Below are 55,388 nucleotides of genomic sequence, written 5' to 3'. Positions count from 1 at the left end.
GCACCGCAGCCACCAGATAGAACCGCGCCCCCCGGCCCAGCAGCGACGCCAGCAGGAAGGGCAGCCAGGCAATGGCCATGGCGCCGGCCGCGATGGTGAAGATCTTATAGGGGATCGGCGAAAAACCGGCCACCAGCACCACCCAGAAGCCCCAGTCCACGAACCAGCCACGCGCCGTCTCATAGGCCGGTGCATAGCCGGCTTCCTCAATCAGGGGCAGGACCAGCTCGAGGCCCAGAAGACCGATCAGATACCCGAGCACACCGCCCGCCACCGAGGCCAGGGTGGTGAGCGTTGCCAGTCGCATGGCCCGCCGCGGCCGGGCCATGCACATGGGCGCGAGCATGACATCGGGCGGCACGGGGAAGAATGAGGACTCGGCAAAGCTCAACCCCGCCAGCATCCACGGCGCCCGGGGATGCCCGGCCCAGCGCAGGACCCGATCGTAGAGCGCGGTAAAGACCTTCATCCCTGGATGCCGCCGCGCATGGGGACAAAGCTGACGGCTTCCACGGTCTGCTCGTCGAACGCGCCCGCCCGTCGGTGCCAGACCCGCAGTTCCTGGGTGCCTCCGCCACCCACCGGTGCCATCAACTGGCCATCGTCGGCGAGCTGCTCGAACAGCGCGGGCGGCACCGTCTCAGGGGCCGCGGTCAGTATGATGGCATCAAACGGCGCGGCCGATGGCCAGCCCTCGAAACCGTCGCCAAGGCGCTGCCGGATATTGCCGATGCCGAGCTGGCGGAACAGCGCACGGCTGCGCTCGTAGAGGGCACGAATGCGCTCGATGGTGCAGACCTCATCGACCAGCGCCGCGAGCACCGCGGCCTGATAGCCCGAACCCGTCCCCACCTCAAGCACCCGCGAGGGGATCCGGTCCCGGATGAGGATCTCGGTCATGCGGGCCACCACGAACGGCTGCGAAATCGTCTGCCCGTGACCGATCGGCAGCGCGGTGTCCTCGTAGGCCCGCGATGCCAGCGCCTCGTCAACAAACAGGTGTCGGGGGATCTGGCGCATCACGTTGAGCACCCGGGCATCACGGATCCCGGCGTCGCCCAGCCGGCCGGCCAGCCGCTCACGGGTACGCCGCGATGTCATGCCGATGCCCTGACGGCGGTGATCGTCCATCAGCGCAGTCCCTCGATCCAGCCGGCCACTGAGTCGAGTGCTGAATAACGGGTCAGATCAACCTGCATGGGCGTAATGGAGATCGCCCCACGCTCAATGGCGTCAAAATCGCTTCCGGGGCCCGCATCCTGGCGCGCGCCGGGCGGGCCGATCCAGTAGATGGGGCGTCCCTTGGGGTCATGATCGCGGATCGCCGCTTCGGCGCGATGACGACTGCCGAGCCGGGTCGCCTCGATGCCGGTGACCTCGTCCCAGGGCCGATCCGGGACATTGACGTTGAGGATGGTGTCGGCCGGCAACGGATCATGGTGCAGACGGTTGATCAATTGCCGCGCCATGGCCGCCGCCGTGGCGTAATGCGTGGGCGCATCGCCCACCAGGGAAATCGCGATCGCCGGCAGACCGAGCGTCCGGCCCTCCATGGCGGCGGCCACCGTCCCGCTGTAGAGCACATCATCGCCCAGGTTGCCACCGGCATTGATCCCCGAGACCACCATGTCCGGCAGCGCTTCAAGCAGGCCCGTGGTGGCCAGATGCACGCAATCCGTGGGGGTGCCATCCACCCGAAAGACACCGCTGCGGATTTCATCAACGCGTAGCGGGCGGTCCAGTGTCAGCGAGTTGCTCGCGCCACTGCGGTCGCGCACCGGTGCCACCACCGTGACGCTGGCCTGCTCGGCGAGCGTGGCGGCGAGTTCGCCGATGCCCGTGGATTCATAGCCGTCGTCGTTGCTGACGAGAATTCTCATGGAAGGCCCTTTTCTCCTTGCGCTTTTGCCCGTGTACTATACCGATCCCGAGACGCTGCGGGAGACAGCCATGGAAGATCAGGACCCGGAGACCGCCCTTTTCCGGGCGGCCATGGAGGATGTCAGTCCGCTTGAGCACCCGGACACGCCCGATCTGCAGCGCCGCCGTCCGCCACCGATCCCCGGCCAGCGTCGTGCCGACGACCGGGCGGTGCTGCGGGAACTCGCCGAAGGCGAACAGGACGGCGCCGAGCTGGGCGCGGAGCTGGGCGAGGCCCTTGCCTGGTCGCGTGCCGGCCTCCATCGCAAAACCCTGCGTCGACTGCGTCGGGGCGATTTCAGTGTAATGGCCGAGCTCGACCTGCACGGCCACACGGTCGATTCGGCGCGCCGCCTGCTGACCGACTTCCTCAACGAATGCCACCGCCGACACATGGGCTGCGTGCGGGTGATCCACGGCAAGGGCCGGCGCTCGTCAAACGCCGGACCGGTCCTCAAGGGGCAGGTGGACCGCTGGCTGCGCCAGCGCGACGACATCCTCGCGTTCTGTTCCGCGCGGCCGGTGGACGGCGGCACGGGGGCGCTGTATGTGCTGCTGCGACGCTGATCAGTCATTGACCGCCTCGACCAGCTCGCGGATCACCATCGTGGCGTAGGCGCCCCGGGTCAGCTCAAAGCGCAGGCGCCAGATCCCCGGCGCCATCCGCCAGCCAGCGAGCGCGCCGACGCTCAGACGCAGCGCCCGTCGATCGGCGGTGACACGCAGGTCCGCCAGCGCCTGAATGACCGCCGCCCAGTCCTGCAATACCGCCGACTCGCGCTCGATCAATGCCGCCGTCTGCGGCTGGCGCCGATTGGTGGCGCCGGGCAGAGGCCCCGTGGGGTGGATCCGCAGGCCGGCCGCGCGGCGGCGGTTGAAGGCCGTTTCGGCCGCCTCGGCAGCAAAGAGGCTGCCACGTCCATCGAGCACCAGCAGATCGCCGGGGCGCGGCTGGGACCAGTCACCGGCGTCAATGCGCCGCGCCAGCACCGCATTGAACATGGCCGAGCGTGCCGCCGAGATCAGCATGCTGCGGTCATTGCGCGAGCGCGGGCGCTCGCCGCCCGCGAGCCACTTCAGGGCCCGGTCCAGATTCTGTCCATGACGGCCAAAACGCTGGCCACCAAAATAATTGGGCACCCCGTGCCGGGCAATGGTCACGAGCCGCGCGGCGATATCCCGGGGCGCGGCATCGACATCACGCAGCGTGAGGGTGAAGCGGTTGCCCGTCAGCGCCCCCACCGGCAGCTTGCGGCGGTGGCGCTGGACATCGATCACATCCAGCGCCTGCCCGTCCTGATCAACCACGCGACCCAGTGGGGCGAGTGGCGCATTGACTGGCCAGGGCACGGATAACCATTGCGTCGTGACCGCCTGACGGTCCTTGCGCCCGGCATAGCCCATGGCCCGGCGCTCCACTTGCCAGTGCCCGGCCAGCTGCTGGACGGCCTGCTGGGTGGTCAGTCCGCGTTTGCGGATCCGCACCAGCAGATGCGGGCCGTCCCCGGTCGGGGCAAAGCCCAGGCGCTCGTCGACCTGGAAATCCTCGGGGCTGACCGCAACACGCGCCTTGCCCACCGGCGTGCCCCAGGCGAGCGGCCAGTCGCCTGTCCCACTCACGGGCAGTCAACCAGCGCCACGGCGCTGGCGGCGATCCCCTCACCGCGCCCGGTAAACCCCATCCACTCAAGCGTTGTCGCTTTCAGATTGATCTGTCCCTCCGACAGGTCAAGGTCTGCCGCAATGCGGGTGCGCATGGCGGGCAGGTGCGGCGCCAGGCGCGGCCGCTGGGCGATCAGGGTGGCGTCGAGGTTGCCGATCACGCCGCCCTGCCCCGCGACGAGGGCACCCACACGGCGCAGCAGCACGCGGCTGTCGATCTGCGCGTAGGCCGCATCGGTGTCCGGGAAATGCTGGCCGATGTCGCCCTGACCGACAGCGCCCAGCAGCGCGTCGCATAACGCATGCAGCAGCACATCTCCGTCCGAGTGCGCGGCCAGTCCGTATTCAAAGGCCACCTCGACGCCGCCCAGCACCAGACGTCGGTCGGCGACCAGCCGATGGGCATCGATGCCCTGACCGATCCGCATCATTCCGGCGCCCTCCGTCGGTTGCGCTCAATGGCATTGGCCAGCCAGTGGATGTCTTCGGGATAGGTGTACTTGATGTTGCCCGGATCACCCGCGACCAGCCGTGGGCGCGCACCGAGCCCCTCCATGGCCTGGGATTCGTCAGTCACCCGGGTATCACGGGCAAGCGCCGTCTGCAGCCGCCCCAGCGGGAACAACTGCGGGGTCATCGCCTGCCAGAGTCCTTCCCGGGACGGCGTATCGGCCACCCGACCCGCCGCATCGGCGCGCTTCAGGGTGTCACGCACCGGCGCGGCCAGCAGCCCGCCATCCGGATCATCGGCGACGGCCTCGATCAGACGGGTGATATCGGCCGCCGGGACCGCCGGCCGGGCCGCGTCGTGGACCAGAACCCCGTCGCCTTCCGCGGCGCCCCAGTCCCGCAGCGCCGCCAGTCCGGCACGGATCGAGTCCTGACGCTCCGCGCCGCCCGGGCAGTCGCGTACCCGGTCATCGCGCCGCAGCGAGGCCTGATCGAACAGCGCATCATCGGCGGCCCGCACGATCATCACGCCGGCAATGTCAGGTACCTGACAGAGTGCATCGAGCGACCAGGCCAGAACCGGTCGACCGGCCAGATGGTGGTACTGCTTGGGCGTCCCGGCGCGCAGGCGCTGGCCACTGCCGGCCGCCGCGATCAGCCCCCAGAGGCGTTTAGCCATCCCGCGGTCCGATCACCCGATAGAAGTGTTCATCAGCGCCGATCATGCCCATGTCACGACGCGCCCGTTCCTCGACACTGCGCAGTCCACTGCGCAGGTCGGCGACATCCGCTGCCAGCGCCCGGTTGCGCTCGTCGAGGCGGGCGTTTTCGCCGCGCTGCTCGGCGACCGCGGCCTGCAGTCGCTGCATGGCGGGGACGCTGCCCTCACCCAGCCAGAGCCGCGACTGCAGCACCACGATCAACACCACCAGCGCCGCCGCCATCCAGCGCATCGTCCGACTCAGGCGCCCATGCGACGCAGGTTGGGGAATGCCGAGCGACCCGCGTAACGGGCCCGCTCGCCCAGCGCCTCTTCAATCCGCAGCAGCTGATTGTATTTGGCAACGCGGTCCGAGCGGCACAGGGAGCCGGTCTTGATCTGCGTGGCGGTGCTGGCGACGGCCAGATCGGCGATGATCGTATCCTCGGTCTCGCCCGAGCGATGGGAAACCACCGCCGAGTACCCGGCGTCATCGGCCATACTGATCGCATCCAGCGTCTCAGTCAGCGTACCGATCTGATTGAACTTGATGAGGATCGAGTTGGCGATGCCCTGATCAATGCCACTCTGGAAGATGCGCGTATTGGTCACGAACAGATCGTCGCCCACCAACTGGACGCCCTCGCTGATCTGGCGCGTGAGGGTGGCCCAGCCGTCCCAGTCATCCTCGCCCATACCGTCCTCGATCGAGATGATCGGATAGCGCGCCACCCAGTCGGCGAGCACGGCGGCGAAGCCATCGGCATCAAAGCGCCGGTCTTCGGAGGCCAGATAGTATTCGCCGTTCTCACAGAACTCGGAGCTGGCGGCGTCCAGCGCCAGCCAGACCTGCTCGCCCGGGGTATAGCCGGCCGCTTTCACCGCCTCGAGGATGACTTCGATGGCCGCTTCGTTCGAAGGCAGGTCCGGGGCGAAGCCGCCCTCATCGCCCACCGCCGTTGACAGTCCCCGCCCGGCGAGCACTTTCTTGAGGGCGTGGAAAATCTCGGTGCCGCAGCGCAGCGCGTCACTGAAGCGATCAAAGCCGATCGGCATCACCATGAATTCCTGGATGTCGACGCTGTTACTGGCATGCGCGCCGCCGTTGAGGATATTCATCATGGGCACGGGCAGGGTGTATTCCTTGGCCGGGGCCAGATAGGCGAACAGCGACTGGCCCGCCGACCGCGCCGCCGCCTGAGCCACCGCCAGCGAGGCGCCGAGCAGCGCATTGGCGCCCAACCGGCCCTTGTTGTCGGTGCCGTCGAGGGCAATGAGGCGCTCGTCAATGCCGCGCTGATCCTCGGCGGTCATGCCATTCAGGGCGTCGTTGATCTCGCCGTTGACGTTGGCCACGGCCCGGGTCACGCCCTTACCCAGATAACGCGTCTTGTCCCCATCGCGCAACTCCACGGCCTCACGCGCCCCGGTGGAGGCGCCGGACGGCACCGCTGCGCGGCCCAGGCTGCCATCGCTGAGGGTGGCCTCGGCCTCGAGGGTGGGGTTACCGCGCGAGTCGAGGATCTCGCGGGCGTGGATGCGGGTGATGGTGGGCATGAATCGGCTCCTTTTACAGTTCGTTTTCGGCAAATCCGTGCTGTCGGGTGACGGCATCCAGCGCTGTAAGCGCATCGAGGAGTGCCGGCAGCCGTTGCAATGGCCAGCTGTTGGGGCCATCCGACAGGGCATTGGCCGGATCGGGGTGGGTTTCCATGAAAAGACCGCTGACGCCAGCCGCCACGGCGGCACGGGCGAGCACCGGGACATGCTCACGCTGCCCACCGGAGGCACTGCCCTGGCCGCCCGGCAGTTGCACCGAGTGGGTGGCATCGAAAATCACCGGGGCGCCGGTGGCCCGCATGACCGCCAGCGAGCGCATATCCGCGACCAGATTATTGTAGCCAAAGCTCACGCCGCGCTCGCACACCGTGATCTGTGTGTTGCCGGTCTCGCGGGCCTTGTCGACCACATTGGCCATATCCCAGGGCGCCAGGAACTGACCCTTTTTGAGATTGACCGGCAGTCCACAGGCCGCCACCGACTGAATGAAGTCGGTCTGGCGGCACAGAAAGGCGGGGGTCTGCACCCAGTCCACCACCGAGGCCACCTCATCCAGCGGCGTGGCCTCGTGCACATCGGTGAGGACCGGCACATTGAAGCGCTCGCGCACGGCCGCGAGGGTCTCGAGCCCGGCGGCGCGCCCGGGCCCGCGGTAACTGGACGCCGACGACCGGTTGGCCTTGTCGTACGAGGCCTTGAAGATCAACGGGATGCCGCGCTCGGCGGTCATCGCCACGAGCTGCTCGGCGATGGCGAGCGTCTGTGCCCGCGATTCAACCACGCAGGGGCCCGCAATCAGGCAGAGCGGGTGGTCAAGCCCCAGTGGCTGGCCCTGCACCCGGAGGGTCACGAGGCCCGGTCCGCGCGCGCATCGCGCTGGGCGGTGGCGGCGTCAATGAAATCGGCGAACAGCGGGTGGCCATCGCGCGGCGTCGAAGTGAACTCCGGATGGAACTGGCAGGCCAGGAACCAGGGATGATCCGGCAGCTCCACCGCCTCGACCAGATGGCCATCCCCCGACCAGCCGGCGATCACCAGCCCCGCGTCCGTCAGGCGCTCGGCATAGCCGTTGTTGAACTCATACCGGTGGCGATGCCGCTCGCGGATCACATCCTTGCCATAGACCCGGTGGAACCGCGTCCCGCGGACCAGCGTCGAGGCCTGAGCCCCGAGCCGCATGGTGCCGCCCAGATCCGAGTCGCTGTCGCGGTACTCGCGCAGGCCTTCGGCGTTCATCCACTCGGTGATCAGCGCGATCACCGGGTGCCGTGGGTGGGTGACGAACTCGGTGCTGTGCGCCCCTTCAAGCCCGGCCACATGGCGGGCGAATTCGATCACGGCCACCTGCAGCCCCAGGCAGATGCCCAGAAACGGCACCTCCGCCTCGCGGGCATAACCCGCCGCGGCGATCTTGCCCTCAATGCCGCGCTCGCCGAAGCCGCCGGGCACGAGGATCGCATCCACGTCATTGAGCAGCGACGTGCCTTCACGCTCGATGGCCTCCGAGTCGACGTAGCGGATATGCACTTTCTGGCGCTGCTGGATACCGGCGTGACGCAGCGCCTCATTCAGCGACATATACGCATCCGCCAGATCCACGTATTTGCCGACCATGGCCACGGTCACCTCGCCGACCGGCGACTCCATGGCCTCGACCACATGCGCCCAGTCGTTAAGCGTGGCCGGCGGCAGTGTAAGGCCGAGTTTTTCCGCGACGATGCCATCGAGATGCTGCTCGTGGAGCATCGCCGGGACTTTGTAGATGTTGTCGACGTCCAGTGCCGAGATCACCGCGCGCGGCTCGACATTGGTGAACAGCGCAATCTTGCGGCGCTCTTCGGCGGGTATCGGCATGGACGCGCGACACACGAGGATGTCGGGCTGGATCCCGATACTGCGCAGTTCCTTGACCGAGTGCTGGGTCGGCTTGGTCTTCATCTCGCCCGCCGCCCCGATCCAGGGCAGCAGCGTGAGGTGAATGAACAGGCAGCGCTCACGGCCAAGCTCGGTGCCCATCTGCCGGATCGCCTCGAGAAACGGCAACGATTCGATATCGCCCACCGTCCCGCCAATCTCGATCAGGGCGATGTCCGACTCACCGGCGCCGTCTTCAATGCAGCGTTTGATCTCGTCGGTGATATGCGGGATGACCTGGACGGTGCCGCCCAGATAGTCGCCGCGGCGCTCCTTACGGATCACGCTCTCGTAGATCCGCCCGGTGGTATGATTGTTGGCCTGCGCGGCGCGCATGCGCACGAACCGCTCGTAGTGGCCCAGATCCAGGTCCGTTTCGGCGCCGTCGTCGGTGACGAAGACCTCGCCGTGCTGGAACGGACTCATGGTGCCCGGATCGACGTTGATGTAGGGGTCAAGCTTGACCATGGTCACGCTGAGGCCGCGTGCCTGCAGGATGCTGCCCAGGGAGGCGGCGGCGATGCCCTTGCCCAATGAGGACACGACACCGCCGGTGATAAAGATGAATCGCGTCATTATACCGTCGGTCTGGTGGCGGAATGGGTGAGCCGGCTGCCCCCCGGAATGGCTATGGAACTTAGCAGAACGACCCGTCTGGCACAATCTGGCCGGTGGCCGTCAGCCATGCCCAGTCAGCCCCGGCCGCCGCGTCATGAGGCCGCCAGCAAAAGCTCTGGACCCCGCCCGCCGGCCAGCGTGCCTGGCCCTCGCGGGTCGGCCCGAGACCCGCCACCGCCAGACAGGTGTCGTGCTCATCCACCAGCACCGGCAGTCGATCCCGCCACCAGGGCACCACGCCGTGTTCGCGGAGCACCTCGCGGGCGGGCTTGGTGGGCCGCCCGGCCAGCGCCAGCCGCTCGCCGGGGTAGAGTCCCCGCAGCCACACAGGCCCGGCCGCGGGCAGCCCCGCCGCCACACCCAGGTCACCCCAGCCGGCTTCACGGGCCCCGGTCGGCAGACGCTGTGATGGCGGAATGGCCGGCAGTGTGGCGGGCAATCGATACAACCACCCGCCGTGACGCCGGACCTGCCCCCCGGGCCATGCCAGCACCGGTCCGCGGTCGGCAGCGGCATCGGCAAGCGCATGGATGCCCGCCTCCAGGCGTTTCTGCCCGGGGAGTCGCTGGCCACCGGCCCGGATCCACTCGCGCAGCATCAGACGCCGGGCCGGACCGGTCCGGGCCCGCCAGTCCGCCAGGGACAGCGGCCCACGCCCCTCGCCCAGCCACTCGGCGATGACCGCGCGCTGCCCGCGGGCATGATCCGCCAGGCGGCCGGCCGCCGCCGCAGCCCCCGGCCAGCGCGCCTTCATCACCGGGATCACGCGGTGGCGCAGGTAATTGCGATCGATATCCAGCGAGGCATTGCTGGGATCTTCCACCCAATCCAGGGCATGCCGGGCGGCATAGGCGGCGAGCTGATCGCGGGAGACGTCGAGCAGCGGGCGGACCAGCCAGCCCCGCCCCAACGGTCGCAGCGGCGCGATCCCCGCCAGGCCATCCGGCCCGGTGCCGCGCAGGAACCGGTAGAGCAGCGTCTCGAGCTGGTCATCGGCATGGTGGGCCGTGAGTACCGCTTCGTGGTGATCAAGCCCGGCCGCCAGTGCGCGGTAACGGGCATCGCGCGCGCCGCCCTCCTGGCCCTCATCACGGTGATCAGGGCGGACATTGATCTGCTCGAAGCCCACACCCAGGTCCAGGGCGGTCGCGCGGCAATGCGCCGCCCAATCGTCGGCGGCCGGCTGCAGGCCATGGTGGACATGCACGGCGCGCACGGGTCGTTGGCCCTGGGCGGCAAGGTGCAGCAGAACGGTGGAATCGAGCCCGCCGCTGAAGGCCACCACCAGCGCCGGGCAGCGGGCCGGCAGCGCCGCCTCGAGCCGCGCGACGTCGACCGCCGCCGACATTGTGCGGTTACTGCTTGAACTCACCCAGCGCCATCAGACGGTCATAGCGCGCCGCACACAGCTGATCGATATCCAGCCTCGACAGGGCCGCCCAGTGCCGGCGCAGGGCATCCCCCAGCCGCCGCGAGGTCTCCTGCCAGTCGCGGTGGGCGCCGCCCAGGGGCTCTTCGATGACCTCGTCGTTGAGGCCCAGCTCGGCGAGGCGCGTCGCCGTGATCCCCATCGCCTCGGCGGCATCGGCCGACTTCTCGGCGCTTTTCCAGAGGATCGACGCGCAGCCCTCCGGCGAAATCACCGAATAGGTGCTGTATTGCAGCATCAGCAGCCGGTCACCGACGCCAATCGCCAGAGCGCCACCGGATCCCCCCTCGCCGATGACCGTACAGATCACCGGCGTGCGCAGCCCCGACATCACGAACAGGTTATGGGCGATGGCCTCGCTCTGACCGCGTTTTTCGGCATCGACGCCGGGATAGGCACCGGGTGTATCGATGAACGTGAAAATCGGCAGTGAAAAGCGCTCGGCCATCTCCATCAATCGCTTCGCCTTGCGATAGCCCTCGGGGCGTGGCATGCCGAAATTGCGGGCGATCTTTTCGCGGGTGTCGCGGCCCTTCTGCTCGCCGATCACCATCACCGGCTCACCATCGAGGCGCGCCAGGCCACCCACGATCGCCGCATCGTCGGCAAAGGCACGATCCCCGTGCAGCTCTTCAAAGTCGGTGAAAATGGCCTCGATGTAATCCAGCGCGTAGGGGCGGTAGGGGTGCCGTGCCAGCTGTGAAACCTGCCAGGCGCTGAGGTTGCGGAAGATCTGCTCGGTCAGCTGCCGGCTCTTGGCCCGCAGGCGCGTGAGCTCGTCGCTGATATTGATCTCGGCGTCGTCGTTGACGTAGTGCAGCTCTTCAATCTTGGCCTCGAGTTCGGCGATGGGCCGCTCGAACTCCAGGAAATTCAGATTACTCGACCCCAATGCTGCACTCCCCCTACCTGTGGTGCCGCGAAGTCTATCATGCCCCTAGCGGCGGTAGTCGACGGCCACCCGGTCCGCCGCCAGCAGGCGTGTCAGCCGGGTGATCAGCTCGGGCTCGGGCCGCACCCGCCATTCATCACCCAGCCGCAGTCGGGCCAGGGCGCCCTCGCCCTCGTAGTCGATGCACACCGGACAGCCGCCTGACTGGTAAGGCGTGAGTGCTTCGGCGAGGGCCGGTACAAAGCCGTTGCCCGCCTCACCCGCGGCCACGCGCAGCACCAGCCGACGGGCAAACTGAAGCCGTGCGCCGGCGAGGTCGTAGACCCGCTCGGCCGACACGCGATACCCATCACTGAATTCGTCATAGCCCAGATCACCCTCGACCACGATGAGCTGGTCCTTTTCCAGCAGATGCCGGTGGCGCTGATAAACATCGCCAAACAGGATCACCTCGAGCCGCGCGGTCCGGTCATCGAGCGTGACAAAGCCCAGCCGCCGGCCACTCTGGGTGACCCGGCTGCGCGCCGCGACCACCAGACCGGCGACCACCACCCGGGCCTCGCCCTTGCCGCGGGCGCTGTTGCGATCGAGCCCCGTCGAGGCCTGGTTGAGCCGGCAACTGATGAATCCCGAGAGCTCGGCCTCGTGCTCTTCGATGGGGTGACCGGTCAGATACAGGCCCAGGGTCTCCTTCTCCGCCGCCAGCCGCTCGCGCTCGGCCCATTCGGCACAATGTACGGCGCTGGCCTCGTGGTGCGGCCCGGCCGCGGATTCGGCCGGCGCGCCCAGACCAAACAGATCATCCTGTCCCAGCTCGGCATTACGGCTCTGCTGCTCCGCCGCCTGCAGTGCCGCCGGCAGCGTCGCCATCGCCGAGGCGCGGTTCGGACTGAGGGTATCCAGGCTGCCGGAGCGGATCAGGGCCTCGAGCACCCGGCGGTTGACGCGGCGCAGGTCAATGCGCCGGCACAGGTCGTGCAGATCGGCGAAGGCGCCACCGTCCCGGCGGGCCTCGATGATCGCCTCGACAGCGGCTTGCCCGACGCCCTTGACGGCGCCCAGGCCGTAGACGATGCCACCGTGATCCGGGGCCTGGAACATCCAGTCCGAGCGGTTGATGTCCGGCGGTGCCACCTCCAGCGACATCGCCCGACATTCGTCGATCAGGGTCACGACCTTGTCGGTGTTATCCATGTCGGATGACAGCACCGCCGCCATGAACGCGGCCGGGTAATGCGCCTTCAGCCACGCCGTCTGATACGACAGGAGCGCATACGCCGCCGAGTGGGACTTATTGAAGCCGTAGCCGGCGAACTTCTCCATCAGATCGAACAGGCCCTCGGCCTGTGCGTCGGGCAGGCCCTGCTCCTTCGCACCGGCCAGAAAGAGGGTCCGCTGTTTCGCCATTTCGGCGGGTTTTTTCTTGCCCATCGCGCGCCGCAGCAGATCGGCCTGACCCAGGCTGTAACCGCCCACGGCCTGGGCGATCTGCATGACCTGCTCCTGATAGAGGATCACCCCGTAGGTGGGCTCGAGGATCGGTTCCAGCGCGGCGTGATGCAGTTCGGGCGTGGGATAGGCGACCGGCTTGCGACCGTGCTTGCGGTCGATGAAGTCCTCGACCATGCCCGATTGCAGCGGCCCCGGCCTGAACAGCGCCACCAGCGCGATGATGTCTTCGAAACTGTCCGGGCGCAGGCGGCGGATCAGATCCTTCATGCCCCGCGACTCGAGCTGGAACACCGCGGTGGTCTGGCAGTCCTTGAGCCGCTCGAAGGTGGGGCCGTCATCCAGCGGGATGGTCTCGATATCCAGTGGCGTCTCGCCCTGATCGGCGCGCAGCGCATTCACCGCGCGCACCGTCCAGTCGATGATGGTGAGCGTGCGCAGGCCCAGGAAGTCGAACTTCACCAGGCCCACCGCCTCGACGTCATCCTTGTCCAGCTGGGTGGCGAGCCCGCCACCCCCCGGCTCACAGAACAGCGGCGAGAAATCCGTCAGATCGCTGGGCGCGATCACCACCCCGCCGGCGTGCTTGCCGACATTGCGTGACAGGCCCTCGAGGCGCTGGGCCAGATCAAGCAGAAAGCGGACGTCCTCGTCCTGTTCGCCCAGCTCACGCAGATCCGCTTCCTGGGCCATCGCCTTGTCCAGCGTCATCCCCACTTCAAACGGGATCAGCTTGGCGATGCGATCGACATAGCCATAGGCATGCCCCAGCACCCGGCCGACGTCACGGACCACGGCCCGTGCGGCCATGGTGCCGTGGGTGGCGATCTGCGAGACCTTCTCGCGGCCGTACCGCTCGGCCACGTAATCGATGACCCGGTCGCGCTTTTCCATGCAGAAGTCGACATCAAAATCGGGCATGGACACCCGCTCGGGGTTGAGAAAGCGCTCGAACAGCAGGTCATAGCGCAGCGGATCCAGGTCGGTGATATCCAGCGCGTAGGCGACCAGCGAGCCGGCGCCGGAACCCCGTCCCGGCCCCACCGGGATGGACTGTGATTTCGCCCAGCGGATGAAGTCGGCGACGATCAGGAAATACCCGGGGAACCCCATCTCAATGATCACGCCAAGCTCGTGCTCGAGCCGCTCGCGGTACTCGGCCTCGCTGCCCCCCGGCGTGCCCAGCCGCTGGATGCGCTGATCCAGTCCCGCGCGCGCCTCGGCCCGGAGGTAATCATCAATGGTCTGGTCGGTGGGCACCGGGAAATCCGGTAGCACGTTCTGGTCCAGCGTCAGCGAGAGGTTGCAGCGCCGCGCGATCGCCAGGGTGTTCTCCAGCGCCTCGGGCAGGTCGGCGAAGCGTTCGGCCATTTCCTCAGGACTGCGCAGGTGCTGTGATTCGCTGTAGCGCCGCGGCCGGTTGTCATCATGCAGCACCCGGCCTTCATGGATGCAGACCCGGGCCTCGTGGGCTTCGAAGTCGGAGGGCTCGATAAAGCGCACGTCATTGGTGGCCACCACCGGCACCGCGCACTCGCCGGCCAGAGCGACCGCCGCATGGACGTGGGCATCGTCCCCCGGACGCCCGGTACGCTGCAGTTCAAGGTAGTAACGATCGCCGAACCGCTCCTGCCAGAACGCGAGCCGGCGCCGGGCCAGGTCGCCGTTGCCGGCCACCAGGGCCTCGCCGACATCGCCGCGGGCCGCCCCGGAGAGCACGATCAGCCCCTCGTTCCAGTCATCCAGCCACTGGCGGTCGACCAGCGGCAGCCCCTGACCCTGTCCCTGCAGATAGCTCGCGGTGATCAACCGGGTCAGGTTGGCGTAGCCGGCGTCGTTCATGCACAGAAATGTCAGCGTGTGGTGATCGTCGCGGTCACCGGCGGCGATGCGCAGATCCGCGCCAATCAGCGGCTTGACGCCGGCGGCCACCGCGGCGCTGTAGAACTTGACCATGCCGAACAGGTTGCCCTGATCGGTGATGGCGACGGCGGGCATGCCCTGTCGCGCCGCTGCTTCCACCAGCGGTTTCACGCGCACGGTCCCGTCGATCAGGGAGAATTCCGTGTGCAGGTGGAGATGGACAAAGCCTGGGGGCATGAGGTCAACCGGGTCGCCAACTTGAGGGGGTTATATTACCGCCCGGAGGCTGGCGGAAGATAGCGGGCCAGTGCCGCGCGGACCGGTCTGAAGCTGCGGCGATGCTCGGCACAGGGCCCATGGCGGGCGAGCCGCTCGCGGTGCAGCGCGGTCGGATAGCCGCGATGCCGGTCGAATCCATAGTCGGGATAGCGGGCATGCAGATCCAGCGCGATGCGGTCACGATGGACCTTGGCGATGATCGACGCCGCGGCAATGGCCGGCACCCGATCGTCACCGCCCACGAGGGCGGTCACCGGGGGCGCGACGCTCGGGCAGTCGCGCCCGTCCACCCGCACCGCCACCGGTGTCGGTGTCAACGCCTCGACCGCGCGTTGCATGGCAAGCAGGCTTGCGCCGCGGATGTTCAGCGCATCGATCTCGCCGGTGCTGGCGACGGCAATCTCCCAGGCCACGGCCGAGGCGCGGATACGCGCATCCAGACCCTCACGCCGCCGCGCCGAGAGACGCTTCGAGTCGCGCAGATCCGTCCAGTCGTCGGCAGGGTCGAGGATGACCGCCGCGGCCACCACCGGACCCGCCAGCGGCCCGCGCCCGACTTCATCGACCCCGGCAATGCCGGCTTCCACCGACTCCATCAGACCGGCCCCGGCGACCCGTCCAGGAGCTCGCCCACCGCATCGGCGGCGCGCTCGCCGGCGTCCTGGCGCAGTTCGCGATGCAGGGCGGCGAACCGGCGGGCCATCGCTTCGCGTTGCACGGGGGAGTCGAGCAGGCGGGTAAGCGCCGTGGCCAGATTCTCCGCCGTGGCCTGGTCCTGGACGAACTCGGGCATCAACGCCTCGCCGGCCATCAGGTTGGGCATGGCAAAGTGGCTGATGCGCAGACTGCGCCGGATCAGCACGGCGGTCAGCCAGTTGACCCGATACGCCATGACCGCTGGGCAGTGCAGCAACATGGCTTCGAGGGTTGCCGTCCCCGAGGCGATCAGACCGGCATCGGCCGCGGCCAGCACCGTGCGCGCCTGACCGGCCACCACCTCGATGGGCATTGGCGGCGTGATGCCGTCAAGCGCCGCTTCAATGCGGGCCTGCAGCGCGGGCGTGGCGGCCGGGATCACAAAGCGCCGCTGCGGTGCTGCCTCGGCAAGCCGCGCCGCCACATCGAGGAACACCGGTAACAGCGCCTTGATCTCGCTGCCGCGGCTGCCCGGCAGCAGCGCAATCAGGGTCTCGTCGGCAGCCACGCCCAGTGATTCGCGTGCGGCGTCCGCCGTGCCGGCCGGATCGATGGCGTCCGCCAGGGGATGGCCGACGAACCGGGCGTCCACGCCCTGCGCCTGCAGATAATCGGCCTCGAAGGGGAAGATGCAGAGCATGCGATCCACGGCCCGACGGATCGCGCGCAGTCGGCCACTGCGCCAGGCCCAGACCGTGGGACTGACGTAGTGGACCGTCGGGACCCCGGCCCAGCGCAGCGAACGCTCCAGGCCCAGATTGAAATCGGGGGCGTCAATGCCGATGAAAAGATCCGGTGGATCGGCCCGCCAGCGCCGCCGCAGGTCACGACGGATGGCGAGGAGTCGTGGCAGATGCCCCAGCACCTCGACGATGCCCATCACCGAAAGCGCCTCGAGGGGGTGGTGGCTGACAAGGCCGGCCGCCTGCATGTCAGGACCGCCAACACCTTCAAACCGGGCATCGGGATAACGGCGCGCCAGGGCGCGGATCAGTCCGGCGCCCAGGAAATCGCCAGACGGCTCGCCGGCAACCAGCGCGATTCGCACGATCGCGCTCCGCTCAGCGCACGATGCCGCGGGGCGAGGCCTGCAGGAATGCCACGAACCGTTGCAGCGCCGGGTCGTCGGTGGCGTCCGCCTCGATCGCCTCGATGGCCTCCTGCAGCCGCAGGCCGCGCTTGTAGAGGGTGCGATAGGCCGATCGCAGCCGGCGTTGCCCATCGCTGTCAAAACCGCGCCGCCGCATCCCCTCGCTGTTGGTGCCATGCGGCGTCGCGGGGTCGCCGGCCACCATCACCCAGGGCGGCACGTCGCGCCGTACACAGCTGCCCATGGAGGTGAAACATCCCTCGCCGAGGCGACAGAATTGATGCACCAGGGTAAACCCACCCAGGGTCGCCCGATCCCCCACGCTGACGTGACCGGCCAGAGAGGCGCCGTTGGCGAAGACCACCCCCTGTCCCACCTGACAGTCATGGGCGATATGCACATAGGCCATGATCCAGTTGCCATCGCCGATGCTGGTCACGCCACCGCCGTCCTGAGTGCCACGGTTGATGGTGACGAACTCGCGGATCGTATTGTTGCGGCCGATCTCCAGGCGGCTGGTCTCGCCCTCGAACTTCTTATCCTGGGGCTGCTCACCCACCGAGGCGAACTGGAAGATGCGGGTGCCGCTGCCGATCCGGGTCGGGCCGTTGACGACCGCGTGTGAGCCGATCTGGCAATCGGCCTCGATCACCACCTGGGGGCCGATCACGGCATAGGGCCCGATCCCGCTGCCCGCGGCAATCTCGGCACTCGGGTCGACGATGGCGGTGGGATGGATGTCGCTCACGACGCCCCCATCGTGCAACGGATCCCCGCGCTTGTGACCAACCGGCCGTTGACCTCGATGCGGGCCTTGAAAAGCCAGATACCCCGGACCACCCGGTCAAGCCGGGCGCTGATCGCAAGCTGATCCCCGGGGCAGGCCGGCTGCTTGAAGCGCGCCTCATCCACACCCACCAGATAGAAAAGGGGCGGCGTCGCCGGCATCTCGACGTCGGGCTCGGCCTCGCGGGTGACGTACGCCAGCAGTCCGCAGGCCTGGGCCATCGATTCGACCAACAGCACGCCGGGCATGATGGTCTTTTCGGGAAAATGCCCCGGCACCCAGGGCTCGCTGGCGCTGACGTTGCGGAGCGCGCTGATGGACTCGCCCGGGGTGTAATCGACGACCTGGTCGACCATCAGAAACGGGTACCGATGCGGCAGCCGCTCGCGTATCGCCTCGGGCCCCATCCAGCAGTCCACGGCGTCGGTTTGATCAGCGCCCATCACGATCCTTTGTGGTTTCCATCAATCGCTCCAGTTTTTCGAGGCGGCGGGCCATGTCATCAAGCTGCCGGAACCGCACCGCACTGCGCCGCCATTCGCGGGTGGGCATCAATGGCACGCCCGAGGAATACACCCCGGCGTCGTGAATATTACCGGTGATCATGCTCATGCCGGTAAAAGTGGCGCCGTCGGCGATCTCCAGATGCCCGACAAAGCCGACACCGCCTGCGATCCTACAGTATCGCCCGATGCGCGTGCTGCCGGAGATGCCGGCATTGGCCGCCACCACCGTGTGTTCACCAATCTGCACGTTATGCGCGATCTGCACCAGATTGTCGATCTTGCAGCCATCGCCGATCCGGGTATCACCCTGCGAGCCGCGGTCCACCGTGGTGTTCGCACCGATCGAGACATCGTCGCCAATCAGCACACGCCCAAGCTGGGGGACCGACTCCCAGTGATCGCCGGCGTCCGCAAAACCGAACCCGGCGCTGCCGATGACGGCGCCGGGCAAAACCTCGACGCGCTCGCCGAGCCGGCTGCCCGCCAGCACCGACGCGTTGGCGCCGATCTGGCAGCCCGCTCCCAGCGACACCCCGGTCCCGATGACGCTGCCCGGGCCGATCGAGCAGCCCGGTCCAATCCATGCGTCGGCCTCGATCACCGCCTGCGCCGCCACGCTGGCGGACTCGTCGACCCGGGCATCCGGCGCGACCACGGCCGTCTCATCTACGCCTGCCGTGGGCGCTGGCGGCGGGTTGAGCAGCCACGCGATACGGGCGAAGACCAGATAGGGATTGTCCGCGCGCAACACCGCGAACCGGGCGCCCTGCACCGATTCCTCACGCGGCAGGATGACCGCTGCGGCTCGCGTGTCCGCCAGTTGCGCACGATATCGACGGTTCGCCAGAAAGCTGATCTCGTCCGGGCCCGCGGTTTCCAGCGGCGCCACCGCGTGAATGGCCACCTGGCCGGCCCCTTCGCAGACGCTCCCGGTCAGCGCCGCCAGCTCATCGAGCGTATACCGCGAATCGGCCACCGGTGACTCCCCTTTCATTCATTGTTATTGCGCTGTTCGTACTGCCGCTCGAGCCGCTCGATGATGCGATCGGTGATGTTCACCGCATCGCTGGCAAAGACGACGCCGTCACTGACCACCAGGTCATAACCCTGCTCGGCCGCGAACCGCTCGACCACCCGCAGGATGCGCTGCTGCAGATCGCCCAGCGCTTCGTTGCGGCGCAGGTTGAAGTCCTCGCGGAAAATCTCCTGCTGGCGCTGGATCTGTCGGCGCTGATTGACGATGCGGCGGCGCAACGCTTCCTCGGCCTCGCTGTCGAGGTTCATGCGCTGGTTGGCGAGCCGATCTTCGAGATCGCGCAGCGACTCCTGCAGGGCGATGATCTCCTCATCCCGCGGGGCGAACTCTTCCTGCAGCCGCTGGCGGGCGGCGTCGGCCTGTGGCGCCTCATCCGAGACCCGCCCCGGGTTGACGTAGCCGATCGACAGGTCGCTATCCGGCTGCGCCGGCGCCACCGTCGCCGTGCCCAGCAGGACAAGGGCACACACGGCATGGCGCAGGCGCAGCGTCACGGTCCTGGAAACAGACATTCAGAAACTGGCTCCAATCGTGAACTGAAAGCGCTGGGTGTCATCATTGCCCTTGTCATTGATTGGCTCGGCAATACTGACCGTGAACGGTCCGATGGGTGAATAGTAGACCAGTCCCAGGCCCGCGGAGTAGCGCAGGCCAGAAAAGGAAATATCGGACTTGTCGCGCAGATTGTCGCGTTCGCGGTCCCAGACCTGCCCGGCGTCGATGAAGGTGGCAAACCGCAGGTTGTTGCCATCCTCGTCCTGGGCCAGCGGGAAGCGGATCTCGGCGCGACCCAGGGCGCGCAGATTGCCGCCGGTGGGGTCGTTGTTTTCGTCCCGGGGACCCAGTGAGTTGGCTTCATAGCCGCGGACCGTGCGGATACCGCCGGCGAAGAAGTTCTCGTAGAACGGCAGACGCTCGCCCTCGCCATAGGCGTTGCCGTAGGACAGCGTGCCATCCAGTACCAGGGTGAACTGCTCGTTGAGCGCGAGGTAGCGGGACTGCTCGTAGCTGAACCGATAGTATTCGATGTCGGAGACCTGCGGCAGGGCCACTGCCAGACCCAGACGCTGACGCGCCCCGCTGGATGGGAAGATCGCTGTATTGCGGGTATCCCGGGTCCAGGACAGGTCGGTCAGGATCGCCCGGTTCGACTTGCCGTTGCGCGCCTGGAAATCCTCCTGAAACTCGGTCGGATCGGAAAATTCAAGGGCCACGTCCTCGAAGGTCACGTCGGCACCCAGCCGGTCGCTACCACTGACCGGGATCCGGTAGCCGTAGGACGCGCGCGTCGTTTTGACCCCGTAATCCGCCAGATCGGCCTCGTCCGCGTCGCGGTCCCGGAATGACAGCGCATACCGCCGGTCGATGCCGCTCATGGTGTGGTTACGCTCAAGGTATGACAGGCGATAGACGGTGTCGGCGTCATCACTGTTGGCGACGAACTCGACCCGGTCACCCGTGCCGAACAGGTTGTCCTGCTGCACCCCGAGGTTGAGCAGCAGCCCCTGGTCACTCCCGAACCCGACACCGGCGCGCAGGCTGCCCGAGAGACGCTCGGTGGCATCCACCTCGACATCCACCTGATCGGTGGTACCCGGCACCCGCGGCGTGCTGATGCTGACATCACTGAAAAAGCCCAGCCGACCCAGTCGCGACTCAGAGTTATGGAGATCGCGGGTCGACAGCCAGGTCCCCTCGTACTGGGTCAGCTCGCCGCGGATCACATCATCGCGGGTCGATTCATTGCCGCTGATGCGGATCCGCCGGACGTAGACGCGCTCGGCCGGGTCGACGAACAGCGTCAGATCGACCACCCGATCGGCTTCACGCAGCTCCGGGACGGGATTCACCCGGGCGAAGGCGTAACCCCGCTCGCCGAGCTTCTCCTGTATGGCCTCGACACTGCGGGTGATGTTGCGCTGGTTGTAGATCGCGCCACTGTCGATGGCGATCAGATCACGCAGCGTCTCGCGAGGATAGATCAGATCACCGGCGAGCTCGATGTCGCCGACGGTATACTGCTGCCCCTCATCTAGGTTGACGGTGATATTGATGCGCTCGCGGTCGGTGCTGATGGTGACCTGGGTCGACTCAATACTGAAATCGGCATAGCCACGGTCGCGGTAGAACGCGCGCAGCCGCTGCAGATCACCGGACAGACGCTCGCGGGAGTACTTGTCGCGCTGCGAGAGCACCGCCCACCAGGCCTTGGGCCCCATCTCGAAGACACCCCGCAGGCGATCAACATCAAAGGCCCGATTGCCGATAAAGCGGATGCCCTGGACCGAAGCCGGTTCGCCCTCCTCCACGTCCACCCGCAGGCTGACGCGATTGCGTGGCAGCGGCGAGACCGTGCTCTCGATGTCGACATCATAGTAGCCAAGCGCGAAGTACTGCTGCTCGAGCTCGCGCTCGATGCGCGCGAGCAGCGGCCGGTCAAAGCTCTGACCCTCACCAAGGCCGGCGCCACTGAGCCCCTCCCGCAGGCGCTCGCTGTCAATCTGGCTATTGCCGATGAACTCGATCCGGGCGATGGCCGGCCGCTCGTCCACCTCAACGATCAGCGTATCGCCGTCGCGCAGCAGACTGACATCATCGAAAAAGCCCGTATCGAAAAGGGCCTCCACGGCATCCGAGGTGCGGGCCGGGGTCAGCTCGTCGCCCGCCTCCAGCGGCAGGTAGTTGAGTACCGTTCCCTCGGCGATACGATCCAGTCCGCGGATGCGGATGTCTTCAATCGTGAATGCCTGTGCGCCGCTGAACCCGGCCAGCAGCAGCAGAAACGCGGCCAGTCTTAATCGCATCATTCGCTCTTTACTCAGCCCCCGGCGCCGAATATCCGGTTGAGATCGTTATAGAACGCCAGGGCCATGAGCATGAACAGCAGCACCATGCCGATCTGCTGGCCCATACCCTGCGCGGCTTCGGAAAGCGGACGCCCCCGCACCCATTCGATCGTGTTGTACAGCAAATGCCCGCCATCCAGTACCGGTACGGGCATCAGATTAAGGATACCAAGACTGATGCTGACGATCGCAAGAAACTTGAGAAACGGGATCAGCCCCAGCGATACCGAGTCGCCGGCGTACTGGGCGATATTGATCGGGCCGCTCAGGTTTTTCACCGATGCCTCGCCGATCACCATTTTCACCAGCACATCGACGGTCAGGGTGGCGGCGCGCCAGCTTGATCCCACGGCCTCGCCCACCGCGGCGACCGGCCCGTAGCGGACCTCGTGACGCAGGTTCGAGAACGTCCCCTCGGGTACCTGCGGGGTCACACCCAGCACGCCCGTGCGATCGCCTCCCGACCCGCGGCTGTCCAGTGTGAAGGTCCGCGTCAGGGTGTCGCCCTGCCGCTCAAAAGCCAGCGACACGGTCTGCTCGGGGCGATCGCGGATGGCCATGACCAGCGCCCGCCAGGTGTCCATCGGCTCACCGTCGAGCGCGCGGATCCGGTCCCCCGGTTGCAGACCGGCGCGCGCGGCACTGCTGCCTTCCACGACCTCGTTGATCACCGGGTCGATCCGCGGCTGCATCGGCTGCAGGCCGATACGCTCGAGCACCTCGCCCTGCTCCTCGAGCAGCTGCACCCCGGTCAGGTCCAGATCAAGGCTGGCCCGCGCCCCACCGGCGCGTTCCACCTCTATCGGGAAGGGCCCATCGTCCGCCGCACCAATCAGGGTCATGACCGTTTCATCCCACGCCTGGACCCGATTGCCGTCCACACGCAGGAACTCGTCACCGCTGGCAAGCCCGGCGGTGGCGGCGGGTGACTCCGGTGCCACCGGCCCGATCACTGGCCGTACCTCCGTGGCGCCGATCACGAACACCAGCCAATACGCCACGATCGCCAGCGCGAGATTGAACGCCGGTCCGGCACAGATCACCGCGTTGCGTGCCCAGAGCGGTTTGCGGTTGAAGGCGCGATGCTGCTCGGCCTCGTCCACCGGTGCCTCGCGCTCGTCGAGCATTTTCACGTAGCCACCCAGCGGGATGGCGGCGAGCACATACTCGGTACCATCCGCACCGGTCCGCTGCAGCAGCGGGCGGCCAAACCCGATGGAAAAACGCAGCACGCGCACGCCCACCCGACGGGCCACCCAGAAGTGACCGTACTCGTGGACGGCGACAAGCACGCCGATGACCAGCACAAACCCCAGTATATTGATCAGCAAGCTCAACGGTGCCTCCCGCGTTGGAGCGATTCGGTGGTCTGCCGTCGCGCCCATTGCTCGTGGCCAATCAGCGCCTCGAGGGTGTCATCCGGTTCCGCCGGCCGGGCAGCGAGCGTCTCCTCGATCACCCCGGCGATCCGATCATATCGCAGACCGCCCCGCAGGAACTCCGCGACGGCCACCTCATTGGCGCCGTTGAGCGCTGCAGTGGCCCCACGCCCCGCCTTCAGCGCCGCCCGGGCCAGGGCCAGACACGGGAACCGCTGGTCATCCGGCGCGGCAAAATCAAGCCGGCCGGCGCCAACCAGATCCAGCGGCGCCACGCCCGCCGCCACCCGGTCGGGCCAGGCCAGGGCATTGGCGATCGGGGTGCGCATGTCCGGATTGCCCATCTGAGCAAGCGTGGATCCATCCCGATACTGGACCAGGGCGTGGACATAACTCTGTGGATGCACCACGACCTCCACCTGATCGGCGGGCAGGCCGAAAAACCGGCAGGCCTCGATCACCTCGAGGCCCTTGTTCATCATCGTGGCCGAGTCCACGGAAATCTTGCGACCCATCGACCAGTTGGGATGGGCACAGGCCTCGGCCACGGTGACCTCACTCAGTGTGGCCGGGTCGCGATCGCGGAACGGCCCGCCCGAGGCGGTCAGGACCAGGCGCTCGACCCCGGCCAGCGACAACGGCTGACCGGGGCGCGCGGGCAGGCACTGAAAGAGTCCGTTGTGCTCGCTGTCGATGGGTAGCAGCACGGCCCCGCTGCGGCGGGCGGCGTTCATGATCAAGGAGCCGGCGACGACGAGGGCCTCCTTGTTGGCGATCAACACCCGCCGACCGGCCTCTACGGCCGCCAGACACGGCGCGAGCCCGGCCGCCCCGACGATGCCGGCGATCACGGTCTGCGCCTCCGCGTGGGTGGCGACCGCCGCCTGCCCCGCGGCGCCTTCAGCCACGGCTGTATCGCCCAGGTCACTGATCTGCCGGCGCAATGCGGCGGCCGCGTGGGGATCCGCCATGGCCACCAGCGCCGGGCGAAACCGTCGGCACAGGCGCTCCATGGCGGCCACATCCCGATGCGCGGATAACGCCACGACCCGGTAGCGATCCATGTGGCGGGCGATGACGTCGAGGCTGCTCGCGCCGATCGACCCGGTGGCGCCGAGTAGGGCGATGCCAGTGGGCTCTGCCGCGTCCATCATGAGACGCTGACCAGCGCCGCGGCCATGACCGGTGCCGCGGCAAGCAGTGCATCAATGCGATCGAGCAGTCCGCCATGCCCGGGTAGCAGGCGGCCACTGTCCTTGCGACCGGCCTGCCGCTTAAGCAGGCTTTCGGCCAGATCCCCCACCACCGAGAACACCACCACCATGACCGTGACCGGCAGCAGCCAGGCCAGACCAGGCATGTCGCCGGCCGCCCCGGCACTGATCCGCTCCACCCCGAGCGCCACTAGCAGGGCCAGCAACAGCCCGCCGACCACCCCTTCCCAGGTCTTCCCCGGGCTGATGGTGGCGGCGAGTCTGCGCCGACCAAAGCGCCGTCCGGCAAAATAGCCGCCGATGTCCGCGCCCCAGACCAGTCCCATCAACAGCGTCAGCCACAACGGGCCGAGGCCACTGCGGGCGTGGATGGCCGATACACTCAGCCAGGCCAGGGTCAGGGTGATGAGCCCCGCCGCACCCCGCAGCCAACCGGGGAGCGGGGGGATCGCCGATCGACGCGACACGGACAGCAGCCAGACCGCGATCCCGAGCCACCAGATCAGCCCGGGGACCTGCCAACCGGCGCGTGCCGGGACGTCAAGCAGGGCTGCTACCGCGATCAGTCCGGCGACGGACCCCGCGTAGCCAAGGCGCGCGGCACCGGCCCGCAGACCGGCCAGATCCGCCCACTCCCAGGCCGCCATCACCATGGCGGCGGCCATCACGCCCTGGGTCCAGATACCCGGTGCCCACCAGACAATGGCCAATACCACCAGCGCCAGCGGGACGGCCGTCAGCACGCGCTGCTTAAGCATCGCCAGTGCCCCCGTCGCCGGCGGGCGCACTGACCCGACCAAACCGGCGCTCCCGGCGAGCGAACCAGTCGAACGCCGCGCCCAGGGCGTCATCGTCAAAGTCCGGCCAGAGCACGGGGGTGAAGTAGAGCTCGGTGTAGGCCATCTGCCAGAGCAGGAAATTGCTGATGCGCTGCTCGCCGCCGGTGCGAATGAAAAGATCCGGCGCTGGCAGCGCGTGCAGGCAGGTCTGCCCGCTCAGGGCATCGGCATCGATGGACTCGGGCGTGCGCTCTCCGGCGGCCACTTCCTCAGCGAGGCGGCGTGCCGCCTGGGCAATGTCCCAGCGCCCGCCATAACTGGCGGCGATATTGAGCTGCATACGGGTTTCGTCGGCCGTCAGTGCCTCAGCGGCTTCACAGCGCGCCTGAAGCGCCCGCGACAGACGGTCACGATCACCCACCACGTTCAGGCGGATGCCATTGCGCTGCAGGCGCTGGGCCTCACGATCCAGCACCCGCATGAACAGCGACATGAGCATGCTCACCTCGGCGGCCGGGCGCTGCCAGTTTTCGCTGCTGAAGGCGAACAGGGTCAGTGCTTCAACGCCCGCCCGGGCACAGTACTCCACCGTGCGGCGGACCGCCTCGGCACCGGCGCGGTGGCCATGGTGGCGGGGCTCGCCGCGCTCGGCCGCCCAGCGCCCATTGCCGTCCATGATGACTGCGACATGTCGCGGGACGACATCGTGAGGCGGCGTTTGCTCGGTCGTCATAGGCCCAATGACCCTAGACGGCCATCAGCTCTTCTTCCTTGGCCGAAAGCATCTCGTCAATGGTCTTGACGTGCCGATCGGTGAGCTTCTGGATGCGATCCTCGGCCTGCTTCTCCTCGTCCTCGGTAATGTCCTTGTCCTTGAGAAGCTGCTTGAGATCGCCGTTGGCATCACGACGGATGTTGCGGATGGCGACCTTGGCCTGTTCGCCCTCGCCCCGCACCACCTTGACCAGATCCTTGCGCCGTTCCTCGGTCAGCGGCGGCAGCGGTATGCGGATGGTCAACCCCGCGGAGTTGGGCATGAGCCCGAGGTTGGACTCCATGATGGCCTTTTCGATGGGCTCCACCATGCTCTTCTCGAACGGCGTCACCGTCAGCGTCCGCGCGTCGCCCACCGCGACCGAGGCCGCCTGATTGAGCGGGACTTCGGTGCCGTAGTAGCTCACCGTGACCTGGTCGAGCAGGCTGGTGTTGGCTCGTCCGGTGCGGATTTTCTGGAGATCGTTGCGCAGGCTCTCGACGCTTTTGTCCATGCGCTGGCCGGCGTCTTTTTCGATGTCCTCGATCATTCGATTACCCTCGCTCGACCCGCGTGCCGACCGCTTCGCCTTCAACGATGCTTGCCAGTGCGCCGGGCCGGTTAATGTCGAATACGATGATAGGCATGTTCTGGTCACGGCACATCACGATCGCGGTCGCGTCCATCACGGACAGACGTTCGTCGAGCACGCGGTCGTAGGTGAGACGCTCGTAGCGGAAGGCTGACTCGTCGGTCATCGGATCCGAGGAGTAGACCCCGTCCACCTTGGTGGCCTTGAGCATCAGGTCGGCCCCGATCTCCACCGCCCGGAGGCTCGCCGCCGAATCGGTGGTGAAAAACGGATTCCCGGTGCCCGCGGCCAGGATGACCACCCGGCCTTTTTCGAGATGGCGGATGGCGCGGCGGCGGATGTAGTCCTCGCAGACCTGATTGATCTTGACCGCCGACATCACCCGCGTAAAAACGCCCTCATGTTCGAGGGCGTCCTGCATGGCGAGTCCGTTCATGACGGTGGCGAGCATGCCCATGTGATCGGCGCTCACCCGGTCCATGCCCGAGGCGGCGAGACCCGCCCCGCGGAAGATGTTGCCCCCACCGATCACCAGCGCCACCTCGACGCCACGATCGATCAGGGCATGGACCTCGGCGGCGAGACGGCGCAGCACCACCGGGTCGATGCCGTACTCGGCATTGCCGAGCAGTGCCTCGCCACTGAGCTTGAGCAGGATGCGTTTATAGACGGGATCTGCCATCGAACGACTCCTCAGGTGCCCTGAATCGTCGCGGCCACCTCTTCGGCGAAGTTCTCCTGCTTTTTCTCGATGCCCTCTCCCACCTCGAGGCGGGTGAAGTTGATCACTCGGGCCCCTTTGGCCTCGAGCAGGGCCTCGACGGTCTGATCCGGATCCTTCACGAAGGGCTGACCCAGCAGCGTGATCTCCGCCAGCCACTTGCGCAGACGGCCCTCGACCATTTTATCGATGATCTCCGGCGGCTTGCCCGATGCCTCGGCCTGCGCGACGAGCACTTCGCGCTCGCTGGCGGCGCGCTCCTCGGGGACATCGTCGACGCTGACGCAGACCGGCCGGCTGGCGGCGATGTGCATGCACAGATCCCGCCCAAGGGCCTCGTCACCGCCTTCGATCTCGATGAGCACGCCGATGCGGCTGCCATGCAGGTAGTGATGGACCTGCGCCGCGTCGTTCGCGTAGCGCTGGAACCGCCGGACCTGGATGTTCTCGCCGATCCGGGCCACCAGCTCTTTCTGCGCCAGCTCGACGGACTCGCCCCCGGCGTTGAACGGCAGCGCCATCAACGCCTCAAGGTCGGCCGGGTCATCGGCCAGGATCCGCTCGACCACCTGCGCGGCGAAGGCCTTGAAGTCGTCGCCATTGGCGACGAAATCGGTTTCGCTGTTGATCTCGACGATGGCGCCGCTGTGGCCGTCGTCGGCGATCTTCGCGACGACCGCTCCGTCAGCGGCCACGCGGTCGGCTTTCTTGTCGGCCTTGGCCAGGCCGCGCTTACGCATGTGCTCGACCGCGGCCTCCATGTCGCCGTCGGTCTCCACCAGCGCTTTCTTGCACTCCATCATGCCGGCGCCGGTACGCTCACGCAGATCCTTGACCTGTTGTGCGCTAATTGCCATTCGTTGATTCCCCTGTCCGTGTCAGATTAACCGGCGGTCTGCTCGCCGCTGGTGTCGGTTTCGTCATTGGCCGGCGCCTCGGCCGCCGCCGGCTCCCCCGGCAGCTCGACGAACTCGTCGTCGCCGGCCGGCGCCTGGGCAGTGCTCATGCGCGCATCAAGGATGGCGTCCGAGATCCCCCGCAAGTACAGACGAATGGCACGGATGGCGTCGTCGTTGCCGGGCACGACGTAGTCGACCTCACGCGGGCTGTTGTTGGTGTCCACGACGGCCACCACCGGAATGCCGAGCTTGCGCGCTTCCTGGATGGCGATCTTCTCGTAACCGACGTCAATCACGAACAGCGCGTCCGGCAGTGACTCCATGTTGACGATTCCGCCGAACGAGCGCTCGAGCTTGTCCATCTCGCGCTGCAGGGAGAGGACCTCGCGCTTGCCAAGCTTTTCGAAGGTGCCATCGGTCTTCTGCTGCTGCAGCTCCTTGAACCGGCGGATCGAGCGCTTGACCGTGCGGAAGTTGGTCAGCATGCCGCCCAGCCAGCGGTGGTTGACGTAGGGCATGCCGCAGCGCTCGGCCTCTTCGCGGACCGCGTCCTGCGCGGCACGCTTGGTGCCCACGAACAGGATGCGTCCGCCGTTGGCGGCGAGCTTGCCGACGTAGTTAACAGCATCCTCGTAGAGCGGCAGGCTCTTTTCGAGGTTGACGATATGAATCTTGTTGCGGTGGCCGAAGATGTAGGGAGCCATCTTCGGATCCCAGTACCGCGTCTGGTGGCCGAAATGCACGCCGGCCTCCAGCATCTGGCGCATGGTCACTTTCGCCATGTCTGTAAACTCCTTGTGGTGGGTTGAGCCTCCATGCACCCGCAACTGACAACCTCGAGGGCACCCAGCCAGTCGTGTCGGTACATGTGTGGTTTCTGGATTGAATTGCCCAAATGGCGCGGCATTTATACCATAGGCGGCTCACAGCGACAATTTGAAAGCCCTCATGACCATCACCACCAAGTCTGCCGCCGAGATCGAGAAGATGCGCGAGGCCGGTGCCCGCGCCGCCGCGGTGCTCGACATGATCGCCGAGCATGTGCGGCCCGGCGTGACCACCGCCGAACTCGATCGGCTCTGCCACGAGAAGATCGACGCCATGGGAGACATCCCGGCGCCGCTCAACTACCGCGGTTTTCCGAAAGCCACCTGCATCTCGGTCAATCACGTGATCTGCCATGGCATTCCCGGCAGCAAAAAGCTCAAGCGCGGCGACATCCTCAACATCGACGTCACGGTGATCCACGACGGCTGGCACGGCGATACCAGCCGGATGTACTTTGCCGGTGATCCGGGGGTGCAGGCCCGCCGCGTCAGCCGGGTGGCCTTCGATGCGCTCCATGCCGGCATCGATCAGGTCCGACCGGGCGCGCGGCTGGGGGACATCGGCCACGCCATCCAGACCCTCGCCGAGGCTGAAGGCTGCTCGGTGGTCCGCGAGTACTGTGGTCACGGCATCGGGCGCGGCTTTCACGAAGACCCGCAGGTGCTGCATCACGGCCAGCCCGGCACCGGCGAGGTCCTCAAGCCGGGCATGACCTTCACCATCGAGCCGATGATCAATGCCGGGCGCGCCGAGACACGCCTGCTCGGCGATCAGTGGACCGTGGTCACCAAGGACCACAGCCTTTCCGCCCAATGGGAGCACACCGTCGCCGTCACGGATGGGGGCGTCGATATCCTGACCCTCAGCGGCAATCACTGACATGGTCGCCGTGACCGCGACCGATGCCGGTCCTGCGCCGGTGGTTGACCGGCAGCTGCTCGACCTTGACGCCCTTGATCGGGCACTGGCCGGCGGCGACGACATCACACCGATCCTGCAGGGCGCGCTGCGTGACGCCGACGAAACCCTCAGCGCCCGGTTCCTGGACGGCGAGCCGGCGCTCAAGCTGGTTCCCCTGCGCGCTGCGGTGATGGATGCGGTGGTCACGCGGGCATGGGCGCTGTGCCTGGGGGATCTGGCCGGTGCGGCCTGTCTGGTGGCCGTGGGGGGTTACGGCCGCGGGGAACTGCATCCCGGTTCAGACACGGATTTGATGATCATCATCCCCACGCCGCTGCCCGGCCCGCTCGAGGCGCGATTGAGCGACCTGGTCACCCGGCTCTGGGACATCGGCCTCGAGGTCGGCCACAGCGTGCGCAGCGTGAAAGACTGTGTGACCCAGGCCGAAGCGGACATCACCGTGGCCACCAATCTGATGGAGGCCCGGCCGCTCGCCGGCGACCGGTCGCTGTTCGCGGCGATGGAAGCCGCCACCAGCCCCTACCGCATCTGGTCGGGACCGGCTTTTTTTGAAGCCAAGCGGGCCGAACAACAGCGCCGCCACGAGCGCTACGACGACACGGCCTACAACCTGGAGCCCAACCTCAAGGAGGGCCCCGGCGGGCTGCGCGACATCCACATGATCGGCTGGGTGGCGAAGCGGCACTTCAATGCCGGTGCGCTGAGTGATCTGGTCGATCTGGGATTCCTCAGCGAAAGCGAGTACGAGGAGCTCATCCAGGGCCAGCATTTTCTCTGGGACATCCGCTTCGCCCTGCATGGCCTCGCCGGGCGTCGCGAAGACCGGCTGCTGTTCGACTACCAGGCCGATCTGGCCCGCCAGTTCGGCTACAAGGATGCCACGCACACCCTGGCCGTCGAGCAGTTCATGCAGCGTTACTATCGCATGATCAAACGCCTATCGCGTCTTAATGAGATGTTGCTGCAGCTCTACGAAGAGACCATTCTCTACACCGACGTCGACGAAAAGCCGCAGTTGCTCAACAAGCGCTTTCAGGTCAAGCGCGGCTTCATTGAAATCACCCATCGGCAGGTCTTTCAGCGCTATCCGTTCGCCATGCTGGAGCTGTTCCTGCTGATGCAGCAGCACCCGGAAATCCGCGGCATCCGCGCGGCCACGATCCGCCAGCTGCGTGCCCACCGCGACCGCATCAATCCGGCGTTCCGTCGCGATCTGCGGGCGCGGAGTCTGTTCATGGAAATCTTCCGCCAGCCCGTGGGGATCACCCACGCGCTGCGGCGCATGCACAGCCACGGCATTCTGGGGCGCTATATCCCGGCGTTCGCCGCGATCACCGGGCGCATGCAGTATGACCTGTTCCACGTCTACACCGTCGACACCCACACGCTCATGGTGGTCAGCAACCTGCGCCGGCTGAGCGTGCCCGAGCATCGCGACGAATTCCCGCAACTCAGCGAAATCCACTCGCGACTGCCCAAGCCCGAGCTGCTGTATCTGGCCGCCCTGTTCCATGACATCGCCAAGGGCCGCGGCGGCGACCACTCCGAGCTGGGCGCCGAGGACGCCTATGCCTTCTGCCTGCAGCACGGGCTGTCGCGCTATGACTGCCGCTTTGTCGCCTGGCTGGTGCGCAAGCACCTGCTGATGTCGATGACCGCGCAGCGGCGCGATATCAGTGACCCCGGCGTCATTAACGAATTCGCCGGCGAAGTGGGCGACCTCAAGCACCTCGAATATCTGTACCTGCTGACCGTGGCGGACATCCGCGCCACCGATGCAAAGCTCTGGAACACCTGGCGCAAGTCCCTGCTCCACGAGCTGTATCGGCGCACCGCACGGGCCCTGCGACGTGGGCTCGGCCAGCCCATCGACGAGGACGAGCTGGTCGCCGAGGCCCAGCATCGGGCGCGCGAGCTGCTACGGCGCAAGGGCCTGCACCATATGACCGTGCGCTCGATCTGGCGGCATTTCACACCGGACTATTTCCTGCGCTATTCGGCCGCCGAAGTGGCCTGGCATACCGAGGCCATCCACGCCGCCGGCAATGCCGCGCACGAGCCCCTCGTACTGATCGAGCCGGACGCCCAGCGCGGGGGGATCGAGGTATTCATCTACACCCGCGACCGCGACAACATCTTCGCCCTGGCGGTCTCGGCACTGGACCGCCTGAGCCTGGATATTCTCGATGCGCGGATCATCACCACCGATAACGGCTACACCCTGGACAGTTTTCTGGTGCAGATGCCGCAGGGCGGCGGCGCGGATCGGGCCGGGCTGGTGGAGACGCTGCGCGTGACGCTGCGCGATCACCTGCACGATCCACAGATACTGCCCGAGCCCGCCACCGGCGAAACGCCGCGTCGCCTGCGCCACTTCAACACCGACACCCAGATCGACTTCAGCGACGACACACGCAATCACCGCACGGTCATGGAACTGATCGCCGGCGACCAGCCGGGACTGCTGGCGCAGGTTGGCTATACCCTGGCTCGCCACGGGCTGCGGGTGCAGAACGCCAAGATCGCCACCCTGGGTGAGCGCGCCGAGGATGTGTTCTTCATCACCGACGACGCCAATGCGCCACTCACCAGCGCGACGCGCCAGCAGTTGCGGGCCGAGCTGCTGAGCGCATTTGAGGAGGACGGCGACATCATGCGGAGGGGCGATGGCGTCTGATCAGCAACGGCCGGGCCAGGCGGGTCTCAGCCACCTTCAGCCGTACCCGTTCGAGCGTCTCCGTGCCCTGCTTGCGGACATCACTCCGCCGGCGGATCGCGAGCCGGTGGCGCTGTCCATTGGCGAGCCCCGCCATCCGGTGCCGGACTGGATCACCCGGGCCGCCGCCGACGCGCTGCATGACAGCCTGGGGCGGTACCCCGCCAGTGCGGGTCAGCCGGCGCTGCGCGAGACCATCGCGGGCTGGATCCGCCGACGCTTTCAACTGACCGACGGCGCCATTGACCCCGATCGCCACATTCTCCCGGCCGCCGGTACTCGGGAAGCCCTGTTTGCCGTGACCCAGGCACTGCTCAACCCCGCTGAACGGCCCGATGTGGCCATGCCCAACCCGTTCTATCAGATCTACGAGGGCGCGGCGCTGCTGGCCGGCGGCGTCCCGAGACTGCTCAATACGGACCCGGCGGACGGACTGCCATCACTGGACGACTGGCAGGCGGCCGACTGGGCGCGCTGCGGACTCATCTATCTATGCAGCCCGGGCAACCCCACGGGCCGGGTCATTCCGCAGACGTTCTGGGAGAAGCTCTTCGAGCAACAGGACCGCCACGGTTTCGTGATCGCGGCCGACGAGTGTTACAGCGAACTCTACCGCGATGAATCCAATCCGCCGCTGGGCCTGTTGCAGGCCTGCCAGGCGGCCGGCCGCTCGGACTTCGCCGGCTGTCTCGTCTTCCACAGCCTGTCGAAGCGCTCCAATGTTCCGGGACTACGCTCAGGCTTCATCGCTGGTGACGCCCGACTGATCGCGTCTTTTCGCGCCTACCGCACCTATCAGGGCTGCGCCCTGCCGCTGCATGTGCAGCAGGCCAGCCGCGCGGCCTGGCAGGACGAGGCCCACGTGGCCGCGAATCGCGCCGCCTATCGCGACAAGCTCGAGCGCGCCCGCTCGATCATCGGCGATATCTGTCCCTATCAAGACCCTGAGGCGGGCTTTTATATCTGGTTGCCGGTCCCCGACGGCGATGACGAGGCCTTCGCCCGCGGGCTCTACCGCGACACCGGCGTGACCGTGCTGCCGGGACGCTACCTGTCACGGCCCACGCCCGCGGGCGACCCCGGGCGGGGTCATGCGCGCCTGGCGCTGGTGGCCGAGACCCCGGTCTGCGAGGATGCGCTACATCGCATCCGCCATTTTATTGAACACTCGTACTGACCCACGGAGCCGACTGCATGGAATCCATCCAGGAAATCATTGAAACCGCCTTTGAGCGGCGCGATACCCTTAACCCCGCCGACGCGCCCGCTGAGCTGCATGCCGCCGTGCGGGACGCCCTCGGGCGACTCGACCGCGGCGAGGCGCGGGTGGCCGAGCCGGTCGACGGTGACTGGCAGGTCAATGAATGGCTCAAAAAGGCGGTCCTGCTGTCGTTCCGCCTCACCCCCAATCAGCGCATCCGCGGCGGTGAGACCGATTACTTCGACAAGGTCGCCATGAAGTACGCCGATTACAGCAGCGCCGACTTCGAGGCCGATGGCGTGCGGGTCGTGCCGCCGGCCGCGGCGCGCCGCGGCGCCTACATCGCTGACGGCGTGGTGCTGATGCCCTCCTACGTCAACATCGGCGCCTACGTCGACCGTGGGACGATGGTGGACACCTGGGCCACTGTCGGCTCCTGCGCGCAGATCGGCCGGAACGTTCACCTGTCTGGCGGCGCGGGCATCGGCGGGGTCCTCGAGCCGCTGCAGGCCAATCCGACCATCATCGAGGATGACTGCTTCATCGGCGCCCGCTCGGAGATTGTCGAGGGCGTTCGGGTCGAACAGGGCGCGGTGATCTCGATGGGCGTTTTCATCGGCCAGAGCACCCGCATCTACAATCGCGAGACCGGCGAGATCCTGTACGGCCGTGTCCCGGCCGGCGCCGTGGTGGTCCCCGGCAACCTGCCCGCCGCGGACGGCAGTCACAGCCTCTATTGCGCGGTCATCATCAAGCAGGTTGATGCGAAGACCCGGGCCAAGGTCGGCATCAACGAGCTGCTGCGCCCCTGAGGCGGCACCCCGACAATGGCCAGCGAGGTTTCGACACAACAGGCCATCGCCCTGACCGAGGCACTGGTCGCGCGCGCCTCGGTGACACCGGAGGATGCCGGCTGCCAGACACTGGTGGCTGAGCATCTGGCCGCTGCGGGGTTTGCCCTCGAATGGCTGCCCCGGGGGGCGGTCAGCAACCTGCTGGCCATCCGGGGGGACGAAGGACCGGTGCTGCTGTTTCTCGGCCACACCGATGTCGTCCCCGCCGGGCCGGCGGATGCCTGGACATCGCCCCCCTTCGAGCCGACCCGGCGCGACGGTCACCTCTACGGACGCGGCAGCGCCGACATGAAGGCCAGTGTGGCGGCCTTTGTCACGGCCTGTGAGGCGGTGGCCGCCACCACACATATGCGCATCGCCGTTGCCCTGACCAGCGACGAGGAAGGCCCGGCGCAGGACGGCATCCGCGCCATCGCACCACTGATCCATGAACGGCTGGGCGGCATCGACTGGTGCCTTGTCGGCGAGCCGAGCAGCCAGACCCGCCTTGGTGACACGGCACGGGTGGGGCGCCGGGGCTCACTGAGTGGCGAGATCACCGTCACCGGCCACCAGGGGCATGTGGCTTACCCCGCTCAGGCGGACAACCCACTGCACCGGCTGATGCCGCTCATGGCCGAGCTCGCTGCGACGCGCTGGGATGACGGCACCCGTGAGTTCCCGCCCACCGGATTGCAGATCACCGGTGTCGGCGCCGCCACCGATGCCATCAACGTCATCCCGGGGCAGGCATCGGCCCGCTTCAACCTGCGCTACTCGCCCGCCAGCACGGCCGAGGGCCTGCAGCAGCGCATCCATTCAATGGCCGATGCCCACGCTCCCGATGCCACCATTGACTGGAAACATTCCGCAGCGCCCTTTTCAAGTGAACCGGGCGCCCTGCGACGGGCCATCGAGGCGGTGATCACCGATCGCAGCGGCACGCCCCCGCGGGCGGATACGGCCGGCGGCACCTCCGACGGCCGGTTCATTGCGCCGCTGGGCGCCGAGGTCGTGGAGTTTGGTCCGGTCAACCAGAGCATTCACCAGATCGATGAACGGGTCGCGCTGGAGGCCATCGGCCAGCTTGCCGAGGACTACGCGGCCATCATTCAGCGCCTGGATCAGCCCGGCCGGCCGCGAGACTGATCAGCCGTCGGGCGGCTGCCCGGCCGCTGCGCCACGCCCCCTCGACGCGGCCGTCAACCACCCAGTCGCCGGCACACAACAGCTGATCGTGCTCGAGATAACCCGCCGGCTCGGCCAGGGCCCGGCGCGAGCGGGCAAACCGCCAGCGATGAACGAACCGGTCGCTAACCGATGGCTTGCGTCGCGTCAGCTCGGCGAACGCCTGCGTCAGGTATTCGCCGACGGCGTCTTCGGACCATTCGATATTCGCCTCGCTCCAGGCATCGGTGGCGTGCAGCGTCCAGATCTCCGGGGTCTGCGGGCGCTGGGGACGGGCGCCCAGCCGCGCCACCCAGCCCAGCGGACCACTGCTCGGAAAGCCGGCGTCAAACGCCAGATTGAGGGGCTCATCCAGCACCAGTCCCGCCGCCCAGCAGGGTTTCATGGGCGCTTCCACCGCACGCGCCGCGAGGCGCGGACTGGGCTCGGCCAGCAGTGACTGGGCCTGGGGCGCGGGCGCGGTCAGCAACACGCCGTCGAATGTTCCCAGCGAATCACCGTGGCGATCCTGAATGGACCAGGCGGATGCCTCGCGGGTGATCTCGCGCACCTGCACCCCGCAGCGCACATCAAGCCCCTCGGCCATGTGCCGGGCCAGCGCGGACATGCGCGGCACCGCCACCAGACGGGCCTGCGCCCGCGCCGGCTGTCCCTCGGGGAGAACCCGCGGGGTCACGGGCCAGGATGCCAACACCCCGGCCTCGCGCCAGTCGTCCACTGCCGCCCGAAACTCTCCGTCGCGGGCGGTGAAATACTGGGTGCCCAGATCAACGCCAGCGTAGGGCGTGCGTTTGCTGACGATGCGTCCCCCAGGACCCCGGGCCTTATCGAACACCACGGGCTCGAGGCCTGCGTCACTCAGGACGCGGGCCGCGCTCAGGCCCGCGAGCCCTGCCCCCACGATGGCAATGCGCATGACTGACTCCGGCGTTTGGCGACGACTCAGTCGCTGAGACCGAGTACATCGTCCATGTCGAATCGGCCGGGAGGCTGGCTGATTACCCAGCGGGCCGCTCGCAGGGCACCACGGGCAAAGGTCTCGCGGCTCGCGGCTCGATGCGTGAGTTCAAGCCGCTCACCCTCACCCGCCAGCATGACCGTGTGTTCGCCTACGATATCGCCACCCCGCAGCGCCTGAAAACCGATGGCGCCCACGGGACGCTCCCCGGTCATCCCCTCGCGGGCGTACACCGCGTTCTCCTCCAGATCCACCCCGCGCCCATCGGCCACCGACTGGCCCAGCGCCCGGGCCGTCCCGGAGGGCGCATCGCGCTTGCCGCGATGGTGCGCCTCGACGATCTCGACATCGTAGTCACTGCCGAGTGCGGCCGCCGCGGTCCGCACCAGGCGCTGCAGGAGCGTGACCCCGCTGCTGTAATTGGCGGCGAACACCACCGGCAGACTCCGGGCGGTGGCATCAATGGCCTGGATCCCGTCCGCATCCACCCCCGTGGTGCCGATCACGAGCGCGCAACCCCGCGAGCGGGCGGCGGTCAGATTGTCGGCCAATGCCGCCGGCAGGGTGAAATCGATCGCGACATCGGCATCGGCCAATGCCGCTTCAGCGGAGGCGGTCAGGGTGACATCGAGCGCCCCGCAACCCGCGAGCAGACCGGCATCGCTGCCCACGGAGGGACTGTCCGCGCGGGTGGTGGCCCCGACCAGCTGCAGGTCGTCGGCGGCGGCAACCAGCCCGATCAATGTTCGGCCCATCCGGCCGGATGCCCCGAGGATCGCCACTTTCGTCATGTCAGAGCTTCATCCGATCAAAAAACGACTTCACCGTATCCAGCCATGAGCTGCCCCGCGGATTATGGTGCTCGCCATCCTGCTCAAGGGTCTCGGAGAGCTCCTCAAGCAGGGCCTTCTGCCGCGCGGTCAGGTTGACCGGCGTCTCGACCATGACCCGGCAGAGCAGATCGCCGTGGGTGCCGCCGCGGACCGGCTTGACGCCCTTGCCACGCACCCGGAAGACCTTGCCCGACTGGGTACCGGCGGGAATGCGCAGGGTCACCCGCCCCGCCAGCGTGGGGACCTCGATTTCGCCACCGAGCGCCGCGGTGGTCACGCTGAGCGGGATGTCGCAGCGCAGATCCGCCCCTTCGCGGGTGAAGATCGGATGCGGCTTGACCACCATCTCGACGTACAGATCACCGGGCGGGCCACCCTGCTCGCCGGGTTCACCCTCACCACTGAGGCGGATGCGATCGCCGGTATCCACACCCGGGGGCACCTGCACGCTCAGGGTCTTCTGGTCGGGCACCGTGCCCTTACCCCGGCACTTGCGGCACGGATCACTGATCACCTGGCCCGTGCCATCACAGCGCGGGCAGGTCTGCTGAATCGAGAAAAATCCCTGCTGTACCCGGACATCGCCATGGCCATTGCAGGTCTGGCAGGTGACCGGCTCACTGCCGGGGGCCGCACCACTGCCGTCGCACTCATCGCAGCGCACCTGGGTGGGAATCTGGATATCCCGATCCACCCCTTGGACCGCCTCTTCGAGCGATATCTCCATGCGATAGCGCAGATCCGCCCCGCGGAAGGCACGCCCGCCGCCGCGACCGCCGCCGAAGATATCACCGAAGACATCCGAGAAAATGTCGGAGAAATCGGCCCCGCCACGACCGAATCCGCCCGCGCCGGGGCCGCCGCCGGCACTCGGGTCGACGCCGGCGTGACCGAACTGGTCGTAGGCCGAGCGCTTCTGCGGGTCGCTGAGGACCTCGTAGGCCTCCTTGACCTCCTTGAAGCGCACCTCGGCATCACCATCATCCGGATTGCGGTCGGGGTGATACTTCATCGCCAGCCGGCGATAGGCCTTTTTGAGGTCGCTTTCCGAGGCATTCTTCGAGACCTCGAGGATTTCGTAATAATCGCGTTTTGCCATGGTGCCCGTTCTAACCGTTGTCGTTGCAGAGTAACGGCCGCCGCGCTAACAGCAAAGGCGCAGGCACCGAGTGCCGGCCGGGGCCAGGCAATCGGTGGGCTGCGCCCTGCCGAAGAAGCGGAAAGGCCGCGATGCGGCTTTACTTCTTCTTGTCGTCGTCCTTGACTTCCTCGAAGTCGGCGTCGACGACGTCCTCCTGATCCGACTCGGCGTTCTCGGCACCGCCCGGCTGCTCGCCGCCGTCAGCGCCGCCCGCGTCGGAGTAGAGCTTCTCGGCAATCTTGCCCGAGGCGGTCGCCAGCGCTTCAGTGGCCGAGTCGATAGCCGCCTTGTCACTGCCCTTCATGGCCTCTTCGAGATTGCTGATCGCCTCTTCAACGGACTGCTTCTCTTCGTCCGAGACCTTGTCACCCGCCTCTTCCAGGCTCTTGCGCGCCCCGTGGATCAGGCCGTCGGCCTGGTTGCGGGCCTCGACCAGCTCGCGGGCCTTGCGATCTTCCTCGGCATTGGTCTCGGCGTCCTCGACCATGCGCTCGATGTCCTCGTCCGAGAGCCCGCCGGAGGCACGGATCTGGATGGACTGCTCCTTGCCGGTGCCCTTGTCCTTGGCGGTGACGTGCAGGATGCCGTTGGCATCGATATCGAAGGTCACCTCGATCTGCGGCACGCCGCGCGGTGCCGGCGGAATGTCGGAGAGATCGAACTTGCCGAGCGACTTGTTATCGCTGGCCATCTCGCGCTCGCCCTGCAGGACGTGCACGGTCACGGCGCCCTGGTTGTCCTCGGCGGTGGAGAACACCTGATTGGCCTTGGTCGGGATCGTGGTGTTCTTCTCGATGAGCTTGGTCATCACGCCGCCCAGCGTCTCGATGCCGAGGGACAGCGGCGTCACGTCAAGCAGCAGGACGTCCTTGACGTCGCCACCGAGCACACCGCCCTGGATCGCGGCACCCACTGCGACGGCTTCATCGGGGTTCACGTCCCGGCGCGGATCCTGGTCGAAGAACGACTTGACCGCCTCCTGCACCTTGGGCGTCCGCGTCTGGCCGCCGACCAGGATCACATCATCGACGTCGCTCGCCTTGAGGCCGGCATCCTTGAGGGCCACCTCGCAGGGCTTGATGGTGCGCTTGACCAGATCCTCGATCAGGCTCTCGAGCTTGGCCCGCGTGAGCTTGAGGTTGAGGTGCTTCGGCCCGGTGTTGTCCGCGGTGATGTACGGCAGGTTCACCTCGGTCTGCTGGGCGGAGGACAGCTCGATCTTGGCCTTCTCACCGGCCTCCTTGAGCCGCTGCAGCGCCAGACGGTCGCCGGACAGGTCGATACCCTGGTCCTTCTTGAACTCCGCGATCAGGTAGTCAATGACCGCGCGGTCAAAGTCCTCGCCGCCCAGGAACGTGTCACCGTTGGTGGACAGCACCTCGAACTGGTGCTCGCCTTCGACTTCGGCGATCTCAATGATCGACACGTCGAAGGTGCCGCCGCCCAGGTCATAGACTGCGATCTTGCGATCGCCACCCTGCTTGTCGAGTCCGTAGGCGAGCGCCGCCGCGGTGGGCTCGTTAATGATGCGCTTGACCTCGAGCCCGGCGATGCGACCGGCGTCCTTGGTGGCCTGACGCTGGGAGTCATTGAAGTAGGCCGGCACGGTGATCACCGCCTCGGTCACTTCCTCGCCCAGATAATCCTCGGCGGTGCTCTTCATCTTCTGCAGCACCCGCGCAGAAACTTCCGGCGGCGCCATCTTCTTGCCACGCACTTCCACCCACGCATCGGCGTTGTCCGCCTTGACGATGCTGTAGGGCATCTCGCGGACGTCGCGCTGGACGACATCCTCTTCGAATTTGCGCCCGATCAGTCGCTTGATCGCATGCAGCGTGTTCTCGGGGTTGGTCACCGCCTGCCGCTTGGCCGCGGCGCCGACGAGCACCTCGCCGTCTTCAGTGAAGGCCACGGTGGAGGGCGTGGTGCGATCGCCTTCCGCGTTTTCAATGACGCGGGACGTCCCGCTCTCCATCACGGCGACGCAGGAATTGGTGGTTCCCAAGTCGATGCCTATAATCTTACCCATCAGTGATTGCTCCTCAATGTCCTGTAATTCGTGTCGTCAGGTGATCTGGTGCCCGGCACCGGGTTTTTCAAGCCTCGTCGCCTGAATCCGCCGGGGCTTTGGCCACGATCACCCGCGCGGGGCGAAGCAGGCGGTCGCCAAGGCGATAGCCCTTCTGGATCACGCTGACCACGGTGTTGGGTGCCTGCTCGTCGGTTTCCTGCGCGGTCATGGCCTCATGCCGCTCGGGATCAAAGCGCTCGCCCTGGGGATTGATGGCCTCGATGTTGAATTTCTCGAGGGCCTGATCAAACATCCGCAGCGTCAGTTCCGAGCCCTCGGCCAGCCGCGCGGCATCGGCGTTTTCATCCCGCGCCGCCTGCAGGCCCATCTCGAGACTGTCCTTGACCGCGAGCAGCTCGCCGGCGAGCTTTTCCAGCGACTGCTGGCGGGCCGCCGCCACGTCCTTTTCGGCGCGCCGGCGCAGGTTTTCCATCTCGGCCCGGGCGCGCAGAAACTCACTCCAGTTCTCCTGGGCACGCGCCTCGGCCGCCTCAAGTTCGGCGCTGAGCGTTTCGGCGGTCTTCTCTTGGCTTTCCTCCGCGGCGCCGTTATCCGCCGCGTCCTGCTCCTGCGGACCGTTCCCGGCCGGCTTGTCGTCTTCGTCTGTCATGCGTCGCTCCGCTTTTGAAATGCACCTGTGCGCAGAGGTGGGGATCAATGCGTCGGTTTCAAGGCATGCCCGAGCAACCGGGCCGTGACATCGACGATCGGGATCACCCGGTCGTACTCCATGCGCGTGGGGCCGATCACCCCCAGCACCCCCAGCACATTGTCATCACTCTGATAGGTGGACGTGACCAGGCTCACGCCATCAAAGGCCTGATAGCCCGACTCCTGGCCGATGAAGATCTGCACGCCATCCGCCGACAGACAGCGATCGAGCAGATGCAGGATGTCGCGCTTGCGCCCGAATGCCTCGAACAGCTCCTTTAACTTTTCCACACTCGAGAGCTCGGCGAAGGTCATCAGATTGGTCTCACCGGCCATCACGAAATCATCGCTGGACTCGCCATCACCGGCGAACAGTGTCTGCGCCACGGCGATCGCCGAGGTCATCAGCTCGTTGACGTCCCGCTGATCGGCCTGCATCGCCTCGAGCAGGCCATGACGGACCTCGCCGACGCTCTTGCCGGCGAATTCGCTGGAGAGATAGTTCGAGACTTGCTGCAGCTCGGCGGGGCTGTAGTCGCGATCGGTCTCGATGACCCGGTTCTGCACTTCGGAGTCATTGAGCACGACGATCGCCAGGATGCGGCGCTGGGCGAGCGGCAGGAATTCGATCTGGCGGATCGAGCCGAAGTCACGTTTCGGCAGCGTCACCACGCCGGCCAGATGCGTCAGCCCCGAGAGGATGTTGGACGCCGAATCCACCAGTGAGTCGGTACTGCCCTCGCCGTCCAGCCGAATCCGCAGATTATCCGCGTCAAGCCCGCTGTCCGGACGGGCGCTCAGCAGGGTGTCGACAAAAAACCGGTAGCCCCGATCGGTCGGAATCCGTCCCGCGGAGGTATGCGGCGAGTGGATGTAGCCCGCCTCCTCCAGATCGGCCATGACATTGCGGATCGAGGCCGCACTCAGATCCATGCCGGCCTCGCGCGTCAGGGCCCGCGACCCCACCGGCTGACCGTCACGGATATATCGATGCACAAGGGCCCGGAGCAGGTGCTGCGCACGAGCCCCGGACGGCCCGTCGCGATGTCGCTGAACCATACCGTCCTCCAGGGATTGGCACTCGTGACAGACGAGTGCCAAGGCAAGCTATCAACACCCCCCATGGCTGTCAATTTGCGGCCACCGTGCTAGGTTGTCGGCGAACTGTCGAGGGAATTGCATGCAACCGTTCCAACGTATCGCGATCACGGGCAAGCCGGGCGACCAGGCGGTCATCGATACGATTCGCAAGCTCATCCACGAGCTCGACGGACGCGGTCTCACCGTCTCCCTTGACGAGGCCATCGGCGATGCGACGGGTGCCTCCGCCACCCACCCCGTCGCCAGCCTCGACAGCCTCGCCCCGCGCATCGACCTGCTGATCGTCGTCGGCGGTGATGGCACGCTCCTGCACGCCGGTAAGCAGGTCGCCGCCCACCAGGTCCCGGTGCTGGGCATCAACCGTGGGCGGCTGGGATTTCTGGTCGATGTATCGCCGGACCGCTTCGACGAGATCATCCGCGTGATCGATGGCGACTGTCGTGTTGAGGAGCGGCTTGTGCTCGAGGCACGAGTCGTCCATGACGACGGCATCGTCGCCCACGCCCCCGCCATCAATGAAGTGGTCCTGCAGCGCTGGAACACCGCGCGAATGATCGAGTTCGAGACCTGGATCGACGGCGAGCCCTGCAACCGGCACCGCTCCGACGGCCTGATCATCTGCACGCCCACCGGCTCCACCGCCTATGCACTCTCGGGCGGCGGCCCCATCATGCACCCGGGGATCGATGCCGTGGCGCTGGTGCCGATTTCGCCCCACACCCTCAGCAATCGCCCCCTGGTGATCAGCGCCGGCAGCCATATCGAGGTGCGCGTCCAGCCCCAGTCCATCGAACAGGTGCATGTCAGCTGCGACAGCCAGACCAACCTGTCCCTGACCGCCGACGGTCGCCTCGACATCGTCGCCTACCCGCATGCACTGCGACTGGTGCATCCTCCCGGGCATCGCTATTTCGATATCCTGCGGGCGAAACTGCACTGGGGAGACGGCGCGCCACCATGCTGAAACGTATCGAAATCCGTGACTTCGCCATCATTGATCAACTCGGTCTGGATCTGGGCCCTGGCCTGACCACCCTCACCGGCGAGACCGGCGCCGGCAAATCCATCCTGCTCGACGCCCTGGGTCTCTGCCTGGGTGACCGCACCGATCGCTCCATGGTCCCGGCCGAGGCGGGGAAGAGCGAGGTGCATGGCCTGTTCGATGTGGCCGATACCCCGCGCGCCCGGGCATGGCTGACCGAGGAAGCGCTGGATGAGGACGATGAATGCCTGATCCGTCGGGTCGTGCAGAGCAACGGTCGCTCCCAGGCGTGGATCAACGGCCGCCCGGTCACCCGCCATCAGCTTGAGCAGCTGGGCGCGCTGCTCATGGGCATCCATGGCCAGCATGCCCATCAGGCACTGATGCGGCCGGACACCCAGCGGCGCACCCTGGATGGGTTCGCCGCTCACCCCCAGCGTCTTGAGGCGGTGGCGGAGCTGGCCCGACGCTGGCGCCGGGTGAGTGCAGAAATCGAGTCCCTGAGCGGTGGCAGCGCCGATCATCACGACCGGATCGAGCTCCTTCGCTACCAGCTCGACGAACTCGACGACGCCGCACCGAGCGCCGAGGAGATGGCCGAGCTCGAACGCGAGCAACGCCGGCTGGCGGGGGCTGGCGAGATCATCACGGCCTGTCAGCAAAGCCTCGAGGCCCTCTATGACGGCGAGACCAGTGCCCAGTCGCTGATCGCCACGGCCGAGCGCGAGCTCTCGGCACACGGCGATGTCGACGCCCGCATCGACGAGGTCCAGCAGCTGCTGACCACCGGCCAGGTCCAGATCGACGAGGCCTGTCAGGCCCTGCGCCAGTTCGCCGACCAGCTCGAAATGGACCCCGAGCGGCTCGAGGCGGTGGAAACACGACTCAGCCGGCTGCACGATCTGGCCCGCAAGCACCAGATCGAGCCCGAGGGCCTTGCCGAGCATGCCGAGGCGCTGCGCGCAGAGCTGGATCGCCTGACCTCGGCGGACGAGCGCCTTGTCACGCTCAACGCCGAAAAGGAAAAGCTTTTCAGTGACTACCGCGAGGCCGCCCAGACCCTCTCTGAGTCCCGACAGGCCGCGGCCGCCGCGCTAAGCGAACGGGTCGATAGCCTACTCGGCGAGCTGGGGATGGCGGGTGCGGCACTGATCATCGCAGTGGATCCCGACGATCAGGCGACCCCGTCCGAACACGGGATCGACCGGGTGCGCTTTGATGTACGCACCAACCCGGATCAGCGGCCCGCCCCGCTACAGAAAGTGGCATCCGGCGGCGAGCTCTCGCGCATCGGGCTGGCGCTGGAGGTGGCCACCGCGGATACCGCCGAGCTGCCATCGCTGATCTTTGACGAGGCGGACACCGGCATTGGCGGCGCCGTCGCCGAAGTGGTCGGCCGCCAGCTGCGGGCCCTGTCGGCGCATCATCAGGTGATCTGCATCACCCATCTGCCTCAGGTGGCCGCTCAGGGCATGCATCAACTCCAGGTGGACAAGCGCCAGAATGAGTCAGGCCGCACCGTCACTGATGTCCGGCCACTCGTCGGAGATCAGCGTGTCCACGAAATCGCCCGTATGCTCGGCGGTCTCGAGATCACCGAGAACACCCTCAACCACGCCCGCGAAATGCTCGATCAGGCCGACTGATCCCCGCGCCGTGCCACCCGGGCACAATCCGGACAGCGCCCGTAGAGGATGAGCGAGTGGCTGTGGAGCTCGTAGCCCGAGACCGCGGCGACATCCACCTGACGACGCTCAATGACCCGATCCTTGAATTCCTCGACCTTGCCGCAGTCGACGCAGACCAGATGGTCGTGATGGATCCCCGAGTTGAGTTCGAACACCGCGCGATCGCTGTCGAAGTTGTGACGGATCACGATGCCCGCCTCGGCAAACTGGGTGAGCACGCGGTAGACCGTCGCCAGGCCGATGTCCTCACCGTCGTCGTGGAGGCGCTGATAGACCTCTTCGGCGGCAAGGTGGGCGCGCTCGCGGCCGGCAAGAATGCGCAGGATCTTGAGTCGCGGTGCGGTGGCCTTGAGCCCGGCGCGCCGGAGCTCGTCCGACTCGTGACTGATTTCCCAGGGAATGTGTGAGGCGGGACGGGCTTGGGTTACCATGTCGCAAAACCACTCAGGACGACGCTTTCTTTATAATGATTTCAGTATACACCGGCAAACGGATCGTCGCAGCCCTGCTCGTGTCAGCGGCGCTTGCGGGGTGTGCCAGCACCGTCGAGGAGCTGCCCATTCTCTATAAACCGGAGATCCGGCAGGGCACGCTCTTTGACGAGGCCGACGTGGACGAGTTGCGGGCGGGGATGACCCGCCGCCAGGTGCGCTTTGTCCTGGGCCCACCCACCATTGATGACCCGTTTACCGATGACCGCTGGGATTATGTCTATGAGGTGGAGCCACGCAGCGCCGATGTCGAGGCCGTCTCGCGCCGACTGACGCTGACCTTCGACGCCAACGGTCTGGCCACGGCCCGCGGCGATTTCGTTGACGCCGACCACCCACTGGCGGGAACGGCGCGCTAGCGCTTCTGGGCCTGGCGCTGCGCCCGGGCGCGATGACGCCGCTGGGCCTTGGGATCGATCTGCAGGGGGCGATAGACCTCGACGCGATCGCCCGGCGCCAGAGGGGTTTCGGGGCTGACCGGCTCTGCAAATATCCCGACGCCGGCCGCGTCAGTATCCAGATCCGGCATGTCGTCGAGCAGGCCCGTTTGCTCAACCGCCGCCCGTGCCGTGGTGCCAGCCTGTACGCGCAGGGCAATGAGCCATTGACGATCCGGTCGTGCATAGGCGACCTCGACATCGATCCAGTCGTCGGGCCCGTGGCGGTGGTCAGCGGCCATAGCGCTCGTCAGCCCGGTTGACGAACGAATCCACCAACGTCCCGGCGACCTGAGTGAATACCTTCCCGAAGGCCATGGCCAGCAGCCGGCTGGAGAACTCGAACTCGAGATCCACCGAAACCTTGCAGGCCCCCTCGCCCATGGGCTCGAAACGCCAGAACCCCTCGAGGTGGCGAAACGGCCCCTCGATGAGGCGGATCTCGATCATCTTGCCGGGCTGACGATGGTTGCGGGTGACGAACGACTTCTCGAATCCCGCCTTCGAGAAAAGCAGCTCACCGACCACCCGGTCTTCGGTGCGCTCGCGCTCGCGGCTGCGCTTTACCCACGGGAGATAGTCCTCGTAATGGGCTACGTCATCGACCAGATCGAACATCTGCTCGGCGGAATGCCGGACGATGGCGGAGCGGGAAACGGTGGTCATGCGCTGTGCTCGAGAGTTGCCGGTCAATAAGCGCCAGAGGATATCAGACTCCGCGCGGCAGCTCACCGCCGGCCCGGCGCATTGGATGCCACTGCCCGGCGCCGTTAGACTGTGTGGGTGAGTAAGAAATCAGGCAAAAAGAAACCCGGTGACGGCGGCTCGTCCATCGTCGTCAATCGAAGGGCGCGGTTCGAGTTCTTCATCGAAGAGCGCTTCGAGGCAGGGCTCGTGCTCGAAGGCTGGGAGGTCAAGAGCCTGCGGGCCGGACGCGCCAATCTGACCGAGGCGTATGTCTTCATCCGCAATGGCGAAGCCTATCTGATCGGCTGCAACCTGCCGCCGCTGCCAACCGCGTCCACGCACATCCACCCCGACCCCACCCGGACGCGCAAGCTGTTGCTGCACCAAAAGGAGCTGGCGAAGCTTGTCGGCGCGACCGAGCAGCGTGGATACACGGTGGTGCCGTTGGATATGCACTGGTCGCGTGGCCGCGCAAAGCTGACCATCGGGCTTGCGAAGGGCAAAAAACAGCATGACAAGCGCGCCGATAAGAAGGAACGCGACTGGCAGCGCGAGAAGGAACGCCTGCTCAAGCACCGCGTCTAGCCGCCGGCCCTTCCCCCGGAACTCCGCAACCGCTACCCTGTCTACTCACATATCTGGGGACGACATGGCTTCGACGAAGGTCGCAAAGCTCCAGGTGCATGCCGGGGATGTCACTCAACCTCGTTAAAAACGTGACAAAAAAGATAGTTGCCAACGACGACAACTTCGCTCTCGCGGCCTAAACACCCGTGAGCTGTCCACACTTGATCGCCTGTGGTTGGGTGTCGGACAGGCATATTACACAGGCTAGCCCCGCGGGGAGCCCGGACCCGCGCGGCGAAACCTGACGGGATCGCGGCAACCAGACCCTGGCCGTTGGGTCGGTGGCTGCTAAAACTAAAGACGGCGCTAAGCATGTAGACCCTGTAGTGGAGGTCCTTCGGACGCGGGTTCGATTCCCGCCGTCTCCACCAACACCTGAAACCCCGCTACGGCGGGGTTTTTTATTGGCGGCTGAGAGAGTGTTAGTTTGCGGTATCAAGACACCGTCTAAGGAAGAACAATGAACAAACACCGCGCACTCGAGCTATTGAAACAGAGCAAGCCTGAGCTCAAGGCTCGTTTCGGTGTCACTCGGCTCGCGCTTTTCGGATCAACCGCCCGAGACGCCACGAACGTCGGCAGCGATGTAGACGTACTGGTTGCCTTCGACGGTCCGGCCACCTCTAAACGGTACTTTGGCGTGCAGTTCTACCTGGAGGACCTCCTCGACTGCCCAGTCGACTTAGTGACAGAAAAGGCACTTCGCCCAGAGCTCCGTCCATTTGTTGAGCACGAGCGAGTCAATGTCTGAAGGCAGGCAACGTCAATGGCGTTTTTATCTGGACGACATGACTGAGTTCGCGGAGAAAGTACTCGCGTACACCGATGGGCTGGACCAAGGAAGTTTTGTAGCCAGCGGTATAACCTATGACGCAACATTAAGGAATCTCGAATTGATTGGGGAAGCCGCCAGGCATGTACCTCATGAAATTCGCACCGACCGCCCGCAAATCCCGTGGCGAATGATCATTGCCACTCGTAACCGCCTGATACATGGCTATCTGGGTATAGATCAAGACACCCTCTGGAGCATCATTCAAGATGACATTCCCGAGCTAGTGCGAGTCTTGAAGGATGCGAAGTAGGGACTCAAACAGTCTCCTTTGTCGCGTTATGTCAACGGCCGCCTGGATCGAGTCCTGAGCTGTTTATCTTGACTGTTTTGTTATGAAGGAAAGCTTAGGTGACTATCCGAAGCCCTTTTCACCGCTTTCGGCTCTTCCAGGTTCCGCCATACTGATACGAGTCGGGATGCATCGGCTTGATCGTTTTCAGACAGGCCCCGCAGACAAAAACCCAGTCGGAGCCTGCGCCGTAGCGACACCGGTAGAGGACATCCCCGGGGCGGTCACACTCGGCGCAGGTTTTCGTTCGTCGACGCATGGGCATCCCTCATCGCGCCTTCATGCCGCCTACCGCTTCCCGAGCCACTCCAGCAGCGCCTGTGCGGTCGGCGCGGAGGACGGCGGGTTCTGACCAGTGATCAGTTGTCCATCCACACGCACGTAGGGCGCGAAGTCATCCGCCTTGGCGTAGTCGGCTCCGCAGGCCTGCAGTGCGTCCTCCACCCGATGAGGCACGACGTCGGTCAGGCCCACCGCAGCTTCCTCGCCATTGGTGAAGCCCGTCACCTCGCGCCCCTTTACGAGCGGCTCACCCGCCTCGGTCCGGGCGCCAACCAGCACGATCGGTGCGTGGCAGACGCTCGCCACCGGCTTACCCTGGGTGATGAAGGTCTTGATCAGACGGATCGAGTCGGCATCTTCAGCCAGGTCCCACAGCGGGCCGTGGCCCCCGGGGTAGAACACGGCGTCAAAGTCATCGGCATTCATCTCACTGAGGCGATGCGTGCTGGCCAGTGCCGCCTGAGCCTCAGCGTCGGATTCGAAACGCCGCGTGGCCTCGGTATGACTCTCCTCGGCGTCGCTGGACGGATCCACCGGCGGCTGACCGCCCATGGGCGAGGCCAGCGTCAGGGAGACGCCCGCATCCTTGAGCACATAGTAAGGCGCGGCCAGTTCCTCGAGCCAGAAACCGGTTTTTTTCCCGGTGTCCCCCAGCTGATCGTGCGAGGTAAGGACGATTAACACGTTTTCAGACATCGATACTCCGTTGTCTTTGGTCAGATCGCCATGACGCTACACCTGCCCAGGGGCTTTTCATACAGCCGCGGCGTTAATCCGGTCGTGCCCCCTGTTGCACCGTCCGGTTACGGCCCGCCCGTTTGCCGGCGTACATACAGTCATCCACGCGTTTTAGGAGTGCTCGTAGCGTCTCGTGACTGTCACAATCAACGACGCCCAGACTAATGGTCACTGGTGTCGGCACACCGAGGTCAGCGCCTTCAACGCCGCATCGCAGGGCTTCTGCAACCATGTATCCACTGGCCTCATCCGTGGCGGGCAGCAGAACGAGAAACTCCTCCCCACCCCAGCGCGCAAGGGCATCAACCCGGCGGAGCCGCTGGTTGGCGAGCGCCACCAGCGTCTTCAGTACAGTATCCCCGGCATCATGACCGTACCGATCATTAACCCGCTTGAAATGATCCACGTCGAACAGAATCAGGCTGAACACCCCGCCATGCCGTTGAACGCGCTGCATCTCGGCGTTCAGAAGCTCTATCATCCGCCACCGGTTCCAGATCCCGGTCAGTTCATCGTGGGCCGCCCGGTATTCAAGGTGAGCCTCCGCTTCGCGCTGCCGCGTGATATCGACGCCTGAGGCGAGTATGCCGGTAACCTGACCGGTGGTGTCCCTGAACGGGGCGTTACGAAAAGCGATGACCCGTTTTTCGCCTTTCGCCGTCACAATGTGATTTTCATGGTATTCCGTTTGTTGGGTATCTCCTCGCCGCAACGCCGCGAAAACTCCCTCAAGGCGTGATTTTTCTTCCGCCGGCAGAAAGGCATCAAACCATCGTGTGCCAACGATCGCTTCACGCGGGAGGCCGATCAGCTCACAACCGTATTCATTGATTTCGGTGATCGCTCCGGTGATATCCATGAAAAGGATCATGACCGGCGCCGTATGGAAGTAAGCCTCCGTCTGATCGCGTGCCTGCTGAAGCGCCTTAATGGCAGCCTTTTTCTCAGAAATATCACGCACCATCATTTGAACAATCACATCATCACCCAGATCGATCCGGCTCAACTGGACTTCCGCCGGGAACACACGGCCCGTCGCCGTTTCGTGATACCACTCGAACAGCGACTGGCCGCAGTCAAGGGCATGTTGAGTCCAACGCTGCGTGGCGTCGGCGGAGGGTTCGCCATCAGGCTGGGTCGTGGGCGACAGGGCAGCAGGCGTCGCATAGCCGCGAAGGAACTGCCCGGAGTCATGGACTTCGAAGAGGGCCAGCGCCGCGGGATTGACGGCCATGAAATACCCCTCCGCGGCCATCAGCATCACCGCATCGCGGGAGGCCTCAAACACCGCGCAATAGATGGATGGATCCGCGTCGCACCTACGCCGGCCGTAAGCCTGGGCGCCCATGCGCTCAAAGCTCGCATGATCGACGTAGAAGCGCTCGATGTCATGGCCGATGATCTCGTCAGCCGATTGCCCCTGGATGGTCTCGAAGGCGGCGTCGATCCGCTGAATGCGCCGCTGATGATCGATAAAGGCGACGCCTCCCCGAGGGCGCCCGGCCTCTCGCTCGAGCGTATCGCGCGTTGCCGCGGTGGCCTGTTGCGGCCCTGGCGCTGCATCGCACGGCTCCAAGGATTGGGACACCCATACGGATGCAATCAGGGCCTGGAGTTTTTCCGTTTCATCCAGCAACGATTGCCGCGCCGCGAGAGATGAATTGACGTCGCTATAAATACAGACAAGGTAGTCACCCTCGCCGCCAGGTGCGCGGGTTGGCAGGACGCTACAGTCCACCTGATAGGCGATGCCGTCGCGACGCAGGCCCCAGACGACCGCAACACGACAGCTATCGGCGGATAAATTGGCCCTGAGGTTGTCGATCATCCCCCGCTCGCCCAGCGGCGCCGGTGGCATACCGGCGCGGGTCGCGATCAGCTGCTCAGACGGGCAGCCGATCAGACGCGCGAACGCCTCATTGACATCGCAGACCATCGGCCCGGGCGGTTCCGGCACGGCGTGGATGGTACACACGGGATATTCCGACTGCGCGATACAGCGACTCAATGAATCAGCCATGTCTGTGTCAGTCATACCCATCTTCCCTGAAAATTTCTGCTAAAGGCCATCCGTGTCGCCACACAATGGATTGATTGCCCGGATTTAACAATGCACTTGGATAACGGTGTTGATCCACCGCGGACCCGCCTTTTAGCCTGCATGCATTACGGTTTAATTCACCTCAATAGAGGAGAAGACCCATGGAACTGGAAGGAAAGACGGCACTGGTCACCGGCGGTGGGCGCGGAATCGGCGAAGGAATCGCCATCGCACTGGCAAAAGCCGGCGCCGACGTGATGATCGCGGACCTCGATGTCGAGATTGCCCGGGAAACCGCCATTCGGGTGGAGGAGACAGGCCGGCGCAGCGGCGCTTTCCAGGTCGACGTGTCCGACCCGGAATCGGTCAATGAGCTGATTGACAGCGTGGTCGCGCAGGCGGGACAGCTGGATATCGCCGTCAACAACGCCGGGGTTCTCAGCATTGGTTCGGTTGACGAACTCTCCATTGATGACTGGGACTGGATCATGAAGGTAAATGCGAAGGGCGTGTTCCTCTGCTCGCAGGCGGAACTCGCCGTCATGCGGCCGCGGCGCTTTGGTCGCATCATCAATGTGGCCTCGATCGCCGGCAAGGTCGGCTTCCCGGACCTGTCCCACTACACCGCGTCAAAGTTCGCCGTCATCGGTTTTACCAACGCGATCGCCAAGGAGGTCGCCGCCGAGGGTGTGACGGTGAATGCTCTGTGCCCGGGCATTGTCGGGACCGGCATGTGGCGCGGCGAGGACGGCCTTGCCGGCCGCTGGCGCCACGAAGGCGAAACCGAGGCCGAATCCTGGGAGCGCCACCAGAAGACATTGCTCCCGCAGGGTGAGGCCCAGACCCCTGAGGATATGGGCCAGCTCGCCGTCTATCTGGCGACCGCCCAGCATGTCACGGGGCAGGCGATGGCCGTCGACGGCGGCTTTTCGCTATAAAAGCCGCAGCCCCGCCTCAGGCGGGGTTGTCTCCCACCGGGGGCAGATGGCGTTTCTGCTCCTCGGCCAGATCCACATCGTGCACGACCAGAATCGGCTGATCAGCATGCCGGACGAGCCATTCCGTCGCCGAGCCGTGCAGGAATTGCTGAAACCCGGTCCGGCTGCGCGTGCCCATGGCAATCAGATCAGCCTTCCACTGTTTGGCCTGATCACTGATGGTCTCCGCCGGGTTGCCCACCGCAACGGCCTGCTCCTCATCATCGCGCTGCCAGGTCGCGAGCCTGCGACTGGCCTCATCCTCGGCCTTGCTGCGCTCATCCCGCGCGTGGGTCGGATTAATGACGGGATTGGCCGTCGCCGAGGCGATATCACTCGGATTGACCACATAGAGCAGGCGGATGACCGCGCCGGGGTGATAGGCCCGCGTGACCGCAAGCGCCCGCGCCGAAGCGGTTGTGAAGTTGACCGGTACCAGAATGCGCTGCTGCATGGCTCCTCAGCCTGTTGATCGATAAAGCTGCATGGTAACGGAAATATCGATGCACCAGGCATCATCGCCCATCGCCACTTGCCGCGGTGCAGCAACTGCCGTAGCTTACGCAGCCTCCCGCCCGCGGATGGCCTCACCGGCAGTATTAAGGAACGAGCGACTTGGTTGATCGAGCGACGAACTATTGGGCGACGCTTCGCCGCAGCTGGTTTTCGAACGTGCGCGGCGACCTTGTCGCCGGCATCGTCGTGGCCCTCGCACTGATTCCGGAGGCGATCGCCTTTTCGATCATCGCCGGCGTCGATCCTGCCGTCGGGCTTTACGCCTCGTTCTCAATGGCCGTGGTCATCGCGTTCACCGGTGGACGACCCGGCATGATATCGGCCGCCACCGGGGCCATGGCACTGGTCATGATCAACCTGGTCGCCGAGCACGGTGTCGAATACCTGTTTGCCGCGACAATACTCACGGGCGTGCTGCAGGTGGTCTTCGGTCGGCTGAGGCTCGCGCGGTACATGATGTTCATCCCGCGCACGGTCATGCAGGGGTTCGTCAACGCACTGGCCATCCTGATCTTCATGGCCCAGGTGCCGCATTTCGTCGGCCACGGTACACCCACCTATCTGATGGTGATCGGCGGACTCGCCATTCTGTATCTGTTCCCGTACATCAACCGGACCGTTCCCCCGGCGCTTGTCACCATCGTCACGCTCACCGGCGTGGCGTACTTCCTGGACATGCCCCTGAATACCGTCGGCGATATGGGTGAACTGCCGAGCGGGTTACCGGTATTCGGGATCCCCATGGTGCCGATGAACCTCGAGACCCTTCAGATCATCCTGCCGACCGCGCTGACCCTCACCATCGTCGGGCTGCTCGAGTCACTGCTCACCGCCTCGATCGTCGACGATCTCACCGACACACCAAGCAAGAAAAACCGCGAGTGCATCGGCCAGGGCATCGGCAACTGCGTCACCGGGCTGTTCGGCGGCATGGCGGCCTGTGCAATGATCGGTCAGTCGATCATCAACGTTAAGTCCGGCGGGCGCGGACGGCTCTCCAGTCTCGCTGCCGGGGTGTATCTGCTCTGTTTCATCGTTTTCTTCGGGGACCTGGTCTCGATGATCCCGATGCCGGCGTTGGTCTCAGTGATGATCATGGTGTCCATCGGCACCTTCGACTGGAGTACCTTTGGCATGCTCCGCAGAATGCCACGGACCGACGCCTTTGTGCTGATCGTCACCGTCGCCACCGTTGTCCTCACCCATGACCTCGCCAAGGGCGTGCTGGCCGGTGTCCTGCTGAGCGCGGTGTTCTTTGTGCGTAAGCTGGCCCGACAGATCACCGTCACCTGTACGGACAGCGACGATGGCCAACACCGTGTCTATCACGTCAACGGTGTGCTGTTTTTTGTGGCGGTGGACAACTTCCTCTCAGGGTTCGATTTTGCCGCCGACGTACCGCAGGTCACCATCGACCTCACCCACACGACCCTCTGGGACAGTTCCGCGGTCGGGGCGGTGGATCGTGTGGTCGGCAAGCTCCGTCGCAACGGCGCCGAGGTCGCGGTCCGTCACCCCGAGGGCCAGGGCGCCCTTCTCATGGACGCCATGGCCGCGTACGACGACCCCAAGGCAGGCGCCTCGCAGCACTAGCGCGAGCAAGTGCCGACCATCGCATCGGCGACTTCGACACCGGACACCAACGCCGACTCGCAGCTGCCCATTCGCGCGGCGGTGCGGACGTAATCCCCACAGAACGCCACACGGGCGTCGGGGCACACCGCCAGGGCCTGCGGCAGTGGCTCGCCCTGCGGAAAGGCATTCCCCCAGCGATGCAGCAGCGGGCCGAAGGCGTAGTCGGCGTTGCTGGCGGCCGGCAGACCGGGAATGCCATCAAGCGCGACGAGCATTTCCTCGATGATCGCGGCTTCCCGGGCAGTATCCGAGGACGCATCGCCCACCCGCGCGGCACTCGACGAGCTCCCGTGCACGCCTGCGTTGCCCGCGGCATAGTCGCCGGTGGAGTGCAGCACCACCGCACAGCGCGCCTCACCACAGGGCTGGATGGAGATTTTCGAGAGCACCGCGTGATCGGCGACCACTGCGTCCCTGAACGCCAGGCTCTGCCATTGGGCGGCGAGGTCGCCCGTGCAGTACAGCAGGACCGTCAGCACCGGCGCCGCCGTCTGCTGGGCCACCACCTCGAGGGCGTCGTTCAGCCGCGCATCCCCCAGGTCGGAGGCAGCCCCGACCAGCGGCGGCTCGCCGCCGAACGTCGCCGACCAGCGCGGATGGGCGATGCCACTGCCGGCCGCGATCAGCCAGTCGGCCCGTCCGATCTCCTCGCCGTTTTTATCCGACAGCACCCACGGATCGTCAGA

At 66.1% G+C, this 55,388-nt stretch carries 55 protein-coding genes and 1 other RNA gene (1 of these 56 running past the window's edge); 15 read left to right on the top strand and 41 right to left on the bottom strand.

Annotated elements, in window-relative coordinates; translation table 11 throughout:
• From BA899_RS09935 to surE, 3 genes are all read right to left on the bottom strand, one after another.
• A partial coding sequence (locus BA899_RS09935) for a YqaA family protein (protein WP_159300498.1) occupies positions 1 to 469 on the bottom strand: 469 nt, incomplete at its 3' end.
• The gene (locus BA899_RS09930) at positions 466 to 1,131 is read right to left on the bottom strand and encodes a protein-L-isoaspartate(D-aspartate) O-methyltransferase (RefSeq protein WP_159300497.1); all 666 of its coding nucleotides are present in this window, start codon (positions 1,129 to 1,131) and stop codon (positions 466 to 468) included. The genes BA899_RS09930 and BA899_RS09935, both read right to left, overlap by 4 nt.
• Complete coding sequence (gene surE, locus BA899_RS09925) at positions 1,131 to 1,880, bottom strand: 5'/3'-nucleotidase SurE (RefSeq protein WP_159300496.1); 750 nt, start codon at positions 1,878 to 1,880, stop codon at positions 1,131 to 1,133. Before surE ends, BA899_RS09930 begins: the two co-directional genes overlap by 1 nt.
• A 70-nt stretch (positions 1,881 to 1,950) precedes the next feature.
• Here surE and BA899_RS09920 point away from each other — a divergent pair, with 70 nt between their 5' ends.
• Positions 1,951 to 2,487 (top strand): Smr/MutS family protein, encoded by a 537-nt coding sequence (locus tag BA899_RS09920; protein ID WP_159300495.1) that lies wholly within the window; start codon positions 1,951 to 1,953, stop codon positions 2,485 to 2,487.
• Here the strand turns inward: BA899_RS09920 and truD are convergent, their stop codons facing one another.
• The 25 genes from truD to rpsB form a co-directional block, all read right to left on the bottom strand.
• A complete protein-coding gene (gene truD, locus BA899_RS09915; RefSeq protein WP_159300494.1) occupies positions 2,488 to 3,540 on the bottom strand; it encodes a tRNA pseudouridine(13) synthase TruD in 1,053 nt (350 codons plus the stop codon).
• Positions 3,537 to 4,010: a 2-C-methyl-D-erythritol 2,4-cyclodiphosphate synthase gene (gene ispF, locus BA899_RS09910; RefSeq protein WP_110882895.1), complete on the bottom strand. Its 474-nt coding sequence runs from the start codon at positions 4,008 to 4,010 to the stop codon at positions 3,537 to 3,539. The genes truD and ispF overlap by 4 nt, the downstream gene beginning before the upstream one ends.
• The gene (ispD, locus tag BA899_RS09905; protein ID WP_159300493.1) at positions 4,010 to 4,711 is read right to left on the bottom strand and encodes a 2-C-methyl-D-erythritol 4-phosphate cytidylyltransferase; all 702 of its coding nucleotides are present in this window, start codon (positions 4,709 to 4,711) and stop codon (positions 4,010 to 4,012) included. Before ispD ends, ispF begins: the two co-directional genes overlap by 1 nt.
• On the bottom strand, positions 4,704 to 4,985 hold the full coding sequence (locus tag BA899_RS09900) for a septum formation initiator family protein (protein ID WP_110882781.1): 282 nt from the start codon (positions 4,983 to 4,985) through the stop codon (positions 4,704 to 4,706). The genes ispD and BA899_RS09900 overlap by 8 nt, the downstream gene beginning before the upstream one ends.
• Before the next feature lie 8 nt (positions 4,986 to 4,993).
• A complete protein-coding gene (gene eno, locus BA899_RS09895; protein ID WP_159300492.1) occupies positions 4,994 to 6,289 on the bottom strand; it encodes a phosphopyruvate hydratase in 1,296 nt (431 codons plus the stop codon).
• Positions 6,290 to 6,302: 13 nt separating this feature from the next.
• On the bottom strand, positions 6,303 to 7,142 hold the full coding sequence (gene kdsA, locus BA899_RS09890) for a 3-deoxy-8-phosphooctulonate synthase (protein WP_159300491.1): 840 nt from the start codon (positions 7,140 to 7,142) through the stop codon (positions 6,303 to 6,305).
• The gene (locus BA899_RS09885) at positions 7,139 to 8,782 is read right to left on the bottom strand and encodes a CTP synthase (protein WP_159300490.1); all 1,644 of its coding nucleotides are present in this window, start codon (positions 8,780 to 8,782) and stop codon (positions 7,139 to 7,141) included. The genes kdsA and BA899_RS09885 overlap by 4 nt, the downstream gene beginning before the upstream one ends.
• A gap of 61 nt (positions 8,783 to 8,843) precedes the next feature.
• Positions 8,844 to 10,172 carry a tRNA lysidine(34) synthetase TilS gene (tilS, locus tag BA899_RS09880; RefSeq protein ID WP_159300489.1) on the bottom strand — a complete coding sequence of 443 codons (1,329 nt, stop codon included), beginning with the start codon at positions 10,170 to 10,172 and terminating at the stop codon, positions 8,844 to 8,846.
• Between the two features lie 7 nt (positions 10,173 to 10,179).
• A complete protein-coding gene (locus BA899_RS09875; protein ID WP_159300488.1) occupies positions 10,180 to 11,145 on the bottom strand; it encodes an acetyl-CoA carboxylase carboxyltransferase subunit alpha in 966 nt (321 codons plus the stop codon).
• A 45-nt stretch (positions 11,146 to 11,190) separates the two neighbouring features.
• Entirely contained in the window at positions 11,191 to 14,694 is a 3,504-nt protein-coding gene (gene dnaE, locus BA899_RS09870) for a DNA polymerase III subunit alpha (protein ID WP_159300487.1), read from the bottom strand.
• Positions 14,695 to 14,729: 35 nt separating this feature from the next.
• On the bottom strand, positions 14,730 to 15,332 hold the full coding sequence (locus tag BA899_RS09865; protein WP_159300486.1) for a ribonuclease HII: 603 nt from the start codon (positions 15,330 to 15,332) through the stop codon (positions 14,730 to 14,732).
• A complete protein-coding gene (gene lpxB, locus BA899_RS09860; protein WP_159300485.1) occupies positions 15,332 to 16,480 on the bottom strand; it encodes a lipid-A-disaccharide synthase in 1,149 nt (382 codons plus the stop codon). The genes BA899_RS09865 and lpxB overlap by 1 nt, the downstream gene beginning before the upstream one ends.
• Before the next feature lie 13 nt (positions 16,481 to 16,493).
• Positions 16,494 to 17,270 (bottom strand): acyl-ACP--UDP-N-acetylglucosamine O-acyltransferase, encoded by a 777-nt coding sequence (lpxA, locus tag BA899_RS09855; RefSeq protein WP_110882894.1) that lies wholly within the window; start codon positions 17,268 to 17,270, stop codon positions 16,494 to 16,496.
• Positions 17,267 to 17,752, bottom strand: a complete 486-nt coding sequence (fabZ, locus tag BA899_RS09850; protein ID WP_235013356.1) for a 3-hydroxyacyl-ACP dehydratase FabZ — start codon at positions 17,750 to 17,752, stop codon at positions 17,267 to 17,269. The genes lpxA and fabZ overlap by 4 nt, the downstream gene beginning before the upstream one ends.
• The gene (lpxD, locus tag BA899_RS09845; protein WP_235013355.1) at positions 17,742 to 18,791 is read right to left on the bottom strand and encodes a UDP-3-O-(3-hydroxymyristoyl)glucosamine N-acyltransferase; all 1,050 of its coding nucleotides are present in this window, start codon (positions 18,789 to 18,791) and stop codon (positions 17,742 to 17,744) included. The genes fabZ and lpxD overlap by 11 nt, the downstream gene beginning before the upstream one ends.
• 14 nt (positions 18,792 to 18,805) lie before the next feature.
• A complete protein-coding gene (locus tag BA899_RS09840; protein WP_159300483.1) occupies positions 18,806 to 19,363 on the bottom strand; it encodes an OmpH family outer membrane protein in 558 nt (185 codons plus the stop codon).
• On the bottom strand, positions 19,364 to 21,658 hold the full coding sequence (gene bamA / locus BA899_RS09835) for an outer membrane protein assembly factor BamA (RefSeq protein ID WP_159300482.1): 2,295 nt from the start codon (positions 21,656 to 21,658) through the stop codon (positions 19,364 to 19,366).
• Positions 21,659 to 21,669: 11 nt separating this feature from the next.
• Positions 21,670 to 23,034, bottom strand: a complete 1,365-nt coding sequence (gene rseP / locus BA899_RS09830) for an RIP metalloprotease RseP (protein ID WP_159300481.1) — start codon at positions 23,032 to 23,034, stop codon at positions 21,670 to 21,672.
• Complete coding sequence (locus BA899_RS09825) at positions 23,031 to 24,230, bottom strand: 1-deoxy-D-xylulose-5-phosphate reductoisomerase (protein WP_235013354.1); 1,200 nt, start codon at positions 24,228 to 24,230, stop codon at positions 23,031 to 23,033. The genes rseP and BA899_RS09825 overlap by 4 nt, the downstream gene beginning before the upstream one ends.
• Positions 24,227 to 25,048, bottom strand: coding sequence for a phosphatidate cytidylyltransferase (locus tag BA899_RS09820; protein ID WP_159300480.1), 822 nt, complete (start codon positions 25,046 to 25,048; stop codon positions 24,227 to 24,229). Before BA899_RS09820 ends, BA899_RS09825 begins: the two co-directional genes overlap by 4 nt.
• On the bottom strand, positions 25,041 to 25,802 hold the full coding sequence (gene uppS, locus BA899_RS09815) for a polyprenyl diphosphate synthase (RefSeq protein ID WP_159300479.1): 762 nt from the start codon (positions 25,800 to 25,802) through the stop codon (positions 25,041 to 25,043). Before uppS ends, BA899_RS09820 begins: the two co-directional genes overlap by 8 nt.
• A gap of 13 nt (positions 25,803 to 25,815) precedes the next feature.
• The gene (frr, locus tag BA899_RS09810) at positions 25,816 to 26,373 is read right to left on the bottom strand and encodes a ribosome recycling factor (RefSeq protein ID WP_159300478.1); all 558 of its coding nucleotides are present in this window, start codon (positions 26,371 to 26,373) and stop codon (positions 25,816 to 25,818) included.
• 4 nt (positions 26,374 to 26,377) lie between these two features.
• The gene (pyrH, locus tag BA899_RS09805; RefSeq protein ID WP_110882752.1) at positions 26,378 to 27,097 is read right to left on the bottom strand and encodes a UMP kinase; all 720 of its coding nucleotides are present in this window, start codon (positions 27,095 to 27,097) and stop codon (positions 26,378 to 26,380) included.
• An 11-nt stretch (positions 27,098 to 27,108) separates the two neighbouring features.
• Entirely contained in the window at positions 27,109 to 27,993 is an 885-nt protein-coding gene (gene tsf / locus BA899_RS09800) for a translation elongation factor Ts (protein ID WP_110882750.1), read from the bottom strand.
• A 26-nt stretch (positions 27,994 to 28,019) separates the two neighbouring features.
• Complete coding sequence (rpsB, locus tag BA899_RS09795) at positions 28,020 to 28,817, bottom strand: 30S ribosomal protein S2 (protein WP_159300477.1); 798 nt, start codon at positions 28,815 to 28,817, stop codon at positions 28,020 to 28,022.
• Between the two features lie 166 nt (positions 28,818 to 28,983).
• Here rpsB and map point away from each other — a divergent pair, with 166 nt between their 5' ends.
• The 5 genes from map to dapE are packed head-to-tail and all read left to right on the top strand — an operon-like array spanning position 28,984 to position 35,683.
• Positions 28,984 to 29,742 (top strand): type I methionyl aminopeptidase, encoded by a 759-nt coding sequence (map, locus tag BA899_RS09790; RefSeq protein ID WP_159300476.1) that lies wholly within the window; start codon positions 28,984 to 28,986, stop codon positions 29,740 to 29,742.
• 1 nt (position 29,743) lies between these two features.
• Entirely contained in the window at positions 29,744 to 32,461 is a 2,718-nt protein-coding gene (gene glnD, locus BA899_RS09785) for a [protein-PII] uridylyltransferase (protein ID WP_159300475.1), read from the top strand.
• Positions 32,451 to 33,677, top strand: coding sequence for a succinyldiaminopimelate transaminase (gene dapC / locus BA899_RS09780; protein WP_159300474.1), 1,227 nt, complete (start codon positions 32,451 to 32,453; stop codon positions 33,675 to 33,677). Before glnD ends, dapC begins: the two co-directional genes overlap by 11 nt.
• Before the next feature lie 17 nt (positions 33,678 to 33,694).
• Complete coding sequence (dapD, locus tag BA899_RS09775) at positions 33,695 to 34,513, top strand: 2,3,4,5-tetrahydropyridine-2,6-dicarboxylate N-succinyltransferase (RefSeq protein ID WP_110882741.1); 819 nt, start codon at positions 33,695 to 33,697, stop codon at positions 34,511 to 34,513.
• Between the two features lie 15 nt (positions 34,514 to 34,528).
• On the top strand, positions 34,529 to 35,683 hold the full coding sequence (dapE, locus tag BA899_RS09770) for a succinyl-diaminopimelate desuccinylase (RefSeq protein WP_159300473.1): 1,155 nt from the start codon (positions 34,529 to 34,531) through the stop codon (positions 35,681 to 35,683).
• On the opposite strand, the gene BA899_RS09765 is transcribed toward dapE, so the two are convergent.
• From BA899_RS09765 to hrcA, 6 genes are all read right to left on the bottom strand, one after another.
• Entirely contained in the window at positions 35,643 to 36,638 is a 996-nt protein-coding gene (locus BA899_RS09765) for an NAD(P)/FAD-dependent oxidoreductase (protein WP_159300472.1), read from the bottom strand. The two genes, dapE and BA899_RS09765, sit on opposite strands and share 41 nt — an antisense overlap.
• Positions 36,639 to 36,664: 26 nt before the next feature.
• Complete coding sequence (dapB, locus tag BA899_RS09760) at positions 36,665 to 37,471, bottom strand: 4-hydroxy-tetrahydrodipicolinate reductase (RefSeq protein WP_148122074.1); 807 nt, start codon at positions 37,469 to 37,471, stop codon at positions 36,665 to 36,667.
• Position 37,472: 1 nt separating this feature from the next.
• Positions 37,473 to 38,612 carry a molecular chaperone DnaJ gene (gene dnaJ / locus BA899_RS09755; protein ID WP_110882733.1) on the bottom strand — a complete coding sequence of 380 codons (1,140 nt, stop codon included), beginning with the start codon at positions 38,610 to 38,612 and terminating at the stop codon, positions 37,473 to 37,475.
• A gap of 139 nt (positions 38,613 to 38,751) precedes the next feature.
• Entirely contained in the window at positions 38,752 to 40,683 is a 1,932-nt protein-coding gene (dnaK, locus tag BA899_RS09750; RefSeq protein WP_144348323.1) for a molecular chaperone DnaK, read from the bottom strand.
• A gap of 67 nt (positions 40,684 to 40,750) precedes the next feature.
• On the bottom strand, positions 40,751 to 41,335 hold the full coding sequence (gene grpE, locus BA899_RS09745; protein WP_110882729.1) for a nucleotide exchange factor GrpE: 585 nt from the start codon (positions 41,333 to 41,335) through the stop codon (positions 40,751 to 40,753).
• 44 nt (positions 41,336 to 41,379) lie between these two features.
• Positions 41,380 to 42,435, bottom strand: coding sequence for a heat-inducible transcriptional repressor HrcA (hrcA, locus tag BA899_RS09740; protein ID WP_159300471.1), 1,056 nt, complete (start codon positions 42,433 to 42,435; stop codon positions 41,380 to 41,382).
• A gap of 121 nt (positions 42,436 to 42,556) precedes the next feature.
• Between hrcA and BA899_RS09735 the strand changes: the two genes are divergently transcribed.
• Together BA899_RS09735 and recN are read left to right on the top strand one after the other, a co-directional pair.
• Positions 42,557 to 43,441 (top strand): NAD(+) kinase, encoded by an 885-nt coding sequence (locus tag BA899_RS09735; RefSeq protein WP_144348325.1) that lies wholly within the window; start codon positions 42,557 to 42,559, stop codon positions 43,439 to 43,441.
• Positions 43,435 to 45,105, top strand: coding sequence for a DNA repair protein RecN (gene recN, locus BA899_RS09730; protein ID WP_144348326.1), 1,671 nt, complete (start codon positions 43,435 to 43,437; stop codon positions 45,103 to 45,105). The genes BA899_RS09735 and recN overlap by 7 nt, the downstream gene beginning before the upstream one ends.
• On the opposite strand, the gene fur is transcribed toward recN, so the two are convergent.
• On the bottom strand, positions 45,093 to 45,578 hold the full coding sequence (gene fur / locus BA899_RS09725) for a ferric iron uptake transcriptional regulator (RefSeq protein ID WP_110882722.1): 486 nt from the start codon (positions 45,576 to 45,578) through the stop codon (positions 45,093 to 45,095). The genes recN and fur overlap by 13 nt on opposite strands.
• 35 nt (positions 45,579 to 45,613) lie before the next feature.
• Here fur and BA899_RS09720 point away from each other — a divergent pair, with 35 nt between their 5' ends.
• Positions 45,614 to 45,997: an outer membrane protein assembly factor BamE gene (locus tag BA899_RS09720; RefSeq protein ID WP_110882720.1), complete on the top strand. Its 384-nt coding sequence runs from the start codon at positions 45,614 to 45,616 to the stop codon at positions 45,995 to 45,997.
• Here BA899_RS09720 and BA899_RS09715 read toward each other — a convergent pair.
• Together BA899_RS09715 and BA899_RS09710 are read right to left on the bottom strand one after the other, a co-directional pair.
• Positions 45,994 to 46,317, bottom strand: a complete 324-nt coding sequence (locus BA899_RS09715) for an RnfH family protein (RefSeq protein ID WP_159300470.1) — start codon at positions 46,315 to 46,317, stop codon at positions 45,994 to 45,996. The two genes, BA899_RS09720 and BA899_RS09715, sit on opposite strands and share 4 nt — an antisense overlap.
• Positions 46,307 to 46,741, bottom strand: coding sequence for a type II toxin-antitoxin system RatA family toxin (locus BA899_RS09710; protein WP_110882717.1), 435 nt, complete (start codon positions 46,739 to 46,741; stop codon positions 46,307 to 46,309). The genes BA899_RS09715 and BA899_RS09710 overlap by 11 nt, the downstream gene beginning before the upstream one ends.
• A gap of 117 nt (positions 46,742 to 46,858) precedes the next feature.
• Between BA899_RS09710 and smpB the strand changes: the two genes are divergently transcribed.
• The 4 genes from smpB (at position 46,859) to BA899_RS09690 (ending at position 48,474) form a co-directional block, all read left to right on the top strand.
• Positions 46,859 to 47,347 carry an SsrA-binding protein SmpB gene (gene smpB, locus BA899_RS09705; RefSeq protein WP_110882891.1) on the top strand — a complete coding sequence of 163 codons (489 nt, stop codon included), beginning with the start codon at positions 46,859 to 46,861 and terminating at the stop codon, positions 47,345 to 47,347.
• Positions 47,348 to 47,402: 55 nt separating this feature from the next.
• Positions 47,403 to 47,760, top strand: a transfer-messenger RNA (tmRNA) gene (gene ssrA, locus BA899_RS09700).
• Between the two features lie 89 nt (positions 47,761 to 47,849).
• The gene (locus BA899_RS09695) at positions 47,850 to 48,140 is read left to right on the top strand and encodes a nucleotidyltransferase family protein (RefSeq protein WP_159300469.1); all 291 of its coding nucleotides are present in this window, start codon (positions 47,850 to 47,852) and stop codon (positions 48,138 to 48,140) included.
• Entirely contained in the window at positions 48,133 to 48,474 is a 342-nt protein-coding gene (locus tag BA899_RS09690) for a DUF86 domain-containing protein (protein ID WP_159300468.1), read from the top strand. The genes BA899_RS09695 and BA899_RS09690 overlap by 8 nt, the downstream gene beginning before the upstream one ends.
• Positions 48,475 to 48,801: 327 nt before the next feature.
• Here the strand turns inward: BA899_RS09690 and BA899_RS09685 are convergent, their stop codons facing one another.
• Together BA899_RS09685 and BA899_RS09680 are read right to left on the bottom strand one after the other, a co-directional pair.
• A complete protein-coding gene (locus BA899_RS09685; protein ID WP_159300467.1) occupies positions 48,802 to 49,491 on the bottom strand; it encodes a type 1 glutamine amidotransferase domain-containing protein in 690 nt (229 codons plus the stop codon).
• A 73-nt stretch (positions 49,492 to 49,564) separates the two neighbouring features.
• A complete protein-coding gene (locus BA899_RS09680; protein WP_159300466.1) occupies positions 49,565 to 51,568 on the bottom strand; it encodes a diguanylate cyclase in 2,004 nt (667 codons plus the stop codon).
• A 167-nt stretch (positions 51,569 to 51,735) separates the two neighbouring features.
• Here BA899_RS09680 and BA899_RS09675 point away from each other — a divergent pair, with 167 nt between their 5' ends.
• On the top strand, positions 51,736 to 52,512 hold the full coding sequence (locus BA899_RS09675; protein WP_159300465.1) for an SDR family NAD(P)-dependent oxidoreductase: 777 nt from the start codon (positions 51,736 to 51,738) through the stop codon (positions 52,510 to 52,512).
• Positions 52,513 to 52,528: 16 nt separating this feature from the next.
• On the opposite strand, the gene BA899_RS09670 is transcribed toward BA899_RS09675, so the two are convergent.
• Positions 52,529 to 53,005 (bottom strand): universal stress protein, encoded by a 477-nt coding sequence (locus BA899_RS09670; protein WP_144348334.1) that lies wholly within the window; start codon positions 53,003 to 53,005, stop codon positions 52,529 to 52,531.
• A 161-nt stretch (positions 53,006 to 53,166) separates the two neighbouring features.
• Here BA899_RS09670 and BA899_RS09665 point away from each other — a divergent pair, with 161 nt between their 5' ends.
• Positions 53,167 to 54,660: a SulP family inorganic anion transporter gene (locus BA899_RS09665; protein WP_144348335.1), complete on the top strand. Its 1,494-nt coding sequence runs from the start codon at positions 53,167 to 53,169 to the stop codon at positions 54,658 to 54,660.
• Here the strand turns inward: BA899_RS09665 and BA899_RS09660 are convergent.
• Positions 54,657 to 55,388 carry the 3' portion of an NAD(P)-binding protein gene (locus tag BA899_RS09660; RefSeq protein ID WP_159300464.1) on the bottom strand. It continues 459 nt past the right edge of the window, so 732 of the gene's 1,191 nt are visible here — the last part of the coding sequence; the start codon falls outside the window, past its right edge; it ends in the stop codon at positions 54,657 to 54,659. The genes BA899_RS09665 and BA899_RS09660 overlap by 4 nt on opposite strands.

This window comes from Spiribacter sp. SSL99 (assembly GCF_009805925.1).
In the GTDB taxonomy this organism is placed as follows: Bacteria; Pseudomonadota; Gammaproteobacteria; order Nitrococcales; family Nitrococcaceae; genus Spiribacter; species Spiribacter roseus.
This window is presented reverse-complemented; position numbering and strand designations above follow the sequence as displayed.

Bases quoted from the DNA above. Each gene is read 5' to 3' on its own strand.
- recN (WP_144348326.1), top strand. From the start codon at position 43,435: ATGCTGAAACGTATCGAAATCCGTGACTTCGCCATCATTGATCAACTC.
- grpE (WP_110882729.1), bottom strand. From the start codon at position 41,335: ATGACAGACGAAGACGACAAGCCGGCCGGGAACGGTCCGCAGGAGCAG.
- BA899_RS09865 (WP_159300486.1), bottom strand. From the start codon at position 15,332: ATGGAGTCGGTGGAAGCCGGCATTGCCGGGGTCGATGAAGTCGGGCGC.
- tsf (WP_110882750.1), bottom strand. From the start codon at position 27,993: ATGGCAATTAGCGCACAACAGGTCAAGGATCTGCGTGAGCGTACCGGC.
- dnaE (WP_159300487.1), bottom strand. From the start codon at position 14,694: ATGCCCCCAGGCTTTGTCCATCTCCACCTGCACACGGAATTCTCCCTG.
- BA899_RS09820 (WP_159300480.1), bottom strand. From the start codon at position 25,048: ATGCTTAAGCAGCGCGTGCTGACGGCCGTCCCGCTGGCGCTGGTGGTA.
- BA899_RS09690 (WP_159300468.1), top strand. From the start codon at position 48,133: ATGTCTGAAGGCAGGCAACGTCAATGGCGTTTTTATCTGGACGACATG.
- pyrH (WP_110882752.1), bottom strand. From the start codon at position 27,097: ATGGCAGATCCCGTCTATAAACGCATCCTGCTCAAGCTCAGTGGCGAG.
- fabZ (WP_235013356.1), bottom strand. From the start codon at position 17,752: ATGGGCGCTGATCAAACCGACGCCGTGGACTGCTGGATGGGGCCCGAG.
- dapD (WP_110882741.1), top strand. From the start codon at position 33,695: ATGGAATCCATCCAGGAAATCATTGAAACCGCCTTTGAGCGGCGCGAT.
- frr (WP_159300478.1), bottom strand. From the start codon at position 26,373: ATGATCGAGGACATCGAAAAAGACGCCGGCCAGCGCATGGACAAAAGC.
- ispD (WP_159300493.1), bottom strand. From the start codon at position 4,711: ATGGCTAAACGCCTCTGGGGGCTGATCGCGGCGGCCGGCAGTGGCCAG.
- fur (WP_110882722.1), bottom strand. From the start codon at position 45,578: ATGGTAACCCAAGCCCGTCCCGCCTCACACATTCCCTGGGAAATCAGT.
- BA899_RS09920 (WP_159300495.1), top strand. From the start codon at position 1,951: ATGGAAGATCAGGACCCGGAGACCGCCCTTTTCCGGGCGGCCATGGAG.
- BA899_RS09670 (WP_144348334.1), bottom strand. From the start codon at position 53,005: ATGCAGCAGCGCATTCTGGTACCGGTCAACTTCACAACCGCTTCGGCG.
- BA899_RS09720 (WP_110882720.1), top strand. From the start codon at position 45,614: ATGATTTCAGTATACACCGGCAAACGGATCGTCGCAGCCCTGCTCGTG.
- BA899_RS09885 (WP_159300490.1), bottom strand. From the start codon at position 8,782: ATGACGCGATTCATCTTTATCACCGGCGGTGTCGTGTCCTCATTGGGC.
- ispF (WP_110882895.1), bottom strand. From the start codon at position 4,010: ATGCGGATCGGTCAGGGCATCGATGCCCATCGGCTGGTCGCCGACCGA.
- BA899_RS09930 (WP_159300497.1), bottom strand. From the start codon at position 1,131: ATGGACGATCACCGCCGTCAGGGCATCGGCATGACATCGCGGCGTACC.
- BA899_RS09825 (WP_235013354.1), bottom strand. From the start codon at position 24,230: ATGATGGACGCGGCAGAGCCCACTGGCATCGCCCTACTCGGCGCCACC.
- BA899_RS09765 (WP_159300472.1), bottom strand. From the start codon at position 36,638: ATGCGCATTGCCATCGTGGGGGCAGGGCTCGCGGGCCTGAGCGCGGCC.
- dapE (WP_159300473.1), top strand. From the start codon at position 34,529: ATGGCCAGCGAGGTTTCGACACAACAGGCCATCGCCCTGACCGAGGCA.
- BA899_RS09735 (WP_144348325.1), top strand. From the start codon at position 42,557: ATGCAACCGTTCCAACGTATCGCGATCACGGGCAAGCCGGGCGACCAG.
- BA899_RS09900 (WP_110882781.1), bottom strand. From the start codon at position 4,985: ATGCGCTGGATGGCGGCGGCGCTGGTGGTGTTGATCGTGGTGCTGCAG.
- BA899_RS09840 (WP_159300483.1), bottom strand. From the start codon at position 19,363: ATGTCTGTTTCCAGGACCGTGACGCTGCGCCTGCGCCATGCCGTGTGT.
- dapC (WP_159300474.1), top strand. From the start codon at position 32,451: ATGGCGTCTGATCAGCAACGGCCGGGCCAGGCGGGTCTCAGCCACCTT.
- glnD (WP_159300475.1), top strand. From the start codon at position 29,744: ATGGTCGCCGTGACCGCGACCGATGCCGGTCCTGCGCCGGTGGTTGAC.
- tilS (WP_159300489.1), bottom strand. From the start codon at position 10,172: ATGTCGGCGGCGGTCGACGTCGCGCGGCTCGAGGCGGCGCTGCCGGCC.
- bamA (WP_159300482.1), bottom strand. From the start codon at position 21,658: ATGATGCGATTAAGACTGGCCGCGTTTCTGCTGCTGCTGGCCGGGTTC.
- hrcA (WP_159300471.1), bottom strand. From the start codon at position 42,435: ATGGTTCAGCGACATCGCGACGGGCCGTCCGGGGCTCGTGCGCAGCAC.
- BA899_RS09680 (WP_159300466.1), bottom strand. From the start codon at position 51,568: ATGACTGACACAGACATGGCTGATTCATTGAGTCGCTGTATCGCGCAG.
- surE (WP_159300496.1), bottom strand. From the start codon at position 1,880: ATGAGAATTCTCGTCAGCAACGACGACGGCTATGAATCCACGGGCATC.
- rpsB (WP_159300477.1), bottom strand. From the start codon at position 28,817: ATGGCGAAAGTGACCATGCGCCAGATGCTGGAGGCCGGCGTGCATTTC.
- dnaJ (WP_110882733.1), bottom strand. From the start codon at position 38,612: ATGGCAAAACGCGATTATTACGAAATCCTCGAGGTCTCGAAGAATGCC.
- BA899_RS09675 (WP_159300465.1), top strand. From the start codon at position 51,736: ATGGAACTGGAAGGAAAGACGGCACTGGTCACCGGCGGTGGGCGCGGA.
- dnaK (WP_144348323.1), bottom strand. From the start codon at position 40,683: ATGGGTAAGATTATAGGCATCGACTTGGGAACCACCAATTCCTGCGTC.
- BA899_RS09695 (WP_159300469.1), top strand. From the start codon at position 47,850: ATGAACAAACACCGCGCACTCGAGCTATTGAAACAGAGCAAGCCTGAG.
- BA899_RS09685 (WP_159300467.1), bottom strand. From the start codon at position 49,491: ATGTCTGAAAACGTGTTAATCGTCCTTACCTCGCACGATCAGCTGGGG.
- eno (WP_159300492.1), bottom strand. From the start codon at position 6,289: ATGCCCACCATCACCCGCATCCACGCCCGCGAGATCCTCGACTCGCGC.
- BA899_RS09710 (WP_110882717.1), bottom strand. From the start codon at position 46,741: ATGACCACCGTTTCCCGCTCCGCCATCGTCCGGCATTCCGCCGAGCAG.
- map (WP_159300476.1), top strand. From the start codon at position 28,984: ATGACCATCACCACCAAGTCTGCCGCCGAGATCGAGAAGATGCGCGAG.
- BA899_RS09715 (WP_159300470.1), bottom strand. From the start codon at position 46,317: ATGGCCGCTGACCACCGCCACGGGCCCGACGACTGGATCGATGTCGAG.
- dapB (WP_148122074.1), bottom strand. From the start codon at position 37,471: ATGACGAAAGTGGCGATCCTCGGGGCATCCGGCCGGATGGGCCGAACA.
- uppS (WP_159300479.1), bottom strand. From the start codon at position 25,802: ATGACGACCGAGCAAACGCCGCCTCACGATGTCGTCCCGCGACATGTC.